This is a genomic window from Amycolatopsis sp. (genome assembly GCF_035546795.1).
GTDB lineage: Bacteria > Actinomycetota > Actinomycetes > Mycobacteriales > Pseudonocardiaceae > Amycolatopsis_E.
In genome coordinates this window covers 1-54,883 of sequence record NZ_DASZWC010000040.1, presented here as the reverse complement: position 1 = coordinate 54,883, position 54,883 = coordinate 1, and the positions used below count along the sequence as shown (strand labels likewise).

Below are 54,883 nucleotides of genomic sequence, written 5' to 3'. Positions count from 1 at the left end.
GATCGGGACGGCCGGGTCGACGCGGTGCAGGTAATAGAGATCGAGCACGTCCACGCCGAGCCGGGAGAGCGAAGCGTCGCAGTGGCCGCGCACGTGCCCGGGCTTGCCGTCGAGGCTGACCCCGTCGCCGGTGCGGACGATGCCGAACTTGGTGGCGAGTGTGACCTCGTCGCGGCGGCCGTCGATCGCGCGGGCGAGGAGCCGTTCGTTGTGCCCCTGTCCGTAGCTCATCGCGGTGTCCAGTAGCCGCACGCCTTGATCGAGCGCGGCGCGGACGAGCGCGACGGCGTCGTTCTCGTCCACCGGCCCGTAGCCCTGGGAAAGGCCCATGCAGCCCAGGCCGAGCGCGGAGGTGGTCAGCTCGGCGAGTTGTCGTTGGTGCATGAGCCCCAGCGTGGCCCGCGCGCATTCATAAGTCCAAGAGCATCTTGCGCTCGCTACCAGCACGGATCACGATACTGTGCCGATCGTCACTGATCCGACCACAGCCACGGCGGAAATGGGTTTCTCCGGGCAGGCCCGCTGCGGTTGGTGTCCGCCTACTTCCGGTCGGACCAGTAACCCGATGGAGCTGCGTCAGGTGGTCTATTTCGAGGCGGTCGTACGGTGCGGCGGGCTCAGCCGGGCCGCCGAAGCGCTGCGGATCGCGCAGCCGGCGGTCTCCGCGCAGATCAAGCGGCTGGAACAGGAACTGGGCACGAGCCTGCTCAGCCGCACGACCCGCAGCGTGGAACTGACCGCCGCGGGACGGCTTTTTCTGGGCCGGGCAAGGAAATCCTGAGCCAGGTCGAGGGGGTGCGGGCCGATCTCGACGAGCTTTCCGCCGTGCTGCGCCGATCTTTGTGTGTCGGCGTCACCCAGGTGCTCGGCGCGCTGGACCTGCCGCAGCTGCTGGCCGGGTTCAGCCGGGCGTACCTGGGCGTCACGCTCGCACTGCGCACCGGGCTGATCGCGCGGCTGCTCGGCGAACAGGACGCAGGCACCGTCGATGTGGTGCTCGGGCCGATCCACCCGGACCTGTCCGCGAAGTACGTCGCCGAGCCGCTGGTCCCGGAACAGGTCGTGTTGATCACTCCGCCGGGACGCTACAGCGCCGCCTCGCTCGCCGAAATCCGCGACGAACCGTTCGTCTGCCTGCCCGAAGGGAGCGGCCTGCACGGGATCCTCCTTGCCGCCGCATCAGGATTCAAGCCCAGGGTCCAGTTCCAGACACACAGCGCGGCCAGTATCCGGGAGCTGGTCGCGGCCGGGCTCGGCGTCGCTCTGCTCGCCGCTTCGGCCGCCCGCGGGCCTGGCCCGGCGGTCGACGTGCACCGGCTCGAACCCGCGCCGGCACATCCGCCGATCGGCCTGATCTTTTGCGCGGCAAGCGATCCGGACCTGCTGTGCGGGCCTGGTCCGACGAAGCGCGCGCGGCGGCACGTTTCGGTAGCGCGCAGCGGGGCATCCGGAGTGCATGATGGCTTCGGCTTTTGTGGAGAGAGAACGGAAATTCGATCTCGACGCCGGCCGTCCGGTGCCCGATCTGACCGGGGTGGGGCCGGTCGCGGCGCAGCACGAACCGGAGCGCGTCATTCTTGACGCGGTCTACTACGACACCGAGGACTGCCGCCTGCTGCGATCGGGGGTCACGGTGCGCAGGCGCTCCGGCGGCGGGGACGAGGGCTGGCATCTGAAGGTGCCTGCGGCCGACGGCGCCCGCGAGGAGTACCAGCTACCACTCGGTGACGAACTGCCCGAGGAACTCGTCGCCCGCGTCCAGGACTACGCGAATGGCGGTGTGCTAGCGGAAATCGCCCGCCTGAAGACGGAGCGCTACAGCTACGAACTGAGCAACGCGGCCGGACGGCGATTGGCCGTGCTCACCGACGATCACGTGACCGGTGAGAAGGCCGGCAGCGCCCTGCGCCTGGACGGCTGGCGTGAGCTGGAGGTCGAACTCGCCGAAGGCACGAGCCCCGAGCTGCTCGACACGTTGAGCGACGCCCTGACCCGAGCCGGGGCGCGCCCGGGGCACTGGCCGTCGAAACTGCGGCGCCTGTTGTCGGACTGGCTGGCCGGCGAAGAGGAGCCGGGGCGCCGCTCCACGGCGGGCGAGGTGGTCGTGGCGTACCTGCGTGAGCAGGTCGACGCGGTCCGGCGCTGGGACATCGGGGTCCGCCGGCGCGAGGAGGACGCGGTGCACCAGCTGCGGGTTTCCTTGCGGCGCCTGCGGAGCACGCTCAGGTCGTTCCGGCGCGTGCTCGACCGGGACCGCACTCGCGAACTGGCCGGGGAACTGCGATGGCTGGGCCGGGTGCTCTCCGACGTTCGTGATCTGGAAGTCCTGCGCGAGCGCGTGACAGGTCAGTTCGCCGGGCTGCCGGGTGAGACGCGAAGCGCGCGCGCCGCCGTCGCCGCGCATTTCGATCGTGCCGAGTCGGAGGCGCAGGCGGCTGTGGCCGCCGCGCTCGACAGCGGCCGGTACGCGGCGTTGCTCGGCGCACTCGAACAGTTGGCGGCCAACCCGCCGCTGACCGAGCACGCCGAAGAGCCCGCGCGGAGCGAGCTGCGAAGCGCGCTCAAGCGTGCCGAACGCAAGCTGGTCAAGGCCGTCGGCAAACTGGACGAGGCCGAAGAGCCGGATTCCGCGCTCCACTCGGTGCGCAAGAAGGCCAAGCTGGCGCGGTACGCGGCGGACGTCGTGCGGCCGGTGTCAGGGCGGAAGATCCGGGACTGGCGTCGCGGGGCCAAGACGGTGCAGCGGACACTGGGCGAGCACCACGATCTCGTCGAGGCGCGGAAACTGATGCGCGAAGTCGCTGGGAGCACAGGGCCGCGCGAGGCTTTCGTTTTCGGGGTGCTGCACGAACGTTCGGCCAGGCGGGGCGACGAACTGCGCGAGCGGTTCCTGCGCGAATGGTCCGGCGCAAAGCGACTTTGACTGCTGCGACGGGGCCGTGGTTCAGGCGGTGGCCGGGACGAGCTCGGCGAGCAGGGCCTGAACCCGGCGGTCGATCTCGTCCCGGATCGGGCGGATCCGGTCGGCGGGCAGGCCGGCGGGGTCGTCGAGTTGCCAGTCGAGGTAGCGCTTGCCGGGGAAGATGGGGCAGGCGTCGCCGCAGCCCATGGTGATGACGACGTCCGCGGCCTGGACCGCTTCGGTGGTCAGTGGTTTGGGGAACTCCTTGGTCAGGTCGAGCCCGAGTTCGTCCATTACCTGCGCTACCGCGGGGTTGATGGTGCCGGCGGGCGCGGAGCCTGCGGAGCGGACGGTGACGCGGCCTGCGGCGTGGTGGTCGAGCAAAGCGGCGGCCATCTGGGATCGGCCGGCGTTGTGGACGCAGACGAACAGCACTTCGGGCACGGCGTGGCGGCTCATGGTGACTCCACTGTGGAGGGTGTGAAGCGGCGGCGGAGGGCGAGGGAGACGTAGACGAGGCCGACGAGGACGGGGACTTCGATCAGGGGCCCGACGACACCGGCGAGCGCTTGGCCGCTGGTGGCGCCGAAGGTGGCGATGGCCACGGCGATGGCGAGTTCGAAGTTGTTGCCGGCGGCGGTGAACGCGAGCGTGGTGGTGCGTTCGTAGTTCAGTCCGATGGCTTTGCCGAAGGCGTAGGAACCGGCCCACATCAGCGCGAAGTAGATGAGCAGTGGCACTGCGACGCGGACGACGTCCCAGGGTCTGCCGGTGATCTGATGTCCTTGCAGGGCAAAGAGAATGACGATGGTGAACAACAGTCCGTAGAGGGCGGCCGGCCCGATCCGGGGCAGGAAGCGGGCTTCGTACCAGGCCCGGCCCTTGGCGCGTTCGCCGAGGCGGCGGGTCAGGTAGCCGGCGACGAGCGGGATGCCGAGGAAGATCAGCACACTCTTGGCGATCTGCCGGCCGGACACGGCGAGACTCGTGGTCTGCAGGCCGAGCCAGCCGGGCAGGACCGAGAGGTAGAACCAGCCCAGCACCCCGAACATGATCACCTGGAACACCGAGTTGAGCGCGACCAGCACGGCGGCGGCTTCCCGGTCGCCGCAGGCGAGGTCGTTCCAGATGATCACCATGGCGATGCAGCGGGCCAGGCCGACGATGATCAGGCCGGTGCGGTATTCGGGCAGGCCGGGCAGTAGCAGCCAGGCCAGGGCGAACATCAGGGCCGGGCCGATGAGCCAGTTGAGGATCAGCGACGGCCACAGCAGTTTGCGGTCACGGGTCACCGAGTCGAGTTTGTCGTAGCGGACCTTCGCCAGCACCGGGTACATCATCACCAGCAGCCCGAGCGCGATCGGCAGTGAGATCCCGTCGACGGCGACCGCGTTCAGGCCTGATCCGAGTCCGGGAATCCAGCGTCCGGCGAACAGCCCGAGCACCATCGCCGCGGCGATCCACACCGGCAGGAACCGGTCCAGCGCCGAGAGCTTCGCGACCACATTCGTCGAAGCCGCGGCCGTGCCGGTGGTGCTCACGCGGTCACCACGGACGCGGGCATCAGCACGGCCGAGAGACGGGACAGGGTCTCGGGCTGGACGCGGTAGTAGATCCAGGTCCCGCGCCGTTCTCCGGTGATCAGGCCGGACTCGCGCAGCACTTTGAGGTGGTGCGAGATCGTCGGGCCGGTCAGGTCGAACGGATCGGTCAGGTCGCAGACGCACGCTTCGCCACCTTCGTGCGAGGCGATCAGCGACAGCAACCGCAGCCGCACCGGGTCACCGACAGCCTTGAACACCCGCGCCAACTCCAGCGCCTGCGCCTGCGACAGCGGCTCGCGCACCAGCGGTGAGCAGCACTCGGCGCCGGTGTCCACGATCGGCAACTGTTTCGACATGCCTCTATCTAAACAAACTTCTATCTTGACGTCCATCGAGGTAAGGGTCACGCTGTCCCTATCGGCGGAGGTGCAGTGTCATGACCGAGCAGGCCCAGCGGTTGCGGGAGCAGGTCCGCGACCGGTACGCCGCCGCGGCGAAGGCGGCGAGCGCGGGTGAGAGCGCGTCGTGCTGCAGCGGCGAGTCCTGCTCCACCGAGAGCGCCGAGCTCGCGGGCGGTCTCTATGACGAGGCGGAGCGTTCGTCACTGCCGCCGGAGGCGGTGCTGGCCAGTCTCGGCTGCGGCAACCCACTGGCCGTGGCGGAGTTGCGGGCAGGCGAGACCGTGCTCGATCTCGGCTCGGGCGGCGGTATCGACGTGCTGCTTTCCGCCCGCCGGGTCGGCCCGGCGGGGAAGGTCTACGGGCTTGACATGACCGAGGAGATGCTCGCACTCGCGCTCGCCAACGCGGCCAAGGCCGGGGCCGCCAACGTCGAGTTCCGTAACGGACAGATCGAGGCGATTCCCTTGCCTGCCAACAGTGTTGACGTGATCATCTCGAACTGCGTGATCAACCTGTCGGTCGACAAGCCCGCCGTGTTCGGCGAGATGTTCCGGGTCCTCACGCCGGGCGGGCGGCTGGGCATCAGCGACGTCGTCGCCGGGGACCAGCTCACCGCGGCGGACCGGGCCGAGCGCGGAGACTACGTCGGCTGCATCGCCGGTGCTCTCTCGTACACCGAATACCGCGACGGCCTCGCCGCCGCCGGATTCACCGACATCGAGATCACCCCGACTCACCAGATCGCCGAGGGTATGCACTCGGCGATCGTGCGCGCGGTCAAACCCGCCGGCGCGCGTCAGGCATGATCAATGTCCTTTCAGGACAGTGCCGGGTATGGGGGTAACCGCCGGGGCCGTCGGCGATCGCGGCCGCGGCCCACGGGGCGAGTGACATGCTGATCGTGAGCGGCGGTGGCCTGCACGAGGGTGAACACTTCGCGCGCCACCCCGGCGATCACGGCGGCGCCGATCAGGACCGGCGCGGAGGTGTGGAGACCGAGAATCCCCGTGGTGAGTGCGACCGCGCCGACGACGAGTGCGGTGCGGTCGCGCCCGCTCGTTCGCCGGACGAGGGTGGTGTAGCCGAGCCGCCCGAGGACCTGCCCGGCGCCGCCGAGTCCTAACGCGACGGCCGCGAGCCCCGGGGTGAGGCCGCGTTCGGTGAGCAGGGGCACCAGGTTGACCACGACCGCGTAGGCGGTGAACGCGGCCAGGCTCAACGTCACCACCAGCAACAGGAACGCCCGTGATCGAGCGGCCCGGCCCGGGTCGTGGTGTTCGGCGGGCCGCGCGCACTCGTGCGGTGCGGGGCCGGGCCACGCGCCGCGCAGTCCCCACAGATGCCCGGGAATCGTGACCACCGCGAGGATTCCGGCGAGCACGAGGTAGGCGTGGCGCCAGCCCGGATGCGCGTTCAGGAATGCGCTGAGGGGCGCGAAGACGGTCGATGCCAGCCCGGCGGCGAGGGTGAGCGCGGCGACGCGCCGCGGCCCGTACCAGCGGGTCAGCGCGGCGAACGCGGGCGGGTACAGCGTGGCACCCATCGCCAGTCCCATCAGCACCCAGGCGGCGAGAAACCACACCAGGTTCCGCGCCGCCGCGAGCGCTACCACCGCCGGCACGGCGAGTACGGAGCCGCCGGTCATCAGCCGGCGCGGGTCATGACGATCCAGCCACCGGCCCACCATGATCCCCGCGGACGCGGTCACCAGCTGCCCGGGGGAGAACCCGGCGGTCACGGCCGCCGCGGACCACCGGTCGTCGAGCCGGTCTTCCCGGCCGGAACGGGAAAAGCGTAAGTAGAGGACGCACCAGCTGGTGATTTCGGTGGCGCACAAGGTCACCAGGACCCGGCGCAGCCCGGCCGCCGGGCTGCTCGATCGTCCCTGCCCCCGTCACTCGTCGCCTCAGTGCCGGGATGGCGGCGCCGACAGCGAGATCAACTCCGGCGTGCAGCACCCGGCGGCCGGCGTGCCGCCGCCGGGCTCGTCGAACAGCCCGGCGCCACCGCACACCCCGGTCTCCGCCAGCTGCAGCTCCACTCGCCCGGCGGCCTCGTGGTCGCCGGCGAGTGCGGCGGCGATCGAACGGACCTGCTCGTATCCGGTCATCGCCAGGAACGTCGGGGCACGGCCGTAGCTCTTCATCCCGGCCAGGAAGACATTCGGCTCCGGATGCGACAACTCCTTGGCGCCGTGGGGGTAGACAGTGCCGCAGGAATGCACGTTCGGATCGATGAGCGGGGCCAGCGCGACCGGCGCCTGCAACGTCGCGTCCAACTCCAGGCGCACCTCCGACAACCACGACAGGTCCGGCCGGAATCCGGTCACGGCCACGACTTCGTCCACCGCCTCCACCCGATTCCCCTGCGGGGACGACAAGACCAGCCTGCCGCCGGTGTCACGACTGACCGCCTCGGTGCGGAACCCCGTCACCACCGACACCACACCGGCGTCGACAGCGTCCTTCGCGCGCGACCCCAGCGCACCGCGAGCGGGAAGCTGATCCGCCTCGCCACCGCCGAAGGTGTTTCCGACCGCGCCACGGCGCAGCACCCAGCTGACCCTCGTGGCGGGAGATTCCTTGACCAGACCGGACAAGGCGACCAGTGCCGTCAACGCCGAATGTCCGCTGCCCGCGACCACCACATGCTTGCCCGCATACCGCGCCCGCACCTCCACGTCCTCCAGATTCGGGACGTGGTAAGCGATCCTGTCCGCGGCGGCCCGTTCCCCGACCGCCGGCAGGCCGTCACCACCGAGCGGATTCGGCGTCCGCCACGTGCCCGACGCATCGATCACCGCACGGGCGGCGACCAGTTCCTCGGTACCGTCCGCGCGGCGCCCGTGCACGGTCAACGGCTCGGTCTCCCGGCCGTGGTCCACGACCCGGTCCCGGCCACGTCGAGCGACGCCGACCACCTCCGTGTCAAGCTGCACCCGCCCACCCAGGGTCGCGGCGAGGGGACGTAGATATCGGGCCACCCATTCCTGCCCCGTCGGATAACCCTGCGGCTCCGGCCGCTGCCAGCCGGTCGGCGCGAGCAGCCGCCCGGCCGCCGGGTCCACCAGCTCCCGCCAGGCGGAGAACAACCGCACGTGGTTCCACTCGGCGATCGCGGCCCCGGCTTGCGCCCCGCGCTCGATCACCAGCGGCTCCAGCCCACGCTCGAGCAGTTGCGCCGCGGCGGCCAAGCCGATCGGTCCGGCACCCACCACGACCACGGGTAGCTCGCTCATACCGCATCCTTTCATCGATCCGGCTCGATTAACCGAGGCTCGGACTGTATCGACCGTCATCGATTGACGCAAGCATCGATTCCGGTCGATACTGGGTTCATGCCGACCGCGACTCCCGTCACCCAGGTTCTGCCGGACACCGACGCCGCGACCTACGCGGACTGGTTCGCGTGCCTGGCGGAGCCCACCCGGGTGCGGATGCTGCACGCCGTCGCGACCGCGCCGCGCGGGATGACCGTCGGCGCGCTGACCGGGATCCTCGGCATCAGCCAGTCCACCTGCTCCCACCACGTCCGCAAACTCGCCGACGTCGGATTCGTCCAGGTGCACAAGGAGCGCACCGCCACGCTGGTGACCATCAACGCCGCCTGCTGCGCCGGGCTCCCGCACGCCGCCGACGCGGTGATGGGGCTGCTCGCGCCACGGCCCTGCTGCCCCGGCGACGTTCCGTCCGATGTGGACGTTCGTGCGCTGCGGGCCGGGGACTGGCCCGCGGTCCGCCGCATCTACGGCGAAGGTATCGCCACCGGCATCGCCACTTTCGAAACCACCGTGCCCAGCCGCGCTTCCCTCGACGCGAAATGGCTGCCCGGCCACCGCTGGGTCGCCGAGCTCGACGGCGAGGTCGTCGGCTGGGCGGCGGCGACGCCGGTGTCCACACGGGAGTGTTACTCGGGCGTCGCCGAAACCTCGATCTACGTCGCCGACGGCCACCGCGGCCGCGGCATCGGCAAAGCCCTGATCCGTAACCAGGTCATGGCCGCCGACGAGGACGGACTGTGGACGCTGCAAACCTCGATCTTCACCGAAAACCGCACCAGCATCGGCCTGCACCACGCCGCCGGCTTCCGCACCATCGGCATCCGCGAACGCGTCGCCCAGCGCGACGGCATCTGGCACGACACGGTTTTCGTGGAACGACGCAGCGCCGTGAACTGACGCCGGCCTCGGTGATCGAAGTTACCTATCGGTTCATCCGCACCTTGGTTAGGGTAGGCAAAGCTAAAGGTGAAGGATGGGCTTGATGAAGCGCGTTTGGTGGGCTCTGCTCGGCTTTTTCGTACTGGTACTCGCGGGCTGCGGGACGACGACCTCGACCCAGGACGGTGCTGCGACGGGAAGTTCCGGCGACGGGGCGTTCCCGGTCACGATCAACACCGCCTTCGGCGACGTCACGGTGAAGAGCGAGCCCAAGCGCGTGGTCGCGCTCGGCTGGGGCGACGCGGAGACCGCGGTGGCGCTCGGCGTGCAGCCGGTCGGCGCCGCGGACTGGCTCGCGTTCGGCGGCGACGGACTCGGCCCGTGGATGACCCAGCGCTACACCACGGCGCCCACGATCCTCGGCACCCTCGACGTGAACATGGAGCAGATCGCCGCACTGCACCCCGACCTGATCCTGGACACCCGCGCCAGCGGGCAGCGGGACCGCTACGACCAGCTCAGCAAGCTGGGCGTGCCCGTGGTGAGCATCCCGCCGGGCGCGAGCGCCTACCTGACCAGCTGGGAACAGCAGCTGGACCTCGTCGGCAAGGCGCTGGGCCGCACCGAGCAGGCCGGCAAGCTCAAGTCCGGTCTCGAAGCCAAGTTCACCGCGGCGGCGCAGCAGCACCCCGAGTTCAAGGGCAAGACGGTCGCCGTCGGTTCCAAGACGACGAACGGCTACGGCGGTTATGTCAACGGTGACGGCCGGGTGGAGCTGATGACCAAGCTCGGGTTCGCGAACTCACCCAAGATCCAGGCCCAGGCCGGGGACAGCTTCTCCGTCCCGGTCTCCAGCGAGCGCCTCGACCTGCTCGACGCCGACCTCACGCTGATCTTCCCGATCGGCGTCACCGCCGACTCGGTCACCGCGGACCCGTTGTTCCAGACGATTCCTTCGGTCAAGGCGGGGCGCTCGATCGTGTTCTCCGACAAGACGATCTCGAGCGCCATGTCGAGCGCGACCGTGCCAGGGCTGACCTACGCGCTGGACAAGATCGTCCCGATGGCCTCGTCGGCGCTGGCGCACTGACGTGTCCACCGCGGTCGGTTACGCGACGGTGCCGGCCAGTCGATTCCGCCGCACGACAGCCGGGCCGCGCTCGATCGTGCGAGCGCCGCACCAGGCGATCGCGGAGAAGGCAACCAGCGGCTGGACAGCATTCGTAACGTCCTGCGCCACCCGGGTGTGGCGACGCGGCCGGATCCTGCGCTGGTGACCGGAATCGACAAGCCCTTCGTCCACTGTGGACAGGTGCTCAAGCGATCGGCGAGCATGTGCCGGGCTCCAGGGCGTGGCCCGGCCACCCGCGGCGGCGCCGCCAGTGGCCGGGCGACGTCACTCGGCGGGAGCGTCGGCCTCGGAGCGTGCCGGCGGTAGATCGGCGTGCGCGTTTTCGGGCGCGTCACGCAGGCCGCCCCTTCTGATGAGCAGGCTGCCTACCAGGCCGAGACCCGCACCGAGAGCGAGGTACCAAGGCAGCACATCCCCGTGGCCCGAGGCGGAAAGTGCCGTTGCGATGAGTTCGACTTCCGGCGAAGGAGCAACGCCACGGCGCTTCAGGCCTTCGCCGAACTCGGCCCGTTGCGGGACCCGGAAACGGGCTCACCACCTATCTCAGGTGGGGTAAGGCAGCCGCGACCGCGCCCGAGGCGATGCGTCGGGCGCACGGCGAACGCCGCAGCAGTGCAAGGCGCCTTGACCACGCTGCTCGCGCAATCCCTCGATACCGACCCCGAGGCCGATGTCCAGCCAGGTGTACTCGCGGCGATGCTGGAGTCCGCCAACTCGGCCGTGGTCGATCACTGGCTCCGCAGGGGCGGCGTGGACGACCTGGACGCGCTGTACGAGACGGTGTGCCGGACGCACGGCCTGGTGCGGGAGCCGGGCTCGAACCCTCGGGCCCGTTCTCGCCGTGCTGGGCCGGTGGCCCGGGGGCGGCGGATCGTAACGGCCGACACCTGCCGCCCACGGGCGAGCGCTGAGTGCTACGCGGCCGCCTTGCCGATCAGCTCGTCGGCGGCCCACTGCGCCACCCCGGCGGGGAACGGCGAAGGCAGGCCGAGGACGACGTGCGGGAAGCCGGCGCCGAGGGCCTCCTTGATCGCTTCCCTCGTGCTGCCGGGTTCGTCGTAGGACACCGGCAGGTGGATGGAGCGGGTGATCCCGGCGGGATCGCGGCCGATTTCGGTGCAGTAGCGGTCCAGCAGCGCGCCGCGGCTGATCACGTCGGCGATGTCGCCGCCGGGGATGTTCCACACGTCGGCGTGCTCGGCGACCACGCGCAGCGTCGCGGCGGCGCGGCCGCCGATGACGATCGGCGGATGCGGGCGCTGCAGGGGCTTCGGATTGCCGAACGCACCTGTCAGCCGGTGGTAGGTGCCGTCGAAGTCGAACGGCTTGTCCTCGGTCCACAGCCGCCGGATCACCGTGCAGGCTTCGGCGAAACTGCCCACGGCGTGCGCGGTGTCGTGGAACGGCAGCCCATGCGCCTCGTACTCGCGGCGGGCGATCGGGGCGCTGGGCCGGGAGCCCACGCCGATGCCGAAGTCGAGCCGCCCGCCGGACACGATGTCGACCGTCGTGGCGATCTTGGCCAGCATCGCGGGTGGGCGGAACCGGTTGCTGGTCACGAGCAGGCCGAGGCGGACCCGTCCGGTTTGCGCGGCGAGGGCCGAAAGCAGTGTCCAGCCTTCGAAAATGGGCCCGTCGGGGTCGCCGCCGATCGGCATGAGGTGATCGAACAGCCACGCGTGCTCGATCTCCGCGATGGCGTCCGCTTCGCGCCACACTCGCTGGACGTCCTGGTATCCGACCTGCATCGGCGCGGTCGCGATGCCGAAGCTGGGTTTTGGCATGGCGGGCTTCCCTTCCCGGTCAGCGGCGGCGCAGCGACGGGTCCAGCAGCGCGGGCGGGGTGTCGAGCTTTTCGTGCGCGGCGAGGTCGACTCCGGGGGCGACGATCGTGTCGATCGCGTCGAGCACGTCAGCGGACAACACGGTGTCGGCCGCGGCGAGTTGCGACTGCAGATGCTCGAGCGTGCGTGGCCCGACGAGCGCGCTGGTGACGCCGGGGTGCGCGGTCACGAACCCGAGCGCGAGCTGGATCAAGGTCAGGCCGGCTTCGTCGGCCACCTTGGCCAGTTGCTCGACGGCGTCGAGCCGGGCCCGGTTGGCGGGGACGGTGAGGTCGAAGCGCTGTGGCAGCAGCGTCGCGCGGTGGGTGGTGATCTCCTGCCCCTCGCGCACCGCGCCGGAAAGCCAGCCCGAAGCCAGCGGGCTCCACACCAGCACACCAAGCCCGTACTGCTCGGTCACCGGCAATACGTCCCTCTCGATTCCGCGCTGCAGGATCGAATAGCTCGGCTGCTCGGTGACGTAGCGGCTCAGGTGATGTTCGCGGGCCGCCCATTGCGCTTCCACGATGCGGTAAGCCGGGAAGGTCGAGGAGCCGAAGTGCCGGATCTTCCCGGCGCGCTGCAGATCGGTCAGCGCCGACAACGTTTCCTCGTCGCTGGTGCGCGGGTCCCACCGGTGGACCTGGTAGAGATCGACGTGATCGACATCGAGGCGGCGCAGGCTGTTGTCCAGCTCGGTGACCAGCCAGCGGCGTGACGCGCCCTGGTGGTTGCGCTCCTCGCCCATGGGCAGGCCCGCCTTCGTGGCGAGCACGATGTCGTCGCGGCGGCCGGCGATGGCCTTGCCGACCAGCTGCTCCGACTCGCCGGCGCTGTAGAAGTCGGCGGTGTCGATGAGGTTGATCCCGCCTTCGAGCGCGGCGTCGATGATGGCGGTGACGTCGTCCTGAGTGGTGCGCCCGTTCCTGCCGAAGTTCATCGCGCCCAGGGCGAGTGAACTTACCTGGATCCCGGTACGGCCCAATGTGCGGTACTGCATGACCGTGGTGCCTCCATTGCCGTGTGGTTTGGCCGCAGGCCCCCGCTCTGGCATCATGGATGCAAGCGGAACCTTGCTCCGCAAACGATACGGAACAATGCTCCGCTTGGCAAGCGGGGAAGGGAGCGGCGTGGTCAAGGAGTGCGGGAGCCCTGCGGCCCGGCCCCGGCGGGCGGACGCACGGCGCAATCAGGAGACCCTGCTCGACGCGGCCGCCGCCGTGTTCGTGACCTCCGGCGTGGATGCGCCGGTGCGCGACATCGCGGCCAAGGCCGGGGTCGGCATGGGCACGATCTACCGGCATTTCCCGACCAGGGCGGAACTCATCATCGCCGTCTACCGGCACCAGGTGCAGGCGTGCGCCGAAGCCGGGCCCGCGCTGCTGGCGAGCAGCGCGACGCCGTACGCCGCGCTGAGGGAATGGGTCAACCTTTTCGTGGATTTCCTGGTGACCAAGCACGGCCTCGCCGGAGTGCTGCGTTCCGACGAAGCAGGCTTCGGCACACTGCACTCCTACTTCCTCGACCGTCTCCTGCCGGTCTGCGCCCAGTTGCTCGGCGCCGCGGCCGGCGCCGGTGAGATCCGGGGCGATGTCAAAGCACTGGAGCTGCTGCACGCCGTCGGAAACCTCTGCATCGGCGCGGAAAAGGATCCCGATTACGACGCGCGCCGGCTGGTCGGGTTTCTGATCGCGGGGCTGGGGAAGAGCTAGGGCGCCGACGGCTCCGGTGCCGGTGCGCCTTCCCGGGTGACCGACTCCAGCAGCACCTGGGCGACGTCTCGCACCGTCACGTCCTCACCGACGTTCTCGCTCTGCCGCTGCACCAGGCCGTCGGTGATCATCACCTTGCAGAACGGGCAGCCGGTCACGATGGTGCCCGCCTCGGTGCCCAGCGCCTCGTCCACCCGCTCCAGGTTGATCCGCTTGCCGATCTTCTCCTCCATCCACATCCGCGCCCCGCCCGCGCCGCAGCACAGCGACCGGTCGGCGTGCCGCGGCATCTCGGTCAGCGTGGCGCCGGTGGCTTCGACCAGTTCGCGCGGCGGGGTGTAGACCTTGTTGTGGCGCCCGAGGTAGCACGGGTCGTGGTAGGTGAGCGGTTTCCCTTCCACCGGGCCGACCCCGTTGACGGTGGTGCCCGGCACCGGGGCCACCGGCACGAGTTTGCGCTCGCGCACCAGCCGGTTCAGCAGCTGCGTGTGATGCACGACCTCGTAGTGGCCCTCCAGTTGCGGGTACTCGCGGCCCAGGGTGTTGAGGCAGTGCGGGCAGGTGGTGACGATCTTGCGGGCGGCGGGCTCGCGGCCTTCGAACACCGCGTTGAGCGTTTCCTTCGTTTCCTGGGCGAGCATCTGGAACAGGAACTCGTTGCCGGAGCGCCGTGCCGGGTCCCCGGTACACGTCTCGCCGTCGCCGAGTACCGCGAAGCTCACCCCGGCCAGATGCAGCAATTCGGCCGTGGCGCGCACGGTCTTGCGCGCGTTGTCGTCGAACGCGCCCGCGCAGCCCACCCAGAACAGGTACTCGACCGCGTCGTCGAGCGTGCCGTCGCACACGGGCACCTCGAACCCGAGGTCGCCGGCCCAGTCGAGGCGTTCGGAGTTGTTCTGCCCCCAGGGGTTTCCCTTGTTCTCCAGGTTCTTGAACAGGGTGCCCAGCTCGGTCGGGAAAGCGCTTTCGATGAGCACCTGGTGGCGGCGCATGTCGACGATGTGGTCCACGTGCTCGATGTCCACCGGGCATTGTTCGACGCAGGCTCCGCAGGTGGTGCACGACCACAGCACGTCTGGCTCGATCACCCCGCCTTCACCCACCAACGGCGTTTCCGGCCGTTCCGCGGAGTCCTTGCCGCCGATCAGATAGGGCGCGGTGTCGAACAGGTGGTCCCGCAGGTCCATGATGACCATCTTGGGGGACAAGGGTTTCCCGGTGTTCCACGCCGGGCACTGCGACTGGCAGCGGCCGCATTCGGTGCAGGTGGAGAAGTCCAGGATGCCTTTCCACGTGAAGTCCTCGATGCTGCCGCGGCCGAAGATCGCGTCCTCGTCGGCGTCCTCGAAGTCGATCGGCTCGCCGCCGGACTCCATCGGCAGCAGCGGGCCCAGCGCGTCCGGCATCCGTTTCGTGGTCACGTTCAGCGGCGCCAGGAAGATGTGCAGGTGCTTGGAGTGCAGCACGATGACCAGGAACACGAGCATCACGCCGATGTGCAGCAGCAGCCCGACGTCCTCCAGCACCACCGCCGGGCCGTGCCCGGCGAGGCCGATCAGTTTACCCAGGCCCAGCGACACGTAGGCGCCGGAGTCGTAGGGGAACGTGCCCGCCGCGGCCGAGGAACCGCGGAACAGGAACATCGTCCAGACCACGTTGAAGATCATCAGCAGGATCAGCCACGCGCCGCCGAGGTGCGAACCGTAGAACCGGGACGCGCGCGCCTTGCGCTCGGGTGCGTTGCGCAGCCGGATGATCGCGAACGTGATCAGCGAGACCAGCACCGCGACGGCGATGAAGTCCTGCAGGAAACCGAGCACCGCCCAGTGCCCGATCCACGGGATGCTGAAGGTCTCGTCGAACAGGCTCCCGTAGGCCTCCAGATACACCGAGGCGAGGATGACGAAACCCCAGAACGTGAAGAAGTGCGCGAGCCCGGGGATGGACCATTTGAGCAGTTTGCGCTGACCGAACACCTCCACCAGCTGTGCCGTGGCGCGTTCCCGCAGGTTGTCGGTGCGCCCGTGCAGCGGCTGGCCGGACCGCATCAGGCGGTACAGCCACCAGGCCCGCCTGCCCGCGAAAGCCAGTCCCGCCACCGTGATCAGCACGCCAAGGATCATTCGAACAAGCACGTGTCCTCCGCAAACTCGGGTTGGTCGCTCCGGGGCGGGCCGTGCTCAGGTGACCCCGAGGTAGCCCGGCCGCGTGGCGGATCCGGCCCGGTCCGCCGCCGCGCCGTGCCGGTGGCAGGCCGTGTAGTAGCGGCAGGCGTACGCGGCGCAGCGCATTTTGCGCACGCGCCAGTGTTTCCGGAACAGGGTGCCGCCCGAATGCACCCCCAGGCGCAGGTAATGCCTTGTCCCGTAACGCTTTTCCCGCTGCCAGGACTCGTACTCGCCGGTGGCCCAGCCCAGCCAGGCGCGCCGCAGCATGACCGAGGACTCGTGCCCGCAGCGCATCACCCGGGAGCAGAAGCGGTGCAGGACCTTCAGATCGGGCAGCCCGTCGGGGCCGGGCGGCGCGAGGGAGACGTGCTCGATGACCACCTGCCCGGGATGATGTCTTGCCCCGTTGAACCGAACCGGCAGCCCGCAGTAGAAACACCCGAAACCGTCGAGCCGCACCATCGGCAAGCCTCCTCGATCTCCGACGAGGCCAGTGTGACCGCAACCACGTCGGGCGTGTCAAGAAATGCGCCGATAATGTGTGCTCGATACCGCCGGATGGCCTAGTGCGGTGTTTCGTTCGTGACAACCGGAAAATCGTCGAGCAGGGCGATGCTGAGCGCGTGCAGCCGGTCCGGGCCGGTGATCACCTCGTAGCCGGTGATGCGGTCGCCGGACACCGTCACGGAAAGCGCTATCAGCAGTTTTCCGAACGGCGCGACCACCGCGCCGACGGCACCGTCCACAAGCGCCGTGGCGGCGAAGGCGGACCGGCGGCCGAAGCCGGCCGTCTCCCGCGCCACGATGTCGGCGCCGTGGGCGACCGTTGCCCGGCCGGGCGGGAGGGCCGAGGCGTCGGCACGGCGTACGACGTCCGGCGCGAGCACGGCCAGCAGCCCGTCGAGATCACCGGTGCGCGAGGCGGCGAGGAACGCCTCCACCACCGCCCGGTGCCGGGCGCGTTCGGCGGCCGGAGCCGTCGGGCTGCCCTGGATGCGCCGCCGCGCGCGGCTCGCGAGCTTCTTCGTCGCGACCACGGTCCGGTCGAGGACGGGGGCGATCTGGTCGAACGGCACCGCGAACAGGTCGTGCAGCACGAACGCGATCCGCTCGGCGGGGGAGAGTGTGCCGAGCACGACCAGCAGGGCGCGGCCGACCGAGTCGACGAGCACGGCCTCCTGTTCCGGATCGGCGTCCCAGGCCCCCTCCGGCAGTTCGCCGACCGGATCCTCCGGGCGTGCGTCGCGGGCGCGGAGCAGGTCGAGGCAGATCCGCGAAACCACGGTGGTGAGCCGGCCCGCCAGGTTCCCGACCTCGGTGAGATCGGTGCGGTGGAAGCGGATCCACGCCTCCTGCACCGCGTCCTCGGCCTCGGTGGCCGACCCCAGCATCCGGTAGGCCACCGCCCGCAACCGGCCCCGGTGTGCTTCGAACTCGTCCATGGTCACCTTTCGCGCGCGCCCGCCGTCACTTCTTCGACGTGTCCGAACCGGCGAAGGTGACCTCGATGACGAACCTGCTGCATGTGGACTCGAGCCCCGGCCCTGGCGGGATCTCGGTCAGCCGGCGGCTTTCCGCGCGCTACGCCGCCGCCTGGCGCGAGTGCCACGGCGACGCCGGCTACCGCTACCGCGACCTGGCCGCCGACCCGATACCGCTCGTGACCTCGGCATATGTGACGCTGGGCACCCGCGTCGAACGTAGCGGCATCGTGCCGAGGGACAAGATCGGTGAACTGACCGAGAGCGCGGCCGAGGAGCGGGAGTGGGCGCTGACCGGGCCGCTGGTGGAGGAGGTGCTCGCCGCCGACGTCCTGCTGATCGGCACTCCGATGTACAACTTCACCGTGCCCGCCACGCTCAAGGCGTGGATCGACCGGATCACCTTCCCCGGCGTGTTCACCGACCCCGGCACCGGCGAGAGCCTGCTGGCCGCGACGCGGGTGGTGATCGTCGCCGCGCGCGGCGGCGGTTACGGGCCGCACAGCCCGCGTGCGGGGTTCGATTTCCAGGAACCCTATCTGCGCAGGTACTTCGAGAACCTCGGCGTCGCGGAGTTCACGTTCATCCACGCCGACCTGACGAGGGCCGCGGACATCCCGCGGCTGCACGGGCTGCGGGACCTCGCGGCGGCCTCGCTCGCGGCGGCGACGGAACAAGTGGTTCAGACCGCCGGGGAGACGAACACACAGAACGGGTGCCCGGCCGGATCGGCGTAGACACGCAGCGGCTCCACGGGATCGTCCGACCGGTCCTGCAGGAGCCGCGCGCCCAGCGCCATCGCGCGCTCGTGCTGCCGGTCCAGGTCCGCTACCGACCCCACCGCCAGGTCCAGGTGCAGCTGCTGGGGCACCGGGCCCTCGGGCCAGGTCGCCTCCGGCAGCCCCGGCACCGGCTGGAACGCCAGCTGCCCGCCGCCTCCGGGATTGCGCAGCACCAGCCACTCGCCGGCCTGGGTGTCCGGCTCGCCCCCGGCAGGCGGTTCGTCGCCATGGCGGTAGTGGAAACCCAGTAACCGCCGGTAGAACTCGGCCAGCGCGCGGGCGTCCGGGCAGTCCAGAACGGTCTGGCGCAGAACGGGGAATTCGTTGTCTCCGGCCATCGGGCCAGTCTGCCGCCGGGCGCGGTGGGCCGCTAGTTCAGCTGGTCGACGTAGAACCAGCGGCCGTCTTCGCGGACGAAGGTGCTGTGCTCGTACTGCGTATGCTCTTCGCCGCCCGCGCGGTAGTGCGCGCGGAACTCCACGGTGCCTTCGACGTGGAAAGCACTGCCGCCCGAGGTGGACAGGATTTCCAGCCGGGTCCACTCTTCGGCGGCTTGGCCGCTGAGGTCGATCGTCTTCGGCCGCGTGCGGGGATGCCAGGTCTCCCGGAGGTATCCGGCGTCGCCCACCGCGAAAGCGCTGTAGCGGGAACGCATCAGCTCCTCCGGGGTGGCGGCCACCGCCTCGTGCCGGTGCAGCCGTCCGCAGCAGCTTTCGTAGGGTCGCCCGAGTCCGCACGGGCACGAGTTCCTGGCCATGCGGCGAGTGTTGCAGGTCGCTGATCCGACCGGAAGTAGGCGGATACGCAGCCGCGGGCGATCTGCTCTCAGTGACCTGTTTCCGCCGTGGCTGTGGTCGGATCAGCGACGAACGGCGGAGTAGCGCCGCCGCGACAGGGCGACCCCGGCCAGGCAGATCACCCCGCCGACGAGCGCCAGCACCGGCGGCACTTCTCCCAGGAACGCCGCGCCCAGCACGATCGTGATCGGCGGGACCGCGTACGTGCTCACGCCGAGCCGCCCGGCGTTGATCCGCGCCAGCGCGTAGGCCCAGGTGCTGAAGGCGAGCGCGGTCGGCACCACCCCGAGGTAGACCAGCCACACGGTGGCCACCGGCGGGGCGGCCGACACGTCGTGGACGAGCGTGGGCGCGAACGGCAGGCAGGCCACGGCCGCGACGGTGCAGGCCAGCCACGTGACCTGCAGCGCGGGCAGCCTGCGCAGCACCGGTTTCTGCGCCAGCACACCGATCGCGTAGGTGACCGCCGCGACGAGGCACAGCAGCACGCCGGCCAGATCCGCCGAACCGTCGCTGGTCGCCGTCCCCACCAGCACCGCCCCGCCGAACGCGACCAGCGCCCCGATCACCAGCCAGCGCGGGAACCCTTCGTGCAGCAGCACTCCGGCCAGCAGCGCGATCAGGATCGGGCCGATGTTGACCAGTATCGCGGTGGTGCCCGCGTCGACCCGGTGCTCGGCGGCGTTGAGCGCCACGTTGTAGATCCCGAACCAGGCCAGTCCGCACAGCGCGATCAGCGCCCATTCGCGCGCGGTCGGCCGCACCCAGCGGCGGCTCGACAGCAGCGAAACGCCGAGCGCGAGGGAGCCGGTCAGCAGCCGTCCCAGCGCGAGCGCGCCGGGCTCGTAGGAGGCGCCGACGTAGCGGATGGCCACGAACGCGGACGCCCAGGCGAGCACCGTCACCGCGACCGCGGCCAGTGCGCTGAACCGGTACCGGCTGGCCGGCGGTGCGGGCGAAGTCGTCGTCACGATCGAGACGCTACCGGGGCGGCGGCCCCTTTCTCACGCGGTTTTCGGACGCCGGCCTACAGCAGTTTGTCGAGGGTGATGGGCAGGTCGCGGATGCGCTTGCCGGTCGCGTGGTGCACCGCGGCGGCGATCGCCGCCGCGACGCCGGTGATCCCGACCTCGCCGACCCCGAGCAGGCCCAGCGGCATCGTCGGATCCGGTTCGTCCAGCCAGGACACGTCGATCGGCGGCACGTCGGCGTGCACCGGCACGTGGTACTCGCCGAGCCCGGGGTTCATGATGCGCCCGGTGCGCGGGTCCACCAGGGTGTGCTCGCTCAGCGCCATCCCGATGCCCATCACGATCCCGCCGCGCAGCTGGCTCGCCGTGGTCTTGGCGTTGATCACCCGGCCGACGTCGAACATCCCGAGCCAGCGCGAGAGGCGCACCTCGGCGGTGTCGGGATCGACCCGCACCTCGCAGAAATGCGCTCCGGCGGCGGCTTTCACCCAGCGACGGCGGTCCCGCAGCATCTTGCCGAGGAACCGCACCTGCCCGGCGGCGCGGCCAAGGCCGGTGTCGGCACCGACGGCACTCTCCACAAAGGACTTTCCCGATCGCCGCACCAGTTCGGGCAGATCGTCGCCCTCGCCCGCGCGGAGAGCCCGCCGCAGTTTGGCGCAGGCGGCCAGCACACTGCCGGCGACACTCGCCGTCTGCATGGAGCCGCCGGCGCCGGGCGCGGTCGGCAGCGTGGAGTCGCCGTACTCCACGTGAACCGCGTCGAAGGGCACACCCAGCGCGTCCGCGGTGATCTGCGCCTGGGCGGTGGCGCCGCCCATGCCCATTTCCTGGAAGCCGCAGCGCAGCAGCACGTTCCCGTCGGCGGACAGCCGCACGGTGACGTTCGCGGCGAACTGCCACGACGGGTGATAGGCCGAGGCGACCCCCATCCCGACCAGCCACCGCCCGTCCCGCATCGACCCGGGTTCCGGGCTGCGCGCTGCCCAGCCGAACCGCTGCGCACCCAGCTCGTACGCCTCGCGCAGCATCCGGTGCGAGAACTGCTTGCCGTCCAACGGGTTCACCGCCGGTTCGTTGCGCAGCCGGAACTCGATCGGATCGGCCCCGAGCCGGTCGGCGAGCTCGTTGATCGCCGACTCCAGCGCGAAGGTCCCGATCGACTCGCCGGGTGCGCGCATGGCCGTGTTCGGCACCAGGTCCAGCTCGGCGATGTGCTGCCGCAGCAGGATGTTGTCGGCCGCGTAGAGGTGCTGGGACTGCGAGGTGATCTGCTCCGGGTTGCCCCCGGTGCGGCCGGTCCGCGCGACGCTGGTGTGGATCAGCGCGGTGAGCCTCCCGTCCGCCCCGGCGCCCAGCGCCACCCGCTGCGTGGAGGGCGTGCGCCCGCCCACCGTGCGGTAGACGCCCTCGCGGGTCAGCATCAGCCGGACCGGCCTGCCGGTGGCCCGCGCCGCCAGCGCGGCGAGGATCGTGCCGGCCCAGATCGAGCCCTTGCCGCCGAACCCGCCGCCCACATAGGGCGCGAGCATCCGCACGTTCGCCACCGGGATACCGAACCGCCGCGCCAGGTGGCGCTGGAACCAGTCGAGGGACTGGGTGGCGTCGTGCACGGTGAGCCGGTCGCCGTCCCACACCGCGGTGGTCGCGTGCGGCTCGATCGCGTTGTGGTGGTACGGGGGAGTGGTGAAGCGCAGGTCGACCGAGACCGCCGCCGCGGCGAGCGCGGCCTCTGCGTCGCCTTTCTTGGCGAAGCCTTGCGAGATCGGGCTGTTCGGTTGTGGCCTGGCGTTGTCCTCTTCGGCGGCGAAGTCCACAATGGCGGGAAGGACTTCGTAGCTCACCCGCACCAGGGACGCCGCTTCCCTTGCCGCGTCGAGGGTTTCGGCGACAACGACGGCAACGGGCTGCCCGTCCCAGTGCACCTCGTCGGCCTGCAGGTAGTTCACCGAGCTGCCGGAGACGAGCGTCGCCAGGTTCAGCGGGCTGACCTTCTGCGGCGGCTTCAACGGTGGCGCGTTGTGATGGGTCAGCACGGCCACCACGCCGGGCACCGCCGCGGCGGCCGTGGTCTCGATGCCGGTGATCCGGCCGCGGCTGACGGTGGCGTGCACCAGTGCGGCGTGCGTCAGGCCCGGGTACGGGTATTCGGCCGAGAATTTCGCGGCACCGGTGGTCTTCGGTCCGCCGTCGACACGGTCGAGCGGTTTGCCGAGCATGGTCATGCGGCCCTACCTTTCAGGACGCGGCAAGCCGCGGCAGTGTCGTTGGCCGGCATGGCGCTTGCTGATTCGGACCTGCACGCAGTCCTCATGCGGACTCCTCGGCGAGCCGGCTCAGCGTCGCGACGATCGTGCGCCGCGCGAGTCCGACCTTGAACGCGTTCTCCGGCGTCGTGGCCGCGGCCGCCAGTTCGGCGTCGGCGGCCCGGGCGAACGACTCGGCGGTGGCCGGAGCGCCGAGCAGTACCCGCTCGGCTTCCCTTGCCCGCCAAGGCTTCGTTGCCACGCCACCGAGCGCGAGCCGGACTTCGCCGATGCGGTCGCCGTCCACCCGGAGGGCGGCGGCGACCGAGACGAGCGCGAAGGCGTAGGAAGCTCGGTCACGCACCTTCCGGTAGCGGGAGGCGGCCGCCAGCGGTGGCAGTTCGACGGCGGTGATCAACTCGTCCGGGGCGAGCGCGGTCTCCACCTGCGGGGTGCCGCCGGGGAGCCGGTGGAACTCCTCGACCGGGATGCGCCGCACGCCCCGCGTGCTCTCCACCTCGATCGTCGCGTCGAGCGCCGCGAGCGCGACGCACAGGTCGGAGGGATGCGCGGCGAGACAGTGCTCGCTGACGCCGAGGATCGCGTGGTTGCGCGTGAAGCCCCCGACGGCCGCGCAGCCGGCGCCGGGTTCGCGCTTGTTGCAGGCGGCGGCGCGGTCGTAGAAGTAGAGACATCGCGTGCGCTGCACCAGGTTTCCGCCGATGGTGGCCATGTTCCGCAGCTGCGCCGACGCGCCGTTGAGGATGGCCTGCGCCAGCACCGGGTACCGCGTGCGCAGCAGCGGGTGCGCGGCGACCTGGCTGTTGCGGGCCAGCGCGCCGATCCGGAGGGTGTGATCCGGCAGTTCCTCGACGCCGGTCAGCGGCAGCCGGGTGATGTCGACGACGGTCGTGGGCCGTTCGATGTCCTGGCGCATCAGGTCGACGAGATTCGTGCCGCCGCCGAGGAATTTCGCCCCCGGGGAGCCGGCGACGGCGGCGAGCGCCGCGGGCACGTCCGGCGCGCTGACGTAGGAGAACGATCTCATCCGGCCACTTCCTTGATCGCGTCGACGATGCCGTTGTAGGCGCCGCAGCGGCACAGATTGCCGCTCATCCGCTCGCGGATCTCCTCGTCGGTCAGCTCCGCCGGGGTTTCGGTGACGGGTTCGGTGACCGCGCTCGGCGCTCCGTCCTTGTGCTCGGCGAGCATTCCGAGCGCCGAGCAGATCTGCCCGGAGGTGCAGTAGCCGCACTGGAAGCCGTCGGTGCGCACGAACGCGGCCTGCAGCGGGTCTGCCACCCCTTCGATGGTGGTGATCTCGCGCCCCTCGTACTGCACGGCCAGTGCCAGGCAGGCGTTGATCCGTTCGCCGTCCGCCAGCACGGTGCACGCCCCGCAGGCGCCCTGGTCGCAACCCTTTTTGGTGCCGGTCAGCCCGAGGTGCTCGCGCAACGCGTCGAGCAGGCTCACCCGTGGCTCCAGGTCGAGCCGGTGCGTGGTCCCGTTGACCCGCAATGTCGTGTCCGCCATGAAGCCGAAGTTAGCAGTACGGTGTTCAGTTAACAAGAGAACAGCGTTCGCTTAACGATGATCGTATGATGGCTGAGATATGTCTCAGGGAGCGTTTCTCCGGGCCAGGCGCCCGGAGCACAAGCAGCAGCGGCGCGAGGCGATCCTGGCCGCCGCGCGGGAACTCGCGCTCCGCGACGGGGTGCGCACGGTGAGCCTCGGCAGTGTCGCGGCGGAAGTGGGGCTCGCGAAATCCAACCTGGCCCGGTACTTCGCCACCCGCGAGGAGATCTACCTGGAACTGGCGGGGCAGGAATCGGCGGACTGGCAGTCCGCGGTGCTGCGACGGCTGGCGGCCGTCACCGACCGGGCGAGCTTGGTCGAGGCGCTGACCGAAACCCTCGCGGCGCGGCCGTTGTTCTGCGATCTGCTCAGCCACAGCGGGACCACGCTGGAGCACAATGTCTCACCGGCCGCCGCGCGCTCCTTCAAACTGGGCATGCTGCGCATGACCGGGACCGTGGGCGCGGAAATCGCCCGGGTGTACCCGAAACTCACCGCGGCGGAGGCGGCGGAGGTGGCGGGCGCCGCGGCCGGTTTCGCGGGTCTGCTGTACCCGGCCGCGAACCCGCCCGAGGTGCTGCGGCGGCTCTACGCCACCGATCCCGAGGTGGCCGCGGCTTGCCTGCCGTTCGAGCCGACGATGAAACGGATGCTGGCCGCGATCATCGAGGGGCTGCCCGCGCTCCGCTGAATCCCGGGCGGTCAAGGCGAACTGGTGGCCTTTTCGGTGCCGGTCATCATGGCTTTCGCCAGCGGGGCACGGGGTTTGGGCGCGGCGGGTTTGCCGCGCCCGGTGATGTCGTCCACCGCGTCGCCGATTTCGGTGAGCCGGCCCAGCAGCGACTTGCGCACCTCGCGCAGCCGCTCGACCTCCGCTTCGGCGTCGGCGATCATCTTGCGGGCCTCCTCGGCGGACACCTTCGCCGCGGCCTCACGGTGCCGGCGGGCCTGGTCGGCCTGCTCCTCGACCTCCGCGCGGGACTCGGCGGCCTCCTTCGCGGCCTGTGCCCGGATCTCCTTGGCCTCGGCTTCGGCCTGCGCGATGATCCGCTCGACCCGCGCCCCGATCCCGCCCGAGCCGACGACTTCGAGCGGTACCGACGGGTCGGCGTTCAGCGCGGCCAGCCTCTCTTCGGCCTGGCGCAATGCCTCGGCCTGGCGTGCGGCCCGCGTGCGCTGCTTGCGCACGAACTCGTCGACCTCCTGCCGCCCGTAGCCGCGCAGCTGCCGCCCGAACCGCGGTTCGCGCTCGTCGTCCTCGTCCGAAAACAAGCTCTCTGCCATTCCCCGAGTTTCGGCGGCGCTCCCGGCCACTGCAATCCGGATCGGCGGCATTTCGCGCGCAACTGCCCATAAGACTGAATTTCAGGTTTTCGGATTGCGTTCCGGCGAACGGCGGCGGGTACGGCCGAGGCGCAGCCGGCCGGGGACGGTGGAGCGGCGCCTGGCGCCGACACCACCTCCACCCCGGCGGACAGCGCTTTCCCGCAGGACGGCGCGCTCGCCGCCACCGATGGCGAGGCGGCGAGCGCGCTGGCCGCCGCGGGCGGGTTCAGCGAATCCACGGTGAGCTACCTCGGCGTGCACGACGGCTGGACCGAGATGTCGGCGAGCAAGGGACGTTTGCTCCACCATTACGCCACCGCCGGGCCGGGCAACGTCGTGCAGGTGGCGCGGCTGCGGCTCGATGGACGGAACCGCACGGCGGAGACGGTGGCACTCCGTATCGGACTCCGCCCGCCCACGTCCACGGCGCCGCCGGCCTGACGGACGGCACGCCACTGTCACGGATGTACCGCCACGCCAGGGAAGCGCGGCTCTACGACGGGCCGGACGAGGTGCACGTCCAGCCGGTGGCCCGGCGGTTGCCGCGGGAGTCCTGAAAAGTTCCGGTGCCGGTCAAGGATTTGTGGCCGCGGCGAGTTCTGTTCGGAGCGCGGCCAGCGCGGCGTTGATGTGCCGGCGGGAGGTGGCCGGTGCGGTGCCCAGGGTGGCGGCGATCTCGTGCACCGAGAGACTTTCCATGTACCGCAGGACGAAGGCGGCCCGCTGACGCGGCGGCAGGGTGCCGAGCCGGTCGATCACCCGCTCGTAGAAGACCTGATCGAGCCGCGCCGGGGTGGTCCCGGCGGCGACGAGGCTACGCAACTGCTCCAGCTGCGCGCGTTTGAGCACCATTTCCTTCAGCTCGTCCGGCGGCCGGGTGGCTCCGGCGTCGATCGCCGCGCGGTGCAGCCGCTCCGCGTAGTGGTACCGGAGTTCACCGGCGGCGCGGTTGGCCGCGCGGAGCAGATCGTCCGGGGTGCGGGCGTGGGAGATCAAGGCTTCCCACGTCCTGGCCGGGGCGTTTCCGTCGTGCGCGCCGTGCTGGGTGAGGTAGTCGTGCAGCTCGTACGCGTCCGCCGGCCCCGGGCCGGGCCGCGTCCGGCGGGGGAGGAAGGCGGTCACGCCGTGCACGGTGTCGTTCAGCGCGCGGGCGAGGCCCATCGTGAACCAGCCGGCGGGCAGGTCGATGTGGTCGTCCTCGCTCAGGTAAGCGGGGGCGGCGTCACGGAGTAGCTTGTGCGGCAAGGGATTGTGGTGGCCCAGCTGCCGCGCGTGCAGCGCCGCGGCGATCACGGCCGTCGCGTACCGGTCGGTGGCGGTGTGCGGGTGTTCGTAGCGGTCGACGAGCAGCGGGCCACCGGCCAGTGTCTGGATGACCTGCCGGGTGCTCACGGAGCCCTCGGCCGCGGACAGCAGCCGCGGATCCGCCGTACCGCCGTCGAGCCCGCCGATTTCGGCGGCCGTGAACCGGCCGGGCACCCGGATCCGCCGGACCTGGTGGAGCAGGAGCTGACGTGCGTGATGGTGGGGGTCGCGTCCGCCGCGCGGTTCGGCGGTCAGCTCGTCCCAGTGTTCGGGCCACAGCGTGCCGAGCACGATCACCGGCCCCGCGATGCTGCCGTTGAGCAGCGCTCGCAGCCCTGCGGCCGCGGACTCGCCGTGCAGACCGGACAAATGCTCTTGCGTCTCGTTGAGCCACAACACGGTCCGGGGCGCCACCAGCCCCGCGTCGAAGGCCTGGTCGAGGCTCCGGGCGTCCTGCGGATAGTTCAGTGGCCACCGGCGCACCGCCGCATACCGGCGGACGGCCTCGTAAAGCGTGCGTGTCTTGCCCGTCGACGAACTCCCGACGACAACGATCGCGACACTGCGTGGCGGGTCCGGCAGCGCGCCGTCGAGCTCGTCGTCGTGGCCGCGACGGAAGTAGCGCGGCAGTTCGGGCAGGTCTTCGCCCGGGGACCGGACCGCCAGTGAGTGGTGCACCCCCAGATCGAACGGGTTCCAGTCGGCGATCGTCCGTGGCGCGCCACCGAGGCCGGCCGGAGGGTTCGCCAGGTGGAAGTGGACGTGCTCGATCCGCCCGGCCTGGACCACGGTCTGTGCCTGGCCCGAAAACTCGTTGGCCACGGCGGTGCGGTTGTCCGGCTCCGTCGTCACGAATACGTCCAGTGCCCCAGCCAGGACTCCCGCCAGGCCACGGTCAGCTCACTGACACCGTCCACAGCGGACTGTTCGACCTCCGACTTCCACGCCTCCTCCAGCGAGACGCACAGCTTCGATGCCGCGGGCTCGGCGCCTCCGGTGGAAAACCAGCGGAGCACGGTGCGCGGCACGGCGAGCTTCGCCTTGCCGCGCACCACGGACTGTTCGGTCGCCCTGCAGATCAGGTACTCCACGGTCGCCACGTCGCCCAGTGAACGCGGCTCCTGCTCGCCGGACAGCCGCGGCACGACCTTCGCCATCGCGCGGTAGAGACAGTCCAGCGGCGCGTCGAGGCTGCGGTCCTGCCGGGCGATCTCCCAGGAGATCCACACCGCCAGCGAATCCGGCATGAGATGCGGCCGGTAGGCGAACGCGGGCCCGGCGAAGCTCTGGTAGTCGATCGCCGGATCCGGTGCCGATGGGCCGCTTTCGACGGGGTCGGGCTTGAGGCCCAGCCGGTTGAACAGTTCGCGCAGCAGCTTCCGCGGCCGGGCCGGCGTCGACTGCTCGCCGAGCAGCTTGCCCAGGATCCGGTTCAGCCGCTCGGCGGCGACGCCCTGCACGGACAGCTGCAGGTGGACGAACGCCAGGTCCGCCAGTGTGCTGCCCGAGCAGCCGACGACACCGACCTGCGGGTAGCGCTGCAGGAACGAGACGATCGCGTGCGTCGACCCGATCCGCGCGGGCCCGGCGAAGGTGACCGGCAGGCAGGTGCTGATCCGCTGCCGCGAGCGGATGTCGCCGTTGTAGAGCGGGGAGAACTGGCCGTCGGCGTGGCACACCTCGAACCAGTTGCCGGGGCGGTGCGCCGGTCGCGTGTCGGCGATCCAGAAGCTGAACCCGTGCTTTTCGCACAGCTCGTGGATCCGGTCGCTCAGCTCGAACCGTTTGGCCACCGAGGTGTCGCGCAGCGCGATGGAGAACCGGACCGCCAGCGAGGCACACGGCGCCGCGATCTCCTTGCGGGTGCGCAGATCGTGGTTGCGTGTCTTCACGATGATGGGCAGCTGCGCGGGGCACTGGAGCGTGAGCAGCGGCGCCCCGCCGAGATTGGCCGCCTCCGCGATTTCCTTGGTCAGATCACGGATCGCGAGCCCGTGCCAGTCACCGACCTCGCGCGCGCCGGGGTCGATGCCGATCAGCCCTTCGAACGTCTGGGCGGATTCGTAGATGAACGTGGGATTCGGCCACGCGGCCTGGCGGAAGATCCAGCCGTCGTCGGTGGGCTGCGGCGGTTCGGCGCGCTGCGGCCCGTCGTCGGCCTCGACGGTTTCAGCCCCGTCCACCGGTTTGCGGGTGCGCGTCCCGATCACGACGCCGGCGCCGTTGGTCGCGGAACAGACCGCTTCCAGGAAGGTCGAGCCGGCGGCGAGCTCGCGCAGGTAGCCCTGGCGGGCCCGGACGTGGTGCACCTCGAAGTCCACTTTGGTCACCGGCCGCCGGGCTATCTCGAAGCCGGCTCTCGCCAGGTCGGCCACGTTGCGGATCGATGCGCGCGGGTCCCCTGGCAGAAGCGCCATCCCTACCCCCAGATGAGTCGAACCGGACGTTGGCGTCCCGTGGGCGCCGCTGTTTGCGCTCGCCGGCCCCGACCCAGCGCGGCACGCCGATCCGGGACAGCGGCACGGCGGATTCGTGCCAGGAGCGCTGGCCGAGCAGCAGCAGCGCGGTCAGCACCGGCAGCCCGACCGCGACTGTCAGCGAAATCTGCACGATCCGGCCAGTGCTCTGTGTCGCAATGGTAGCGGCGAATGCGGCCGCGGCGGCAATACTGAGCTGGCCGAGCGCCCTGGGCAGGGTGCCGAGATACCCGACCACGGTCCGCCGCGGCGGCAGCGAAAGCCGCGTGTAGAGGAACCCTGGCACCAGCAGGAGCATGGTGATCACGGACTGTCCGTCGCCGATGTGGGAAAGCGCTTCCGTGGCTTCCCGCCCGTAGGGCCACGGGCTGTGCGCGAGCAGCCAGCCGAGCACGAACGACACCATCGCGACCGCCAGCGCGTAGATCATGACGTTGAGCGGTCCCGATTTCGTGGAATCCTTCAGCACCAGCCCGGCCCGCACGTGCACCTGCTCACCGCGCACGTCGCCGCTGCCCGAGCGGCGCCAGTAGGCGCGGGCCTCGTTGTCGGTGACGGTGCTGACCAGCACCAGATCCCGGCCGAAATCCCGGTCGAGGAGCTCGGCGGCGGCGGCGCGCAGGTTCTCGACCGTGAACTGCGGATGCCGCAACAGGGAATTGTCGAGCTCGTTGGTCTCCGTCCGCACCGCGTCGCCCGTGGTCGCCGCCGCCGCCAGATCATGACAGGCGGGCAGGCTTTCCGGTGGCAGTCCCACCCCGGACTGGCCGGCCTCCCATTTCCGGCGGCGCAGCAGATCGGCCAGCTTGCGCAGCACGGTTTGTGCCTGCAGTTCCAGGATCTTGTGCGTGGCGCCGCCGGATTCCTCGAGCGTGGCGGCGTCCTTGCGTTCGGCGAGCGAGCGCAGGTCCGCGGCGAGCCCGTCGACCAGATGCCGGTCGGAGTCGGTGGACAGGTACATCCGGCCGATCTCGGCCTCCGGCGAGGTGCTGGCCACCAGGTGGTAGGACTTGAGCGTGGCCGGGACCGTCGTCTCGTAGCCGACGAAGTACCCGCGGCGGCTGGCCAGCAGCCGCTGCCACTGGTCGGTCCACCACGGTGCTTTCGCGTCGACGTGCAACGGGGTCTCGTAGCTGAGCCGGTGTTCGTCGACCGAATCGTCGAGGGAGACCACGAGCAGGTAGTCGCGGACCGCGACGTCGAGCAGTTGCGCGTATTCGACGAGGAGATCGGCGTAGTCGTCGAGAATGCGCAGTGCCATTTCCCGGCACTGCCTGCCGTAGCCGGGGACGGTGCCCGCGGCGGGCGGCAGGACGAACTCCTCGTCCGGATGGTTCCGCTCAGTGAGCAGCGTGAGCAGAGCCTGCTGGACCAGCCAGCGCGGTTCGTGCACCTGGAAGAGGAAGGTGTTGAGGTCCTGTTTCGCCGACTGGGCGTGCTCGTCGCTGGAGAGGATTCCGCGCAGCAGCAGGTAAAGCCCGGACGCGATGAGCCGGGACGCTTCGTGCTGGGTGAGGCGGGGCAGCTTCCGCCCGGCGCTGTCGTAGACGTCGACCGGTGACACGTCACGGCGCGGCAGCCGGGCCAGCGGCACCCAGAGCGACTGCCGGTGCGGGCCGGGGGCGCTGGTGCGGACGCCGTGCTCGTGACCGAGCAGGTCCTGCAGCCCGGCGGCCGCCTGGCGCTGGCCTTCGTCGAGCAGCTTGAGCCCGACGTCCACCTCGGTGATGCGGCGCGCGCTGCCGTGCTCCACCACGGTGAGCCGCTCGGTCAGCCGGCGCACGTGGTTGAGCCGCAACGAGGTGTCGAGCAGCGCGAGCCCGATGGCCGCGCCCTGGTGGGAAAGCCGAGGTGGTGCCCCGGGAATCGGTGTCGTCTCGATCGCGTGCCGCAGGCTGGCCATCCCGTCCACAACGGTGAGAGGCGGCGAGGCCACCGTGCGAGACGGCCGGCGGGGAAATCGGTGGCGGATTTCGGCTGTCCGGCGCAGTGTGTTCCGCCGGATGGCGGACATCTCGTCGGTGGCCGACCGGGCCGGCGGCAGGTCTACGACCTGCCGACCCGGGACGGCTATCCGGTGGTGGACAAGGAGAAGTTCCATAACTCCTTCGCCGGTGACATCACCCCGGAGCGTGCGGCTCGTCCCCAGCTGGTATCCGGTTACCACCGAGGACCCGGTCGTGGCCGGGGGCGGCCACGCGATCTCCGAGTCACAGCCGCCGGTCGTGGCCGAGCTCATCAGGCAGGCCGCCTCGGCGGCCTGAACCCGGTCAGGCGGTAATCCTCGCGCTGAGGGGGTCGGCCAGCAGTTCGGGCAGGGCCTGCTCGGCGACCGCGCGCAGGGCTGGCACCGCGTCCGGTGACACGAACTGGTGCGGCCACCGCACTCGTGTGCCGATCGGCGCCCAGCGGCCGATCGCGGCAAGCGTCTTGTCGAGTGCCGGGTCGGCGAAGCCGAGCGGAACGATGTGCCTGGCGATGAACTCGCGCAGCCGCCGTTCGAGGTCGAGCGCGGCCGCCTGGTCGGTGCTCATCAGGTCCCACCAGCGCACGGCGCCCGCCGGGCTCAGGCACGCGACGTTGGAGTACGAGCCCGCCGCGCCCTCGAGCCGGCCCGAGGCGAGGGTGTGGCCGGCGACGAACACCGCGAGCCGGTCGCACAGGTGCCGGGTCGCCTCGACGCCGGGCACCTTCAGGCCGATCAGCTGGGGCACCTCGTCCGCGAGCCGTTCCAGCAGTGCGGGCCCGATCTGGGTTTTGGCGTAGGGCGGGTTGTACAGCACGAGTGGCACCCCGTCCGCGGCGCCGGCCAGACCGCGCACGGCGGCGACGGTTTCGTCCGGTTGCAAGGGAAGCCAGTCGGGCAGCACGATCTGGATGGCGCCGGGCCGCAGGGCGGCGGCACGGCGCACCCGGTCGCGCGACAGCTGACCGCTCGGATGGCTCGCGCCCAGCTGGAACGGCACGCCCGCGGCGCTCGCGCGCTCGGCGACCAGCTCGTGCAGGCGGTCATATTCGGTGTCGGTGAGCGTGAAGAACTCGGCCGCGGTGCCGTTGGTGTAGACGCCGTGCACGCCGGAGCCGAGCAGCGCGTCGACGACCTGGCCGAGCCGCCCGAAGTCGATGCTGTCGTCGGCGTTCACCGGCAGCAGCACGCTGCCCCAGACGCCGGTGAGGTTTTCGGCCCGGAGTGGCGGCATGGGACTCCTTCCGTGGCGAGACATAGGACATCCTACGTCTCGAACACGGTGTCAGTCCCGCGCGGGTTCGCCCAGGTCGATGAGCTGGAGTTTGCCGAGCTCCTCCGGCGACATCGCGCTCGCCGCCGAGAGGACGCGCTGCTGGTGTTCGGTGATGCGCTCGTCCACCAGCGCGCTCAGGCGGTAGGCGAGCGCGCCCGTCTGCCGGACGGTGACCTCGTCGAGGGGCGGCTGGGGGGTGGAGGTGATGGCGATCCCGCTGACCTTCCCATCGGGCCCGGTGGCCGCGCCGACCTCGAACCGCTCGCGCGGGTTCTGCCCGGGGTCGGCGTAGTGCTTGCGCAGGCGGCGCAGCACCTTGTGCCACTCCAGCACCTCGCCGGGCAGCGCCGTCGCCTCGACGTCCTTCTCGGTCAGCCCCATGCCACGGTTCCCGCCGGTGAAGCAGCGGGCGTACGAGATGAGCGCCGTGGTCCAGACCCCTTCGATGACCACGTCGTCGCCCCGCCCGGCGAGCTGCTCGACGAGGTGTTCGCAACAGCGCAGTACAGTCTGCAGGTCGTTGAAGATCGAAGCCAGGTCGGCCAGCGCCTGTGCGGCGGGGTTCGCCAGCCGCCGCACCGTGGCCGGCCCGTCAATCGCGTTCGTCACTGTGCCCGCCCTCAGCGCTCGCCGACGCGACGCGGTCCCGCCGCTCCACCAACGTAGGCGGCCGCGGCGCGGGATCGTGTCTCACATTGAGACACCGGCGCTGAGCCTCGACCGGCGACCGAGTGGGACGTTGTAGGGTCCGGGTTTTATGGACGAGCTCGTTTACCAGGTCGCCGGTTCCGCGGCCAAGCGTGCGTCGCCGATCACCTTGGCCGAGGCCGGTTTGAAGGAGCGCGGGCATTTGCAGGAGTGGGTACTCGCGCACCCGGTGATGCTGGGCCCCGGGCTGCTGGTGATCACCAGCGAGTGTGACCGCTGGTCGTCGGCGCGTGGCCGCGAGCGGGACCGGCTCGATGTGCTGGCGTTCGACACTGACGGGCACTTGGTCGTGGTCGAGCTCAAGCGCGACCTGGCGCCGGAAACGGTCGAACTGCGGGCTTTGAAGTACGCCGCCTGCTGCAGCCGGTTCACGCCTGAGACGCTGGCGGCGGAGTACCGGGTCTGGCGGGCAGGCCGCGGCGAGCGCCGGCCATTGCGCTGGGCGGGGGAGGAAGCCGCTGAACTCGGCGCGACCGGCGACTTCACCGTCACCGGCCTGGTGCCCGATTCCGGGGGCGCCGGGCGGTGGCGTGGCGGCTGCGGGCTCGAACTGAGTTTCCGCGTACGTGAGGAGGGCGCGCGGCTGCTCGCGCGCGGGCTAGAAGGGCAGTGCTTCCGCCCGTGGGGCGTGCGAGGCGGCGGGGCGGGGACTGCCCGCGGTGTTGTCGGTGAACGGCGAGGCCCGTGGGCAAGGTGGACGTGCTGCCGCTGAATCGCAGCCTGCTCAACGGCGTCCGGTGTGGACTGTGATTCCGGCGGCGTCTTTCTGTTGCCACGCCGCGAGAACCGATCCGGACAGGGCGTGCGAGATCCGGGACGCGGGCCAGCCGAGCGCCGCGAGGTCGACGATCACCCGTTCGTCGAAGAGGGTTATCCAGACCAGCACCGCGTAGTCGGTGTCCTGCGGCGGGATTTCGCCTGCCTTGGCGAGTTCTCCCACCACCGGCGCGAGGGCGGCGTGCAGTGCGGAGGTGGGGGGATCGTCCGCGCGGACGCGTTCGAGGAAGCCCTCGGAGCTGCGGATCCGGGTGGCCGCCCGGCCCCACTGCAGCGCGAGGTTCACCCAGCGCGCGCAGATCTCGGTGAACCGCCCGGTGCCGTTGCCGGGTACCGCGGTCAGCTCGGCCACGAGCTCGTCGACCAGCCGGTAGTAGAACTCGTGGTGGACGTCGCGGACGTCCTCGAAATGCCGGTAGACCGTGGCGGTCGCGACCCCGCTCGCGCGGGCGAGGTCGGGCAGGCTGAACCCGGGTCCGCGTTCGGCGAGCAGGATGCCGGCGGCGTCGAGCAGCCTGTCCCGGGTCCGGGCCGTGTCGCGGCGCAGGGTCATTCGGTTCTCCCTCTCGGCTCCGGGTGATCGTATCGCCCGATGTTAAAGCGAGAATAACTTCCCATGTCGTGCCTTGACCTGGATGTCTTCGGGGCGCACTCTGCCAGCAGAGATGAGAAGTTCTTCTCGACTCTGGTCTTGTTTCCGTGTCCTCACGCAGAAGGGACCCGCCATGCCAACCCTGTCCCCGCCCACCCGCTGGCGCCGCCGCGGCACCGAGGCCACGATCGCCGCGAGCACGAGCGGCGAAGCCCGGCTAAGCCGCAGCCTCGGCAGGCTCGACCTCACCGCGATGGGCGTCGGCACCATCGTCGGCGCCGGCATCTTCGTCACCACCGGCGTGGTCGCGGCCACCAAAACGGGCCCGGCGATCGTCCTGTCGTTCGTGCTCGCCGGCGTGGTCTGCGTCCTGGTCGCGCTCTGCTACGGGGAACTCGCCGCGATGGTCCCGGTTTCGGGAAGCGCTTACACCTACACGTACGCGACCCTCGGCGAGACGCCCGCGTTCCTGGTCGGCTGGAATGTGCTGCTCGAACTCGTGGTCGGTGGAGCGGCGGTCGCCATCGGCTGGTCGGGGATGTTCGGCGCCGCGCTGGAATCGTTGTTCGGCCTCGCCCTCCCGCATTCGCTGACGGCGTCGCCGTCGGACGGCGGGATCGTGAACCTGCCCGCGATGATCATCATCGCCGTCGTGGTCGCCATTCTCGCCGGCGAGGTCCGGCTCACCGCGCGGGTCACCAAGGCGTTCGTGGTGCTGACCGTCGCGGTGCTGCTGGTGATCATCGCGGTGGGCGTGCCGCACATCCAGGCCGCCAACTGGGCGCCGTTCGCGCCGTTCGGCACCGGTGGCGTCATCGGCGGGGCCGCGATGGCGTTCTTCGCGTTCCTCGGGTTCGACGTCGTGGCGACCTCGGCGGAGGAGAGCCGCAACCCTCGCCGTGACCTGCCGTTCGCGATCCTGGTCTCGGTGCTCATCGCGACCGTGCTGTACATCGCGGTCAGCGCCGTGCTGACCGGTGTCTCGCCCTATCCCACCCTGAACAACGACGCACCGGTGGCGACCGCGTTCAAGGCGCTGCACCTGGGCTGGACGGGCGGGCTGATCCTCGCCGCGTCGGTGGTGGCGCTCACCAAGGGTCTGCTGATGGTCCTTTATGGACAGACCAGGCTGATGTTCGCGATGTGCCGGGACCGGCTGCTGCCCGGGGCATTGGCCAGGACGAGCCGCCGGGGTGCCCCGCTGCGCATCGCGGTCGTGCTCGGCGCCGTGGCCGCGCTGATCGCCGGGTTCGTGCCCATCGACGTGGTGGCCGAGCTGGTCAACGTCGGCGCGCTGTTCGCCTTCGCCGTGGTGTCCGTCGGGGTGCTGGTGCTGCGGCGCGTCGAACCCGGCCGGGACCGTCCATTCCGGACACCGTGGGTGCCGGTGGTGCCCTTGCTCGCGCTCGCGGGCTGTGTCCTGCTGGCCACCACGCTCGCGCCGCTGACCTGGCTGCGGTTCGGGGTCTGGCTGGTCGCCGGGATCGCGCTCTACCTGGGTTACGGCCGCCGCCGTTCGACGATGACCGCGGCCCCGGCGCCGCTGGCCGCCACCGCGGAGGCACGATGACCACGATCGACTCGCTGTACCCGCGGGATGTGGATTTCGCCGCGCTCCCCGAGATCCGCGAATCGGCGCTGAACGCGCTGCCCGACCCGGTGGCGGACTTCCTCGAAGGTGGCGCCGGGACCGAAACCACGGTGCGTGCCAACCGGTCCGCGTTCGAACGCCGGGTCATCCGGCCGCGGCCGATGAGCGGGGTGAGCGAGCCCCGGACGGACACCACGTTCCTCGGGATCCCGCTCGGGCTGCCGGTGCTGACCGCGCCGTTCGGCGGCGACGGCCTGTTCCACCCGGACGGGCACCTCGCCGTCGCGCGGGCGAACGAGTCCTGTGGCACCGCGTCGATCGTGCCGGAAGCCGGCACATATTCCTTCGAGCGCGTGGCGGAGGCCGCGCCGGTGGCGGCGCGGATCGCGCAGCTGCACCCGTTCGACCATTTCGGGCAAGGTGCCGGGCGAGCACGCGAAGCCGGCTACTCGGCGTTGTGCGTGACGGTGGACTGCCCGACGGCCGGATTCCGTGTGCGCAACAGGATCAACCGGTTCGACCCGGATCTGGAGTTCTTCGCCGGGAACGCGGCCGGTGCCGGAACACCGGGCGTGGCCGAGATGTTCACCCAGCTGATCGCGCACGGCGCACCCGCGTGGGACTGGGCAAGGCTGGCGGACGCCACCGCCCGGTGCGGCCTGCCGTGGATCGCGAAGGGGGTGCTGACCGCGGAAGCCGCCGAACGCGCCATCGAGGCGGGGGCCTCCGCGATCCTCGTGTCCAACCACGGCGGGCGGCAGCTGGATCCGGCACCGGCCACTTTGGACGCATTGCCCGAGGTGGCTGCCGCGGTCGCCGGCCGGGTGCCCATCGCGCTGGACAGTGGCGTGCGCACCGGCGCCGACGTGTTCCTCGCGCTCGCATTGGGTGCCGACGTCGTGGTGCTCGGGCGGCTCGCGATCTACGGCCTGGCGGCGAACGGCGAAGCCGGGGTGCGGCGGACCCTGGAGCTGCTGGCCGAGGAGCTGCGCACCTTGATGATCCTCGCCGGCGTACCCACGATCTCCGACTTCGGGCCGGCGCTGGTGGGGCAGCGGTGAAGTTCGCGTCGTTCGGTGCCGGTGCCGGGATCGTGGCCACGGCGGGGATCGCCGCCGTCGATCCCGGCACCCTGAAACCGCTTGCCACGGACTTCGACACTCAGGCGCGCTGGGTGCTCGAACACCTCGACGACGTGCTCGCCGAAGCCGGCTCCGGTCGCGAAGGAATCCTCCGGCTCGAATGTTTCCTCGCCGGCCGGGAGTGGTTCGGTGCCTGGAATGACCGGTACACCAGGCATTTCGGGCCGAATGGGCCGGCCCGCACGACGCTGGTGTGCGGGCTGGCGGTGGAGGGCTTGCTCATCGAGGTGCAGGCCGTCGCGGTGCTTGGCTGAGTCGGGCCCGGTGCGGCGGGGACGCCACCGCGGGATGGTCCCCGGTGGCGGTCCCCGCGAAGAACTCGGCGTTCATGGTCCGGTAGATCGCTTGCGCGGCAGGGAGTTCCTCGTCGAAGAAGATCTCCGACTGCGGGCAGACCGCTTCGCGGGCTCCACAGTCGATACAGCCGCCCGGTTCGGTGCCGCAGCCGGCCGCCGGTCAGTTCGACCTCGCCCTCGGGGGAGAGCCGCGCGAGCCGGTCGAGCAAGAGGTGTTCGCGCAGACGAATCCGCGGTAGGACTCGGTGCGCGTGACCCGGCCGAGTCCGAGTCCGGCCTCGGCCGCGGCGCCGTCGGTGCCGAAAGTCCAGCCGTGGTACTGACAGCGCAGGGCGCGTGAATTGCCGCGCGCTGCCTCGCGGATTCGTTCGGTCGAGCCTGCACGGCGTCTGCTCAGCCCTGCCTGGTCGGCCGGATCGTGAGGTCGCCGATTTCGATGTCCTCGGGCTGCTCGATGGCGAATGCGATGGCGTGTGCCACGGCGTCGGGGCTGATGCCGAGTGTGGCCATCGCCTGCTGGGCCTGCTCGCGTTGCGCGGGGTCTTCGACGTGGTCGACGAGTTCGGTGCGGACGAAGCCCGGCGAGATGGCGGTCGTGCGCAGCACGCCGTCGGTGGACTCCTGGCGCAGCGCTTCCAGGAGCGTGCGCACGGCGTTCTTGGTGCCCGCGTAGACAGCCTGCGTCGGCACGATCTTGAGGCCCGACGTCGAAACCGTGGTGACGAGGTGCCCGCGGCCCTGTGCGCGGAACACCGGCAGCGCGGCGGCGATACCGTGCAGGACGCCGCGCAGGTTGACGTCGATCATGGCGTCCCAGCTGTCGACGTCGAGGTCTGCCACGGGCGCGATCCGGGCGACTCCGGCATTGCTCACCAGCACATCCAGGCGCCCGAACCGGTCCACGGCCAGCGACACCAGCCGGTCGAGGTCGGCGCGGTCGGTCACGTCGACGTCCAGCATCTCCGCGCGGCCACCTTCGGCCCGGACGCGCGCCACGAGCGAGCCGAGCCGGTCCGTGCGCCGGGCGCCCAGCACGACGGCCGCGCCCCGGCCTGCCAATTCCAGCGCCGTGGCCGCGCCGATCCCGCTGCTGGCTCCGGTGATCGCGACGATTTTGCCGTCAATACTCATCGAGACGTCTCCTGCTTTAAGCTGACAACTGTCCGGTTATCGGAACCCACCGTATCGGACAGTTGTCCACTTTGTCGTCGGGGAGGTCGTCTCGTGGTCGGTCGTGAGCGCCGGTCGGACGCGGTCGCCAACCGCGACCGGATTGTCGAGGCCGCGCGCGCCGAGCTGAGCAAGTCCAACGGTGCGGCCGCGGAGCTGAAACTGCACCGGGTCGCCAAGGCCGCGGGCGTGGGGCAAGGCACCCTGTACCGGCATTTCCCGACCCGTGAGCACCTGCTGGCGGAGGTGTACCGGTACGAGCTGACCCAGCTCGTCGACGCCGTCGCGCCGTTGCTGGCGGAGCATCCTCCACTGCGGGCGCTGATCTGCTGGCTGGCGCGCCTGGTCGAGTACGCGCGGGTCAAACGCGGTGTGCTGGCGGCGATCGAGGCGTCGGCGTGGCAGGACCTCTGCCCGGGCCGGCACCATCGGCTCGACCAAGCACTCGAAATGTTGCTGGACAAGGGAAAGGCCGTCGGCGAAGTGCGCGAAGACGTAGCCGCGGCGGACGTCATCCTGCTGCTGGGAGCGTTGTCGCGGATACCCGAAGCGGAGTGGGAGGCGCGGGCACAGACGGTCGTCACGGTCATCGTCGACGGCATCCGGCCCCATTGAGCCGCGTTCACCCGGCTGGCGGCTGTCCGGGCCGCGGCCCCGGTGCACCATGTCCGCACGGGGCGTGCGGCGTGGCGCGTCGCCGATCATCGGCGAGAACCACGACACCGGGGGGCGAAGTGCCTGTTTCCGTCATGTCCGCGCGCGACCGGGCTCCGTGACCGCGCGGCTGCTGGTCGCCGGTGAGTCGGTGCTGATCCGGCAGGCGTTGCGGCATCTGCTGGACACGGTGCCCGACGTCGACTGGGCCGGTGAGTCGGAGCTGCGTGCGGACCGGCTCGCACAGGGCATTTCGGCGGCCGGGCCCGATGTCGTCGTCCTGCACGCGCAACCCGGCAGTGCGGCACTTTCAGCGTGCTATGCCGTCTGCGCGCCGTTGCCCACCGTGCTCCTGACTTCCGCCCGCGGGATCGAGGCCGACCTGCCGCGGGCGGTCCGCGCGGGCGTCCAGGGCTTCGTCGACGACGACGAGGACCCCGATCAGCTGCTGTCCGCGATCCGCGCCGTTTCCGGTGGCGGAGCGTGGATTTCGCCACCGTTCGCACGGCATCTGCTCACGCACTACCGGCAGCACACCGTGGAACAGCGCCGGGTCGCCACGCCGGGAACCCTGCTCAGCTCCCGGGAACGCGGCGTGATCCGGCTCATCGCGCAAGGCCTGTCCAACAGCGAGATCGCCGCCGAACTGACGCTGGCCGAGTCGACGGTGAAAACCCACATTTCCCGCGTGCTGCGCAAACTCGGCCTGCGGGACCGCACGCAGCTTGCGCTGTATGCGTACGAAAACGACCTGTTGTAAGTCAGCGGACGGACGAGCCGATCCCGATCCCGCCGTCCACGTCGAGCACGACCCCGGTGACGTAGCCCGCGGTCTCCGAACAGAGGAACGCGGCGGCTTCGGCGATGTCGGCCGGTGCCCCGATGTGCCCGCGAGGGACCTTCGCCGCCAGTTTCGCGCGGGCGGCGGCGTTCATCGACGCCAGCATCGGGGTGTCGATGAGCCCCGGGGCGATCACGTTCGAGGTGACCCCGTGCCGCGCGCCCTCCAGTGCGATCGTGCGCGCCATCCCGATCACCCCGGACTTGGCGGCGGCGTAGTTGGCCTGGCCGAAGTTCCCGCGCCAGGACATCGAGGACAGCGACAGGATCCGGCCGTAGCCGGCGGCCTTCATCGCGGTGAAAGCGGCGCGGCAGCAGTGGAACATCCCGCGCAGGCTGACGCCGACGACCGTTTCCCAGTCGTCGTCGGTCATCCGCTCCAGCCGGTTGTCCCGGATCACCCCGGCGTTGTTGACCAGTACGTCGATCCGGCCGAACTCCTCGGCGGTGCCGGCGATCCAGCCGTCCACCGCGGCCGCGTCCGTGACGTCCACAATGGAGGGACGTGTCTCGGTCGCGCAGCCGGCCGTGGTCTCCTTGACGGCACGCTCGTCGATGTCGCAGAGCGCCAGTTTCGCGCCTTCGGCCGCGAAACGTTCCGCCATCGCCCGGCCCAGCCCCCGGCCGGCGCCGGTCACCAGCACGACCCGGTTTTCGTAGCGTCGCATACCTCAGCCTTTCCTGCCCCGTTCGACGAACTCGGTGAGACTCGCCGCGACGCCGTGCTCGCGCCAGTGTTCGCCGAACGTCCGCAGCTCACGAACCAGCGCGTCGTCCGTGTCGGGCCGGTGCGCCAGCAGCTCCTTGACCCGGGCGTGCGTGCCGTCCCCGGCGGCCAGCAGCCGCGCCGCCACGGCCTCGACCTGGCCTTCGAACTCCTCCGGCGGCACCACCGAACACACGAACCCGGTGGCCAGGAACCGTTCCACCGCAACGAGTTCACCGGTGAGCATCAGCCACCGGGCGAATGGCTCGCCGACCTTGCGCGGCAGGCGCAGGCTCGCGCCGGCGCCGGGCAGCAGGCCCTGCCGGACGTGGCCGTCGCCGATCAGGGTGCCGGAGCGAGCGACCACGGCGTCACACACGAGCGCCAGTTCGAGGCCGCCGGCGACCACGTGCCCGTGCACCGCCGCGACGACCGGCTTGGCCGCCCGCTCGATCCGGGAGAAGCAGTCCGAGATGCTCGCGAGGAATGCGGCCGGGTCTTCACCCGAGCGGGCGAGCGCCAGCAGATGGCGCAGGTCCGCGCCCGCGCAGAAACTCGGGCCCGCGCCGGCGATGACGACGATCCTGGTCTCCTCGTCGGCCATCGCCGCCGCGATCGCCGCGTCGAGCGCCGCGATCAGCTCCGGGTTCAGCGCATTGCGCGCCCGTGGCCGGTTGAGCCGGATCCACCGGACACTCCCGGTCTGCTCGACCAGCACCGGTGCCAGTTCGATCGCTGTCACGGGCGGGCGACCGGGAGCTCCGCGCGACGACGGTCGCGCAGCAGGAAGCGCTGGATCTTCCCGCTCGGCGTTTTCGGCAGTGCCTCGGTGAAGTGCACCGCGCGCGGATAGGCGTGCGCGGCGAACTTCGTCTTCACCAGCTGCTGGAGCTCGGCCACCAGCGTCTCGCCGGCGAGCCGCATGTCCCGCGGCACCACGTAGGCTTCGAGCACCTCGCCCCGGACGTCGTCGGGCGCGGCGATGACAGCGCTTTCCACCACCTCGGGATGGGTGGCCAGCACGGATTCCACCTCGAACGGCCCGATCCGGTACCCGGCCATGATGATCACGTCGTCGTCGCGCGAGGAGAACTGGAAGTAGCCGTCGGCGCGCACCATCCCGGCGTCGCCGGTCAGGTACCAGCGGCCGTCCGCGGTGAACTTGGCCGAGCTCTTGTCCGGCGCGTCCTGGTAGCCGGTGAACCAGGCGAGCGGGCTGGTCCTGGTGTCGACGGCGATCCGGCCGAGCGTCCCGGCCGGGGCGACCTGGTCACGGTCGTCGTAGAGCACCCGCACCGACCAGCCCGGCGCGGCCTGCCCCATCGAGCCGGGCCGCAGCGGGCGGTGCAGCCGCGGATGATGGTGGTTGTTGATCAGCATGCCCGCCTCGGTCTGCCCGTAGTGGTCGTGCACGGGCACGCCGAGCGCGCCGACGGCCCAGTCGTTCACTTCCGGGGTGAGCGGTTCGCCCGCGCTGGAGGCGCTGCGCAGCCGGAGCCCGCCGGGCGCGGGCGTGCCCGAGGCACGCAGCGACCGGTAAACCGTGGGGGCGGCGGTGAAATTCGTGACGCCGAAGCGTTTGAGCACCTGCCAGGTCAGCTCCGCGGAGAACCCGGCGTGCAGCAGCATGCTCGGCACGCCGACGCTGAGCGACCCGAGGATGCCGAAGTACAGCCCATAGGCCCAGCCGGGGTCGGCGGCGCACCAGTAGACGTCGTCGTCCCGCAGCCCGATGCCGTATTCGACGTACGCGCGGAACCCGGCGATCGCCACCGCCGGGACCACGACACCTTTCGGCCTGCCCGTCGTGCCGGAGGTGTGGATGTGCACGATCGGTGCCTCGCCACCGAGCGCGGCGGCAGGGAAGCCGGGTTCCTGCGCGGCGAGCAGCTCGTCGAAGTCGAGATCCGGGGCCTGCCCGCCCGCCACCACGATCCGCCACGGCGGGTCGGCGGGCATCTCCTCGCCGGGGGCGAGTTTGGGGCGCTGGGCCTCGTCGCAGAGCACCACTTTCGCGCCCGAGCCGGTGAGCCGCAGGGCGATCGCCGGCGGGGCGAACGCGGTGAACAGCGGGACGTGCACGGCGCCGAGACGCCAGATTCCCAGTAATGCCACCAGATAACCGGCGCTCTTGCCCATCAGCGTCGCCACCCGGTCACCGGGGCGCACGCCGAGCCCGGCGAGCGCGGCGGCGAACCGTTCCGAGTCCGCGCGGAGCCGGCCGTAGGTGAGTACCGTCGCGGACAGGTCGGGCTCGACGACCGTGTAGGCCACGGCCTCGGCGGGGTACCGGTCGCAAAGCAGCCCGGCGACGCTCGATTCCGGGCTTCCGTACAGCTGGACCAGGTCGTGCACGTGAGCGACCGGATCGAGCGGAGCTGCGGTGGGGGTCGACATTGTCCGTCACCTTCGCGTCAGGTCGGTACTGTCAGGCGTACATTAGTACCCCAATTAGTGTCTGACAAGACGGAAACCGGTTCCCCGGCGCGGATGCGGGTACCTTGTAGTGTCCAGACGTATCCAGACCGGTACCCAAGCGTGAGGGGGCAGGCGTGGCCCGGACGAGCCCGAACTCGGTGCAGCCGAGAGCGCCCCGGCGCCGCCGGATCGACGACGCCCGGCGCGACGAGCTGCTCAGCCGGATCCAGGAGATCGTGCTGAGCGAGGGGTTCGCCCGGCTCACGGTCGACGACATCGCCGCGCGCCTGCAGTGCTCGAAGTCGACGCTCTACGCGATCTCGTCGAGCAAGGAGTATCTCGTCACGAGCGCCATCAAGCATTTCTTCCGTGACGCGACGGCGCGCACCGAGAAGCGGGTGGCGGAGGTCGACGACCCGTCCACCCGGATCGCGGTGTACCTGGCCGGCGTCGGCACGGAAATGCGGAAGATGTCGCGTGCCTGCTACGAAGACCTCGTCACGCACGACGCCACCCGCGAGATCTACGCGACCAACTCGGCCGCGGCCGCGCAGCGCGTGCGTGAGTACATCCGCGAAGGCGTGGAGGCGGGCAGCTTCCGCGCGGTGCACGCGGAGTTCGTCGGCGAAGCCGTGGCGCTGCTGATCGACGGCATCCAGCACGGCGAACTGCTCACCCGCACCGGCCTTTCTTCCGGCGACGCCTTCACCGAAGTCAGCGACCTCGTGCTGGCGGCGTTGACCAACAAAACACCGCCTGGCTGAGTTTTCCTTATCTCCCAAAACCGTGCGCGCTCGCACGGTTCCGGGGCGTGAGCACAAAGTTTCACTGGCCGACTCTTGCGTCAGCACTGATTTGGGTACTATTTTACCTTCATCAGTACCCAAGGCGATCTCGGGTGAACTGTTCCGCCTGAGGCGTTTGGCTCAACGATGAGTCGAAGGAGGACGTCGTGCGCTTTGATCGGCAGGCGGGGGTTGAGGTTCGCACGGGGTTCGGCCGGGGGCGGACCGTGCGGCGCAGAGCGGGAATAGCGCTGACGGCGGCGGTAGTGCTGGGCACCACGGCGTGCGCGGGTGCGGTGCAGGAAGCACAGTCCGGCGGCCAAGCCGGTGACACGCTGACGGTGGTGACGATCGCCCCGCCGCAAAGCCTCGATCCCGCGAAGGCGCAACAGAACGACGCCTGGTTCGAGCAGCTGGCCTACGAACCGCTCGTCGTCCGGCATTCCGACGGCACCCTCCAGCCGGGGCTCGCGACTTCCTGGAACTACGAAGGCACCGGCAACACCCGGTTCGTGCTGCATCTGCGGCCCGGGGTGAAGTTCTCCGACGGCAGCGAGCTCACCGCGCAGAACGTGGTCGACCACTTCACCTACATCACCGCCGCGCACGGCCAGCTCGCCCCGTTCTTCACCGGCGACACGTTCGCCGCCACCGATCCGCTCACGGTGACCGTCACGGCGGCCAGCCCGAACCCGAACTTCCCGGAGCTGCTGACCCAGGACTACCTCGTCGGCGGTGTGATCAGCCCGAAGGGACTGCAGGCGGCCGCGCAGCTCGGCACGCAGACAGCGGGCGCGGGCCCCTACACACTCGACCCGGCGCAGACCACCACCGGCGACCACTACACCTACGTGCCGAACCCGAACTACTACGACCCGGGCGCGGTGCACTGGAAGAGGGTCGTCCTCAAGGTGATCACCAACGGCCAGTCGGTGCTGAACGCGCTCAAGACCGGGCAGGCCGACGTCGCGGTCGGCGACGCGTCCACAATGGACGCCGCGAAACAGGCCGGGCTCACCATCGCGGCCGCGCCGTTGCTGTGGAACGGGGTCGTGCTCGCGGACCGGGACGGCACGCTGGCCAAAGCGCTGTCCGACGTCCGGGTGCGGCAGGCGCTGAACTACGCGACCGACCGCGCGGCGATCGCGTCCGCGCTGTTCGGCGGGAACGCCCAGCCCGCCGGCCAGATCACCGTGCCCGGCGGGTACGGCTACGACGCGGCATTGGACAACGCGTATCCGCACGACGTGGCCAAGGCGAAGGGCCTGCTCGCGGAAGCGGGCTATCCCAACGGTTTCCCGCTCCGCATCGTCACGCCCGAGTACCAGCAGATGAACCTGGTGGCGCAGGCGCTGGCACAGCAGTGGAAGGAGATCGGCGTCGAGCTGCAGATCACCGACTACGCCAGTACGACCGAGTACACCTCCGACGCGTTCGGCGCGAAGTTCCCGGCGTTCATGACCGCGTTCGGGCAGCTGCCGGTGTGGATGGAAGGACCGGCGCTGTTCCTGCCACCGGCGACCTACAACCCGTTCAAGACCCAGGACGCCACCCTCCAGTCGCTCTACGACCAGGCCGCGCGTTCCTCCGGGCCGGACAAGGACAAGCTCGACCAGCAGATCCTCGGACAGCTCACGCACCAGGCGTGGTTCGTCCCGGTGGTCACCACGACGCTTCCCTTCTACGCGAGGAAATCCGTGTCCGGCGCGGCGACCTCGGCCAAGGCGCCGCTGCTGTCGCTGTACGAGATCCAGCCGGCCGGGTGAGGGGCATGCTCAGGGAGACGGTGCGCTGGCTCGGTTCCTCGGTGGTGCTGCTGTTCGTGGTCACCGGGCTGACCTTCGTCCTGGTGTCACTCGCGCCCGGTGACGCCGCGAAGTCCATCCTCAGTGGACAGAGCACCGGCTACACCCAGGAGCAGTACGAGCAGACCCGCCGGCTGCTCGGCCTCGACCAGCCGCTGCCGGTGCAGTACTGGCACTGGCTGGAAAACCTCGTGCACGGCAGCCTCGGCACCGACCTGTTCAACGGGCAGCCGGTCACCGAGGCGCTCTCGGGCCGGATCGTGCCCAGCCTCTCGATCATCCTCGGCACCGTGCTGGTGTCCGGGGTGCTCGGGGTCTGGCTGGGGATCACCGGCGCGCGGCGGGCGGGCTGGACCGGGCGCCTGGTGGACGTGGTGTCGCTGGCCGGGCTCGCGATGCCGAACTTCTGGCTCGCGCTCGTGCTGGTGGAACTGCTCGCGGTGCGGATCGTGGCTTTCCCCGCGAGCGGGTACGTTTCGCCGCAGACCAGCCCCGCGGCCTGGCTGGCGTGCATCACGCTGCCGATCGTCACGTTGTCGGCCGGTGCGGTGGCCGTGGTGGCCAAGCAGACCCGGGACTCGATGGCCGACGTGCTCTCGGGCGAGTTCGTCACGATGCTGCGCGCCCGCGGCCTGTCCACGGTGTCCATTGTGTACAAACACGCGCTGCGCAACGCCGCCGTCCCGGTGGTCACCGTGCTCGGCCTGCTGCTGGTGAACCTGCTCAGCGGCACCGTGCTGATCGAATCGGTGTTCGCCGTCCCCGGCCTCGGGCAGCAGGCGGTGGCCGCCGGCAGCGGGCACAACCTGCCGATGATCGAAGGGATCGCGTTCTGCTTCACGATCGTCGTGGTGGCCGCCAACCTGCTCGTGGACCTGTCCTACCGGCTGCTCAACCCGAAGGCGCGGACGCCATGACCACCACCGATCCGGCGCGCGGCGTGTGGCGCGGGCTGCTCCGCAAACCACTCGGGCTTACGTCCGCGTGCTTCCTGGGCGTGCTCGCCGTGGTGTCGGTCGTCGTGCCGTTGACCGGCGTGGACCCGGAACGGCAGGACCTCGGCGCGGCGCTGAGCGGGCCGGCCCCGGCGCACTGGCTCGGCACCGACCGGCTCGGCCGGGACGTGCTGGTCCGGTTGCTCTCCGGCACCCGGTACACGCTGCTCGACGTGCTGGTGGCCGTCGCCGTGTTCACCGTGCTCGGCGTCGTGCTCGGGGTGGTGGCGGGGTTCGTCGGCCGCTGGGCCGACCGGCTGATCGGGCGGTTCGGCGATCTGCTGCTGGCGCTGCCCGGGATCATCGTGCTGCTCATGGTGCTCGCCGTGTTCCCCGGCAATGACGCGGCGGCCATGGTCGCGCTCGGGGTGATGAGCTGCCCGCTGCTGCTGCGGGTCGTGCGCGGGATGACGATCTCGCTGCGCAACGAGCTGTACGTCAAGGCGGCGCGGCTGTCCGGGCTGACCGAAACCCGGATCATGCTGCGGCACATCCTGCCCAGGCTCGCCGGGCCGATCATCGTGCAGGTCTCGCTGTTCGCGGCGGCGGCCGTGCTCGCGCAGAGCGCGTTGTCGTTCCTGGGGCTCGCCCGGCCGGAGACCGAGGGGCCGAGCTGGGGCAACATGGTCGCCGAAGCCTCGAACGTGATCAGCAAGGACCCGTGGCTGCTCGTGCCGACGGGTGGGATCCTGGCGCTCACGGTGCTGGCGCTCGGCCTGCTGGGTGACGCCGTCCGCGATCTGACCGTGGGCCGGTCCCGGCCGGAACCGGTGCGCTGGGACGGTCTGTCCCGGTCACCTGCGGCGGCCCCGCGTGCGGCTGGGAACTTGTTGTCCGTCAAGGGACTCGGCATCGAGTTCGGCACCACCGTCGTGCGCGACGTCAGCTTCGAGGTGGCGGCGGGGGAAGCGGTCGGGATCGTCGGCGAATCGGGTTGCGGCAAGACGGTCACCGCGAGGGCGCTGCTCGGGCTGCTGCCCGGTTCCGGCCGGGTTTCGTCGGGTTCGGTGGTCTTCGACGGTCAGGAGCTGATCGGCCTCGCCGACCGGGAACTGGCCCGGATCCGCGGCTCGCGGATCGGGCTGGTCTCACAGGAACCCCTGAGCGGACTCGATCCCTCGTTCCGGGTGCGCGGCCAGCTGGTCGAGGTGATCAGGCGGCACCGGCGGATGCCGCGCCGCGACGCGCGCGCCAGGGCCGCCGAGCTGCTGGAGCTGGTCCGGTTGCCCGCGGACGTCGCCCGTCGTTATCCCCACGAGCTGTCCGGCGGGATGGCGCAACGCGTGTCCATCGCGCTCGCGCTGGCCGGCGAACCGGCGCTGCTGATCGCCGACGAACCGACCACCGCGCTCGATGTCACCGTGCAGGCCGGGATTCTCGCGCTGCTGCGCGAGCTGCGCACCCGGCTCGGCATGGCGATCATCCTCGTCACCCACGACTGGGGCGTGCTGGCGGACCTGTGCGACCGGGCGCTGGTGATGTACGCGGGCGAGGTCACCGAACAAGCAGGCGTGGAGGAGCTCTACGCGGCGCCACGGCATCCCTACACCGAGGGGCTGCTGGCCGCGAATCCGCGGCTGGCCCCGGCCGGTGACCTGCTGCCCGCCATCCCGGGCAGTGTCCCGGCTCCCGCCGACTGGCCGCCCGGCTGCCACTTCCAGCCCAGATGTCCTTATGCCACAACCGAATGCGGTACCGGCCCGATCCTGCTCACCGAACTGGGAGCCGGCCGGGTGAGCCGCTGCATCCACTCCGACGAGATGGCGGTGCGATGACCCCTCTACTCGAGCTCCGCGGGCTGACCGTGCAGTACCGCCGCAGCCGCCGGTCCGCGCTCACCGCGGTCCGCGGCATCGACCTGAGCGTCGGTCAGGGGGAGACCGTCGCCCTGGTGGGCGAGAGCGGGTCCGGGAAGTCGTCGCTCGGCAACGCGGTGCTGGGCCTGGTCCCGGCCGCCGCGGGCGAGATCTTCTTCGACGGCGAGGACATCACCCATGCCACGGCCGGCCGGCGCCGGGCGCTGACCGCGGACATCCAGGCGATCTTCCAGGACCCGTACGGCTCGCTGAACCCCAGGCGGACCGTCGGCCAGACGCTGAGCGAGCGCAAGGGCGGCGAGGACGTCACGGAGGCGCTCAGGCGGGTGGGCCTTCCCGTGGAGTCGGCCCAGCGCTATCCCGCGCAGTTCTCGGGTGGGCAACGGCAGCGGATCGCCGTCGCCCGCGCGCTCGTCGTCCGGCCGAGGCTGATCGTGTGCGACGAGCCGACCAGCGCGCTGGACCTGTCCGTGCAGGCGCAGGTGCTCAACCTGCTGAAGCAACAGCAGCGGGATCTCGGGCTGAGCTACCTGTTCATCACGCACGACCTCGCCGTCGTCCGGCACATCGCGCACCGGGTGGCGGTGATGTACCGCGGCGAGATCGTCGAATCGGGCCCGGTCGAGCAGGTCTGCGAAACGCCGCGCCACCCCTACACCCGGGCCCTGCTCGCGGCGGCCCCGGTGCCGGATCCCGTGGCACAGCGCCGGAAACGCGAGAAAACGGGGGAACCCCAGCCCGGCGTCCCTGCTCTGCTTGCGAGGAAACATGCCAGCTAGGAACATCCTGTCCGTCCGCCCGGCGCGGCACCTCGTCGAGGTCCGGCGGGACGTGCGGATCCCGACCGCGGAGCCGGGCGTGACCTTGTCCGCCGACGTTTTCCGCCCGGCGGACGCCGGCCCGGTGCCCGCGCTGCTCACGATCCTGCCCTACCGCAAGGACGCGGGCGCGGGACTCGCGAACGGGCCCACCGCGCACTGGTTCGCCGAACGCGGCTGCGCCAGTGTGCTCGTCGACTTCCGCGGCACCGGCTCCTCGGACGGCAGGCAGCGGCCGCCATTCGACCCCGGCGAAGCCGACGACGGCGTCGCGGCCGTCGCGTGGGCCGCCGAACAGCCCTGGTGCAACGGAAACGTGGGCATGTGGGGGCATTCCTACGGCGCGATCCTGTCCCTGCGCACGGCGGGACGGAAACCTCCGGCGCTCAAGGCGATCATGCCGGTGATGGGGATGCTCGACCCCGAACTCGATTTCGTGCACCCCGGCGGCCGCCGCGGTGGCCTCGGTTCGCTCGGGCAGTGGGGGCTCGACACGTTCCTCAACCAGTTGCTGCCGCCGGTTAACGACTACGGCTCGGAGGTGGCGCGGCGGCGCTGGCGCGAACGGCTGCACACGGCGGAGCCCTGGGTGCTGGACCTGTTCCGGCACCAGCCGGAGCACCCGGTCTGGCGGCGGCGGGTGGTGGACCCGGAGCTGATCTCGGTGCCGTCGTTCGTCGTCGCGGGCTGGCGGGACCTGTTCTGCGACGCGACGATCCGGGCCTACGAACGGATCGGCGCGCCGAAGAAACTCCTCGCCGGGCCGTGGATGCACACCACGCCGGAGGCGTCGCCGTTCGATCCGGTCGAGTTCCGGGTGCTCGCGCTGCGCTGGTGGCAGCACTGGCTCAGCGGCCTCGACACCGGGCTGATGGACGAGCCGCCGGTCACCGTCTACCGCCAGGGCGCGTCGCCGGGATGGCAGTCGCTCGATTCCTGGCCGCCCGCGCACCGGGACGAGGTTTTCGCCACCGAGGGCGATCCCGTGCTCCGGCCGGGGCCCGGCAGCTGCGCCGGGGTGATCGCGGAAGGCGGAGCCGACCCGACGGCCGGTGCGCTGAGCGGGCTGTGGGGACTGCCCACCAGCGGTTTCGGCCTTCCGCTGGACCAGCACGACGACGACCTGCGCAGCCTCACCTTCACGAGCGCGCCGCTGCGGCAGGAACTGGTGATCGCCGGGCGGCCGACGGTGACGGTCCGGGGTGAGGTGTCGGAAGCCACGGCGCGGTTGTGTGACGTCGACGAGCAGGACCGCTCGACGTTGATCAGCGCGGGCGCGCCGACGTGTTACGCGGTCCGGGCCGGGCACCGGCTGCGGATTTCGGTCGGTACCGCCGACTTTCCCCGGCTGTGGCCGGTCACGGCACCCGGGCTCCGCGTGCGGGGCGTGGCGGTCACCCTGCCCGTGATCGACGAGTTCGTGCCCGCCGAACTGCCGGTGCCCGAGCCCGTACCGGCCGCGGGAGAGCAACGTCCCGTGTGGACGGTCACCCGCGATCTGATCGACGACGGGATCGCCGTCACGCTGGGCGGGATGGTCGCCGGGCCGACACCGGACGGTGCGCACCGGCTGGAGATGCGCCGCGAGCTGACCGCGCGCGTCCACCACGGCGCCGAGGCCGACGCCGTGGTGGAGGGCACCGCGACCGCGAACCTCCTGCTGGCGAACGGGGAAACGGTCGCGGTTCGCGCGGAGCTGCGGCTGACCGACAGCACCGTGACCGTGACCGGCCGCGTCGAGGTCGACGGCCGATGCGCCTTCGCGCGTCGCTGGGAGGAGAGCCGTTAGCCCAGGTGCCACTCGCGCTGGACCACCGGCCGCTCGTCGATCAGGGTTTCCGCCGTGGCCACTCCTTCCGCGCCGTCGATTGCGATCCCGGCGCGCACAACGACTTCCTCACCTTCCTCGCTTTCGAGCCGGAAGCCGGCGTGCACCGTCATCGACGCCGACGCGGGGTCGTCCATCCCGACCCGTGCGGTGGCGCCGAACGTCCGCTCGGAGATCCGCGCGCCGTCCGGGGTGTAGAGCCTGCGCTGGTTCGCGCTCAGCTCCAGCGTGACCCCCTCCGCCACGTGATCACGCGAGATCCGCCAGACCGGCCGCTGCGCGAACTTGAGCATGCCCCGGTCCCGCGCCGGTGTGGGGTAGGGCCGCTCCGCCGGCGGCAGAGTGTCCGAAATGGACAGTTCCACGCGCGCGGCCCGGATGCCGAGTACCTCCCGCGCCGGTGCCGGCCACAGGCGGGGGAAGTCGCCGTCGGAAAGCACCAGCCGGAGCCGATGCCCCGGCAGCACGGTGTGGCAGGACGGATCGAGCGTGATCGGCTGTCCAGGCTCGGCCGACAGCCCGTTGGCGATGACCGTCGACCGGCCCTGCTCGTCCACGTCCGCGAGCTTCGCCACGCACCGGCGCACGGTCGACACGTCGGCCAGTTCGAGCGTGACGAGCGCGGTTCCGGTGATCCGTAACGGCTCCGCGAGTGGCGCGGTGCTGAAACTGAGCGAGCGCTGGTCGTCGTCGTGCTGGTCGAGGGGATAGCCGAGGTCCGATATCGGCATCGTCCACAGGCCGCCGAGCAGTCCCGCCGTCGGATCGGTCAGCCGGCTCACCACGACCTCGGCCGCGCCGGGCACGAGCCCGCGCCCGGGCGCGGCGGAGAAGGTCACGCGGCGGGCCGGCGGTGGCCAGGTTTCCGGCTCCGCCCAGCGGTTTTCGCCCTGCACGTACACTCGGACACCGGTTTCCGAGCCCGAACCGCGCAGCCAGCCGCCGAACCAGTCGCGGGCCATCGACAGTGACTCGACCGGCGCCAGCGCGGCGTTCTCCGGAAGATCATGCAGCCAGGGCCCGACGACGAGGCTCTTGGGCGCGGCGATCTTCCGGTAGGTGTCGAGCATCGTCGCGCGGCAGAGGTCCAGCCAGCCGCCGATGCACAATGCGGGTGCGGCGATCGTGCTCGTGTCCACGTCCCGTGGCCGCCAGTCCGGGTCTCCGGGGCCGTGGCGCCAGGCGTCGGCGATCCACGAGTCCATCACCTCGGCGCGCTCGCGCCACACCTTGCGCCGCACCTCCAGGTCCGGACCGAGCATCGGCGGGAGGAAGTCGTTGAGCATCTTCTCGATGCACGGCAGCATGTAGAACCCGATCCCGCCGCGGATCCCGCCCGGGTGCACCAGGTCGCGCTCCCAGCTGGTGAAGCCCATCACCGGCACGATCGCCTTCAGCTCGGGCGGGCGCCGGCTCGCGGTCAGCAGTGTCAGCGCCGCGCCGCCGGAGAACCCCCACATCCCGATTTCGCCGGTGCACCAAGGCTGCCCGGCGAGCCAGGAGATGATCGCCGCGCCGTCCTCGCCTTCGCGCGGGTCGAGCGGTTCGCGGGGCATCCCGTCGGATTCGCCGATGCCGCGGCAGTCCACGACCAGCGTCGCGAACCCCGCTTCGGCGAAGAACCGGAAACAGCGGACGCCCAGTGTCCTCCGTCCATAGTGGAAGGTGACGATCCCGGGCACCGGCTCGGCGGTGCGTGGCCGGTAGAGATCCCCGGCGAGGCTCGTTTCCTCGTCCACCGGCACCCGGATGCCGGGGAAAGTATCCACTTCGTACTTCATGCTGCAGCCTCCCGATGTTGTGCGCGAAGGAGAAAACCGACGATGAGCGCCGCGATCGCGACCACGCCCGCCGCCCAGCCGCCCGCGATGGCATAGCCGTGCGCCGTCGCACCCACTGCGGCGGCGGCGGTGTTGAGCGCCGCCGTGCCGAGCGAAGCGCCCAGTTGCTGCGAGGTCGTGACGAACGCCGAAGCCACCCCGGAGTCGCGGGCCCCGACCCCGGTGGTGGCGAGGTTGATCGCGGTCGGCACCGCGAACCCGGCCCCGGCGCCGAGCAGCACCTGCGAGGGCAGCAACAGCTCCCAGTAAGACGAATCCGGCGCGAGTGTGGTGAGCAGCCCGAGCCCGGCGGCCAGCAGCATCATGCCGCCCTCCAGCAGCGGGCGAGGACCGGTGACGGGCAGCAGCCGCCTGGTCAGCGTGGTCGAGGCAACAACGTTCCCGGCCACGAACGGCAGGAAGGCCAGCCCGGTCACGAGCGGGCGGAAACCCATCACCACCTGCAGCTGGTAGGTCAGCAGCAGGAACATCCCGAACATGCCGAATCCCGTTGCCGCGACGGACAGGCAAGCCGCCGCGCGGCCGCGGTCGGCGATGACGCGCAGGGGGAGCAGCGGGCTCGCGGCGGTCCGCTGCCGGACGACGAACCCGGCCAGCAACAGCACCCCGCCACCACCGGCGAGTGCACCACCCACGCCCGAGCAGGCGCAGGCGAGTGCCGCGAACCCGGCCCCGCCCAGTGCCGCGCTCGGCCAGTCCAGCCGGATTCCGCGGTGCCGGGGGAGATCGGTGAGTGCGTACCGGCTGCCGAGCGCGGTCACGACCGCGAGCGGCAGGTTGACGTACAGGCACCAGCGCCAGCCGAGGTACTCGGCGAGGGCACCGCCGGCGAGCAGGCCGACGGCGGTCCCGGACATCGCGATCGCGCTCACCACGCTGAACGCCCGTGCCCGCTCGCGGACACCGGTGAACGTGACCGCGAGCATCGACAGCGTGGCCGGGGCCAGCAGGGCCGCGAAGGCACCCTGCCCGGCCCTGGCGGCGATCAGCATCGCCGGGCCCGTCGCGGCTCCACCGAGCGCGGACATCGCCGCGAACCCGGCCGCGCCCACGATCAGGATGGTCCGGCACCCCCAGCGGTCGGCGAGCCTGCCGCCCAGGAGCAGCAGCGCGCCGAACGCGAGGGTGTACGCGGTGAGCGTCCACTGCCGGGTCCCGTCGGACATGCCCAGCGCCCGCTGCGCCGAGGGCAGGGCGATGTTGACGATCGTCGTGTCGATCATGACGAGCAGCTGCGCCAGCCCGATCACCCCGATGGCCTGCCACCGGCGCCCGGTGTCCGGCCCCACCGCGACAGCCATCAGCTCAGCCCGTATCCGCCGTCGACCGCCAGCACCTGCCCGGTCAGGTAACCCGAGCCGGATCCCGCCAGAAACCCGACCGCTTCGGCGAATTCACCGGGCTCGCCGAACCGGCCCGACACCGTGCGGGACAGCACCTGATCCCGCAGCCGGCCCGTTTCGCTGAACGCCGTACCCATGCCCGCGTCGAGGAAGCCGGGCGCGACGGCGTTCACGTGGATCCCGTCGATCGCCCAGTCCGCGGCGAGCGCGCGGGTGAGCCCCTCGACACCCGCCTTCGACGCGGCGTAGGCGCTCACCCCGCGACGCGGGAGCCGCGCCATCACCGAGGACGTGAGCACCAGCCGCCCCGAACCGGACTCGGCGAGATACGGATGCGCAGCGCAGGCGGTGAGGAAGCTGCCGGTCAGGTTGACGTCGAGCACCGCGCGCCAGGAGTCGAGGCTCAGCTTGTGTGCCCGGCCGGAGGCCGGCGCGATCCCGGCGTTGGCGACGACGGAGTCGATCCGGCCCAGCGAGCCTGCCACCGTCGCAAACGCCTCGGCCACCTCGTCCGGGCGCGACACGTCACACGTGACGGCCACGCTTTCCACCGGCAGCCGGTTCGCCAGCTCCTTCACCGCGGTCCCGTCCCGGGCCAGCAGGCCCAGCGCCGCACCGGATTCCGCGAACGACTCGGCGAGCAGCCGCCCGACGCCACGGCTGGCGCCGGTGATGACGACGGCCCGCCCGGCGAGCCCGCTCATGCGCCCTCCT

General features: G+C 70.8%; 54 protein-coding genes and 1 pseudogene (1 of these 55 cut by a window edge). 24 read left to right on the top strand and 31 right to left on the bottom strand.

What is annotated here, in order from left to right:
- A pseudogene (locus tag VHD82_RS23355) lies at window positions 1-330 on the bottom strand (aldo/keto reductase); its annotated part reaches 213 nt to the left of the window's first position; the annotation flags it as partial.
- Window positions 331-565: 235 nt separating this feature from the next.
- Here VHD82_RS23355 and VHD82_RS23350 point away from each other — a divergent pair.
- The 3 genes from VHD82_RS23350 to VHD82_RS23340 are packed head-to-tail and all read left to right on the top strand — an operon-like array spanning window position 566 to window position 2,923.
- Window positions 566-781: a LysR family transcriptional regulator gene (locus VHD82_RS23350; RefSeq protein WP_325707718.1), complete on the top strand. Its 216-nt coding sequence runs from the start codon at window positions 566-568 to the stop codon at window positions 779-781.
- Window positions 782-795: 14 nt separating this feature from the next.
- Window positions 796-1,581, top strand: a complete 786-nt coding sequence (locus tag VHD82_RS23345; RefSeq protein WP_325707715.1) for a LysR family transcriptional regulator substrate-binding protein — start codon at window positions 796-798, stop codon at window positions 1,579-1,581.
- A complete protein-coding gene (locus VHD82_RS23340; protein ID WP_325707712.1) occupies window positions 1,475-2,923 on the top strand; it encodes a CYTH and CHAD domain-containing protein in 1,449 nt (482 codons plus the stop codon). The genes VHD82_RS23345 and VHD82_RS23340 overlap by 107 nt, the downstream gene beginning before the upstream one ends.
- Window positions 2,924-2,944: 21 nt before the next feature.
- On the opposite strand, the gene VHD82_RS23335 is transcribed toward VHD82_RS23340, so the two are convergent.
- From VHD82_RS23335 to VHD82_RS23325, 3 genes are read right to left on the bottom strand one after another with little or no spacing between them, the layout of a single operon-like run.
- Window positions 2,945-3,361, bottom strand: a complete 417-nt coding sequence (locus VHD82_RS23335; RefSeq protein ID WP_325707709.1) for an arsenate reductase ArsC — start codon at window positions 3,359-3,361, stop codon at window positions 2,945-2,947.
- Window positions 3,358-4,443 (bottom strand): ACR3 family arsenite efflux transporter, encoded by a 1,086-nt coding sequence (gene arsB, locus VHD82_RS23330; protein WP_325707706.1) that lies wholly within the window; start codon window positions 4,441-4,443, stop codon window positions 3,358-3,360. Before arsB ends, VHD82_RS23335 begins: the two co-directional genes overlap by 4 nt.
- The gene (locus VHD82_RS23325) at window positions 4,440-4,802 is read right to left on the bottom strand and encodes a metalloregulator ArsR/SmtB family transcription factor (RefSeq protein ID WP_325707703.1); all 363 of its coding nucleotides are present in this window, start codon (window positions 4,800-4,802) and stop codon (window positions 4,440-4,442) included. The genes arsB and VHD82_RS23325 overlap by 4 nt, the downstream gene beginning before the upstream one ends.
- 80 nt (window positions 4,803-4,882) lie before the next feature.
- Here VHD82_RS23325 and arsM point away from each other — a divergent pair, with 80 nt between their 5' ends.
- Window positions 4,883-5,653, top strand: a complete 771-nt coding sequence (gene arsM, locus VHD82_RS23320) for an arsenite methyltransferase (RefSeq protein WP_325707700.1) — start codon at window positions 4,883-4,885, stop codon at window positions 5,651-5,653.
- An 11-nt stretch (window positions 5,654-5,664) separates the two neighbouring features.
- Here arsM and VHD82_RS23315 read toward each other — a convergent pair whose 3' ends face one another.
- Both VHD82_RS23315 and VHD82_RS23310 read right to left on the bottom strand, forming a co-directional pair.
- Window positions 5,665-6,690, bottom strand: a complete 1,026-nt coding sequence (locus VHD82_RS23315; RefSeq protein WP_325707697.1) for an MFS transporter — start codon at window positions 6,688-6,690, stop codon at window positions 5,665-5,667.
- A 63-nt stretch (window positions 6,691-6,753) separates the two neighbouring features.
- The gene (locus VHD82_RS23310) at window positions 6,754-8,085 is read right to left on the bottom strand and encodes an NAD(P)-binding domain-containing protein (protein ID WP_325707694.1); all 1,332 of its coding nucleotides are present in this window, start codon (window positions 8,083-8,085) and stop codon (window positions 6,754-6,756) included.
- A gap of 99 nt (window positions 8,086-8,184) precedes the next feature.
- On the opposite strand from VHD82_RS23310, the gene VHD82_RS23305 reads away from it, so the two are divergent.
- Window positions 8,185-9,024, top strand: a complete 840-nt coding sequence (locus VHD82_RS23305) for a helix-turn-helix domain-containing GNAT family N-acetyltransferase (protein WP_325707691.1) — start codon at window positions 8,185-8,187, stop codon at window positions 9,022-9,024.
- 85 nt (window positions 9,025-9,109) lie between these two features.
- Entirely contained in the window at window positions 9,110-10,096 is a 987-nt protein-coding gene (locus tag VHD82_RS23300; RefSeq protein WP_325707688.1) for an iron-siderophore ABC transporter substrate-binding protein, read from the top strand.
- Window positions 10,097-11,052: 956 nt separating this feature from the next.
- On the opposite strand, the gene VHD82_RS23295 is transcribed toward VHD82_RS23300, so the two are convergent.
- Window positions 11,053-11,922, bottom strand: coding sequence for an LLM class flavin-dependent oxidoreductase (locus VHD82_RS23295; protein WP_325707685.1), 870 nt, complete (start codon window positions 11,920-11,922; stop codon window positions 11,053-11,055).
- Window positions 11,923-11,941: 19 nt separating this feature from the next.
- Window positions 11,942-12,961, bottom strand: a complete 1,020-nt coding sequence (locus tag VHD82_RS23290) for an aldo/keto reductase (RefSeq protein WP_325707682.1) — start codon at window positions 12,959-12,961, stop codon at window positions 11,942-11,944.
- Between the two features lie 106 nt (window positions 12,962-13,067).
- Here VHD82_RS23290 and VHD82_RS23285 point away from each other — a divergent pair, with 106 nt between their 5' ends.
- Window positions 13,068-13,673 (top strand): TetR/AcrR family transcriptional regulator, encoded by a 606-nt coding sequence (locus VHD82_RS23285; RefSeq protein ID WP_325707679.1) that lies wholly within the window; start codon window positions 13,068-13,070, stop codon window positions 13,671-13,673.
- On the opposite strand, the gene VHD82_RS23280 is transcribed toward VHD82_RS23285, so the two are convergent.
- From VHD82_RS23280 to VHD82_RS23270, 3 genes are all read right to left on the bottom strand, one after another.
- On the bottom strand, window positions 13,670-15,808 hold the full coding sequence (locus tag VHD82_RS23280; RefSeq protein WP_325707677.1) for a (Fe-S)-binding protein: 2,139 nt from the start codon (window positions 15,806-15,808) through the stop codon (window positions 13,670-13,672). The genes VHD82_RS23285 and VHD82_RS23280 overlap by 4 nt on opposite strands.
- Before the next feature lie 45 nt (window positions 15,809-15,853).
- The gene (locus VHD82_RS23275; RefSeq protein ID WP_325707674.1) at window positions 15,854-16,303 is read right to left on the bottom strand and encodes a hypothetical protein; all 450 of its coding nucleotides are present in this window, start codon (window positions 16,301-16,303) and stop codon (window positions 15,854-15,856) included.
- 101 nt (window positions 16,304-16,404) lie between these two features.
- Window positions 16,405-17,283: a sigma-70 family RNA polymerase sigma factor gene (locus VHD82_RS23270; protein WP_325707672.1), complete on the bottom strand. Its 879-nt coding sequence runs from the start codon at window positions 17,281-17,283 to the stop codon at window positions 16,405-16,407.
- A gap of 65 nt (window positions 17,284-17,348) precedes the next feature.
- Here VHD82_RS23270 and VHD82_RS23265 point away from each other — a divergent pair, with 65 nt between their 5' ends.
- The gene (locus VHD82_RS23265; protein WP_325707669.1) at window positions 17,349-18,059 is read left to right on the top strand and encodes an FMN-dependent NADH-azoreductase; all 711 of its coding nucleotides are present in this window, start codon (window positions 17,349-17,351) and stop codon (window positions 18,057-18,059) included.
- Here VHD82_RS23265 and VHD82_RS23260 read toward each other — a convergent pair.
- From VHD82_RS23260 to VHD82_RS23235, 6 genes are all read right to left on the bottom strand, one after another.
- Window positions 18,005-18,442, bottom strand: coding sequence for a VOC family protein (locus tag VHD82_RS23260; RefSeq protein ID WP_325707666.1), 438 nt, complete (start codon window positions 18,440-18,442; stop codon window positions 18,005-18,007). The genes VHD82_RS23265 and VHD82_RS23260 overlap by 55 nt on opposite strands.
- Before the next feature lie 32 nt (window positions 18,443-18,474).
- Window positions 18,475-18,861, bottom strand: a complete 387-nt coding sequence (locus tag VHD82_RS23255) for a YchJ family protein (protein ID WP_325707663.1) — start codon at window positions 18,859-18,861, stop codon at window positions 18,475-18,477.
- 102 nt (window positions 18,862-18,963) lie between these two features.
- Window positions 18,964-19,872 carry a DMT family transporter gene (locus tag VHD82_RS23250; RefSeq protein ID WP_325707660.1) on the bottom strand — a complete coding sequence of 303 codons (909 nt, stop codon included), beginning with the start codon at window positions 19,870-19,872 and terminating at the stop codon, window positions 18,964-18,966.
- A 56-nt stretch (window positions 19,873-19,928) separates the two neighbouring features.
- Window positions 19,929-22,097, bottom strand: coding sequence for a xanthine dehydrogenase family protein molybdopterin-binding subunit (locus tag VHD82_RS23245; RefSeq protein WP_325707657.1), 2,169 nt, complete (start codon window positions 22,095-22,097; stop codon window positions 19,929-19,931).
- A gap of 85 nt (window positions 22,098-22,182) precedes the next feature.
- Complete coding sequence (locus tag VHD82_RS23240) at window positions 22,183-23,166, bottom strand: xanthine dehydrogenase family protein subunit M (RefSeq protein ID WP_325707654.1); 984 nt, start codon at window positions 23,164-23,166, stop codon at window positions 22,183-22,185.
- Entirely contained in the window at window positions 23,163-23,651 is a 489-nt protein-coding gene (locus tag VHD82_RS23235; protein WP_325707651.1) for a 2Fe-2S iron-sulfur cluster-binding protein, read from the bottom strand. Before VHD82_RS23235 ends, VHD82_RS23240 begins: the two co-directional genes overlap by 4 nt.
- A gap of 79 nt (window positions 23,652-23,730) precedes the next feature.
- Between VHD82_RS23235 and VHD82_RS23230 the strand changes: the two genes are divergently transcribed.
- Window positions 23,731-24,384 (top strand): TetR/AcrR family transcriptional regulator, encoded by a 654-nt coding sequence (locus tag VHD82_RS23230; protein WP_325707648.1) that lies wholly within the window; start codon window positions 23,731-23,733, stop codon window positions 24,382-24,384.
- Window positions 24,385-24,395: 11 nt separating this feature from the next.
- Here the strand turns inward: VHD82_RS23230 and VHD82_RS23225 are convergent, their stop codons facing one another.
- The gene (locus VHD82_RS23225) at window positions 24,396-24,977 is read right to left on the bottom strand and encodes a hypothetical protein (RefSeq protein WP_325707645.1); all 582 of its coding nucleotides are present in this window, start codon (window positions 24,975-24,977) and stop codon (window positions 24,396-24,398) included.
- A 78-nt stretch (window positions 24,978-25,055) separates the two neighbouring features.
- Between VHD82_RS23225 and VHD82_RS23220 the strand changes: the two genes are divergently transcribed.
- Window positions 25,056-25,460: a hypothetical protein gene (locus VHD82_RS23220; protein ID WP_325707968.1), complete on the top strand. Its 405-nt coding sequence runs from the start codon at window positions 25,056-25,058 to the stop codon at window positions 25,458-25,460.
- 23 nt (window positions 25,461-25,483) lie between these two features.
- The gene (locus VHD82_RS23215; RefSeq protein ID WP_325707642.1) at window positions 25,484-25,576 is read left to right on the top strand and encodes a hypothetical protein; all 93 of its coding nucleotides are present in this window, start codon (window positions 25,484-25,486) and stop codon (window positions 25,574-25,576) included.
- A 16-nt stretch (window positions 25,577-25,592) separates the two neighbouring features.
- Here the strand turns inward: VHD82_RS23215 and VHD82_RS23210 are convergent, their stop codons facing one another.
- From VHD82_RS23210 to VHD82_RS23200, 3 genes are read right to left on the bottom strand one after another with little or no spacing between them, the layout of a single operon-like run.
- The gene (locus VHD82_RS23210) at window positions 25,593-27,176 is read right to left on the bottom strand and encodes a sigma factor-like helix-turn-helix DNA-binding protein (protein ID WP_325707639.1); all 1,584 of its coding nucleotides are present in this window, start codon (window positions 27,174-27,176) and stop codon (window positions 25,593-25,595) included.
- Entirely contained in the window at window positions 27,173-28,603 is a 1,431-nt protein-coding gene (locus VHD82_RS23205; protein ID WP_325707964.1) for a hypothetical protein, read from the bottom strand. The genes VHD82_RS23210 and VHD82_RS23205 overlap by 4 nt, the downstream gene beginning before the upstream one ends.
- Window positions 28,494-30,902, bottom strand: a complete 2,409-nt coding sequence (locus VHD82_RS23200) for a hypothetical protein (protein WP_325707636.1) — start codon at window positions 30,900-30,902, stop codon at window positions 28,494-28,496. The genes VHD82_RS23205 and VHD82_RS23200 overlap by 110 nt, the downstream gene beginning before the upstream one ends.
- 13 nt (window positions 30,903-30,915) lie before the next feature.
- Here VHD82_RS23200 and VHD82_RS23195 point away from each other — a divergent pair, with 13 nt between their 5' ends.
- Entirely contained in the window at window positions 30,916-31,065 is a 150-nt protein-coding gene (locus VHD82_RS23195) for a hypothetical protein (protein ID WP_325707632.1), read from the top strand.
- Window positions 31,066-31,071: 6 nt separating this feature from the next.
- Here the strand turns inward: VHD82_RS23195 and VHD82_RS23190 are convergent, their stop codons facing one another.
- Complete coding sequence (locus VHD82_RS23190; RefSeq protein ID WP_325707629.1) at window positions 31,072-32,001, bottom strand: dihydrodipicolinate synthase family protein; 930 nt, start codon at window positions 31,999-32,001, stop codon at window positions 31,072-31,074.
- A gap of 51 nt (window positions 32,002-32,052) precedes the next feature.
- Window positions 32,053-32,652: a hypothetical protein gene (locus tag VHD82_RS23185; RefSeq protein ID WP_325707626.1), complete on the bottom strand. Its 600-nt coding sequence runs from the start codon at window positions 32,650-32,652 to the stop codon at window positions 32,053-32,055.
- A 148-nt stretch (window positions 32,653-32,800) separates the two neighbouring features.
- Here VHD82_RS23185 and VHD82_RS23180 point away from each other — a divergent pair, with 148 nt between their 5' ends.
- The gene (locus tag VHD82_RS23180; RefSeq protein WP_325707623.1) at window positions 32,801-33,463 is read left to right on the top strand and encodes a hydantoinase B/oxoprolinase family protein; all 663 of its coding nucleotides are present in this window, start codon (window positions 32,801-32,803) and stop codon (window positions 33,461-33,463) included.
- A 12-nt stretch (window positions 33,464-33,475) separates the two neighbouring features.
- On the opposite strand, the gene VHD82_RS23175 is transcribed toward VHD82_RS23180, so the two are convergent.
- On the bottom strand, window positions 33,476-34,081 hold the full coding sequence (locus VHD82_RS23175) for a TetR/AcrR family transcriptional regulator (protein WP_325707620.1): 606 nt from the start codon (window positions 34,079-34,081) through the stop codon (window positions 33,476-33,478).
- A 172-nt stretch (window positions 34,082-34,253) separates the two neighbouring features.
- Between VHD82_RS23175 and VHD82_RS23170 the strand changes: the two genes are divergently transcribed.
- The 3 genes from VHD82_RS23170 to VHD82_RS23160 are packed head-to-tail and all read left to right on the top strand — an operon-like array spanning window position 34,254 to window position 37,107.
- Window positions 34,254-35,690, top strand: a complete 1,437-nt coding sequence (locus VHD82_RS23170; RefSeq protein WP_325707617.1) for an amino acid permease — start codon at window positions 34,254-34,256, stop codon at window positions 35,688-35,690.
- A complete protein-coding gene (locus tag VHD82_RS23165; RefSeq protein WP_325707614.1) occupies window positions 35,687-36,772 on the top strand; it encodes an alpha-hydroxy acid oxidase in 1,086 nt (361 codons plus the stop codon). The genes VHD82_RS23170 and VHD82_RS23165 overlap by 4 nt, the downstream gene beginning before the upstream one ends.
- Entirely contained in the window at window positions 36,769-37,107 is a 339-nt protein-coding gene (locus tag VHD82_RS23160) for a RidA family protein (protein ID WP_325707611.1), read from the top strand. The genes VHD82_RS23165 and VHD82_RS23160 overlap by 4 nt, the downstream gene beginning before the upstream one ends.
- Before the next feature lie 435 nt (window positions 37,108-37,542).
- Here the strand turns inward: VHD82_RS23160 and VHD82_RS23155 are convergent, their stop codons facing one another.
- Entirely contained in the window at window positions 37,543-38,280 is a 738-nt protein-coding gene (locus VHD82_RS23155) for an SDR family oxidoreductase (protein ID WP_325707608.1), read from the bottom strand.
- 93 nt (window positions 38,281-38,373) lie between these two features.
- On the opposite strand from VHD82_RS23155, the gene VHD82_RS23150 reads away from it, so the two are divergent.
- Both VHD82_RS23150 and VHD82_RS23145 read left to right on the top strand, forming a co-directional pair.
- Window positions 38,374-38,934, top strand: coding sequence for a TetR/AcrR family transcriptional regulator (locus tag VHD82_RS23150; protein WP_325707605.1), 561 nt, complete (start codon window positions 38,374-38,376; stop codon window positions 38,932-38,934).
- Between the two features lie 49 nt (window positions 38,935-38,983).
- Entirely contained in the window at window positions 38,984-39,733 is a 750-nt protein-coding gene (locus tag VHD82_RS23145) for a response regulator transcription factor (protein WP_325707602.1), read from the top strand.
- A 1-nt stretch (window position 39,734) separates the two neighbouring features.
- Here VHD82_RS23145 and VHD82_RS23140 read toward each other — a convergent pair whose 3' ends face one another.
- Genes VHD82_RS23140 through VHD82_RS23130 form a run of 3 tightly spaced genes read right to left on the bottom strand, consistent with a single transcriptional unit; the run spans window position 39,735 to window position 42,916 of the window.
- The gene (locus VHD82_RS23140; protein WP_325707599.1) at window positions 39,735-40,481 is read right to left on the bottom strand and encodes an SDR family NAD(P)-dependent oxidoreductase; all 747 of its coding nucleotides are present in this window, start codon (window positions 40,479-40,481) and stop codon (window positions 39,735-39,737) included.
- Between the two features lie 3 nt (window positions 40,482-40,484).
- Entirely contained in the window at window positions 40,485-41,261 is a 777-nt protein-coding gene (locus VHD82_RS23135; RefSeq protein WP_325707596.1) for an enoyl-CoA hydratase/isomerase family protein, read from the bottom strand.
- Window positions 41,258-42,916 carry an AMP-binding protein gene (locus VHD82_RS23130; RefSeq protein WP_325707593.1) on the bottom strand — a complete coding sequence of 553 codons (1,659 nt, stop codon included), beginning with the start codon at window positions 42,914-42,916 and terminating at the stop codon, window positions 41,258-41,260. Before VHD82_RS23130 ends, VHD82_RS23135 begins: the two co-directional genes overlap by 4 nt.
- Window positions 42,917-43,071: 155 nt before the next feature.
- Here VHD82_RS23130 and VHD82_RS23125 point away from each other — a divergent pair, with 155 nt between their 5' ends.
- The 6 genes from VHD82_RS23125 to VHD82_RS23100 all read left to right on the top strand — a co-directional run bounded on the left by VHD82_RS23125 (window position 43,072) and on the right by VHD82_RS23100 (window position 50,946).
- Window positions 43,072-43,701 carry a TetR/AcrR family transcriptional regulator gene (locus VHD82_RS23125; protein WP_325707590.1) on the top strand — a complete coding sequence of 210 codons (630 nt, stop codon included), beginning with the start codon at window positions 43,072-43,074 and terminating at the stop codon, window positions 43,699-43,701.
- A gap of 248 nt (window positions 43,702-43,949) precedes the next feature.
- The gene (locus tag VHD82_RS23120; RefSeq protein ID WP_325707587.1) at window positions 43,950-45,488 is read left to right on the top strand and encodes an ABC transporter substrate-binding protein; all 1,539 of its coding nucleotides are present in this window, start codon (window positions 43,950-43,952) and stop codon (window positions 45,486-45,488) included.
- Between the two features lie 5 nt (window positions 45,489-45,493).
- Window positions 45,494-46,444: an ABC transporter permease gene (locus tag VHD82_RS23115; protein WP_325707585.1), complete on the top strand. Its 951-nt coding sequence runs from the start codon at window positions 45,494-45,496 to the stop codon at window positions 46,442-46,444.
- Window positions 46,441-48,297, top strand: a complete 1,857-nt coding sequence (locus VHD82_RS23110; RefSeq protein ID WP_325707582.1) for a dipeptide/oligopeptide/nickel ABC transporter permease/ATP-binding protein — start codon at window positions 46,441-46,443, stop codon at window positions 48,295-48,297. The genes VHD82_RS23115 and VHD82_RS23110 overlap by 4 nt, the downstream gene beginning before the upstream one ends.
- Window positions 48,294-49,118, top strand: a complete 825-nt coding sequence (locus VHD82_RS23105; protein ID WP_325707579.1) for an ATP-binding cassette domain-containing protein — start codon at window positions 48,294-48,296, stop codon at window positions 49,116-49,118. The genes VHD82_RS23110 and VHD82_RS23105 overlap by 4 nt, the downstream gene beginning before the upstream one ends.
- On the top strand, window positions 49,108-50,946 hold the full coding sequence (locus VHD82_RS23100) for a CocE/NonD family hydrolase (protein ID WP_325707576.1): 1,839 nt from the start codon (window positions 49,108-49,110) through the stop codon (window positions 50,944-50,946). Before VHD82_RS23105 ends, VHD82_RS23100 begins: the two co-directional genes overlap by 11 nt.
- Here the strand turns inward: VHD82_RS23100 and VHD82_RS23095 are convergent.
- The 3 genes from VHD82_RS23095 to VHD82_RS23085 all read right to left on the bottom strand — a co-directional run.
- A complete protein-coding gene (locus VHD82_RS23095; protein ID WP_325707573.1) occupies window positions 50,943-52,766 on the bottom strand; it encodes a CocE/NonD family hydrolase in 1,824 nt (607 codons plus the stop codon). The genes VHD82_RS23100 and VHD82_RS23095 overlap by 4 nt on opposite strands.
- The gene (locus VHD82_RS23090; RefSeq protein WP_325707570.1) at window positions 52,763-54,127 is read right to left on the bottom strand and encodes an MFS transporter; all 1,365 of its coding nucleotides are present in this window, start codon (window positions 54,125-54,127) and stop codon (window positions 52,763-52,765) included. The genes VHD82_RS23095 and VHD82_RS23090 overlap by 4 nt, the downstream gene beginning before the upstream one ends.
- On the bottom strand, window positions 54,127-54,883 hold a 757-nt coding region (locus VHD82_RS23085; RefSeq protein ID WP_325707567.1), incomplete at its 5' end, for an SDR family NAD(P)-dependent oxidoreductase. The genes VHD82_RS23085 and VHD82_RS23090, both read right to left, overlap by 1 nt.

Excerpts from the sequence above, each read along its gene's own strand:
- VHD82_RS23350 (WP_325707718.1), top strand. The coding sequence starts at position 566 with ATGGAGCTGCGTCAGGTGGTCTATTTCGAGGCGGTCGTACGGTGCGGC.
- VHD82_RS23335 (WP_325707709.1), bottom strand. The coding sequence starts at position 3,361 with ATGAGCCGCCACGCCGTGCCCGAAGTGCTGTTCGTCTGCGTCCACAAC.
- VHD82_RS23325 (WP_325707703.1), bottom strand. The coding sequence starts at position 4,802 with ATGTCGAAACAGTTGCCGATCGTGGACACCGGCGCCGAGTGCTGCTCA.
- arsM (WP_325707700.1), top strand. The coding sequence starts at position 4,883 with ATGACCGAGCAGGCCCAGCGGTTGCGGGAGCAGGTCCGCGACCGGTAC.
- VHD82_RS23310 (WP_325707694.1), bottom strand. The coding sequence starts at position 8,085 with ATGAGCGAGCTACCCGTGGTCGTGGTGGGTGCCGGACCGATCGGCTTG.
- VHD82_RS23305 (WP_325707691.1), top strand. The coding sequence starts at position 8,185 with ATGCCGACCGCGACTCCCGTCACCCAGGTTCTGCCGGACACCGACGCC.
- VHD82_RS23300 (WP_325707688.1), top strand. The coding sequence starts at position 9,110 with ATGAAGCGCGTTTGGTGGGCTCTGCTCGGCTTTTTCGTACTGGTACTC.
- VHD82_RS23295 (WP_325707685.1), bottom strand. The coding sequence starts at position 11,922 with ATGCCAAAACCCAGCTTCGGCATCGCGACCGCGCCGATGCAGGTCGGA.
- VHD82_RS23290 (WP_325707682.1), bottom strand. The coding sequence starts at position 12,961 with ATGCAGTACCGCACATTGGGCCGTACCGGGATCCAGGTAAGTTCACTC.
- VHD82_RS23275 (WP_325707674.1), bottom strand. The coding sequence starts at position 16,303 with ATGGTGCGGCTCGACGGTTTCGGGTGTTTCTACTGCGGGCTGCCGGTT.
- VHD82_RS23270 (WP_325707672.1), bottom strand. The coding sequence starts at position 17,283 with ATGGACGAGTTCGAAGCACACCGGGGCCGGTTGCGGGCGGTGGCCTAC.
- VHD82_RS23265 (WP_325707669.1), top strand. The coding sequence starts at position 17,349 with ATGACGAACCTGCTGCATGTGGACTCGAGCCCCGGCCCTGGCGGGATC.
- VHD82_RS23260 (WP_325707666.1), bottom strand. The coding sequence starts at position 18,442 with ATGGCCGGAGACAACGAATTCCCCGTTCTGCGCCAGACCGTTCTGGAC.
- VHD82_RS23255 (WP_325707663.1), bottom strand. The coding sequence starts at position 18,861 with ATGGCCAGGAACTCGTGCCCGTGCGGACTCGGGCGACCCTACGAAAGC.
- VHD82_RS23245 (WP_325707657.1), bottom strand. The coding sequence starts at position 22,097 with ATGACCATGCTCGGCAAACCGCTCGACCGTGTCGACGGCGGACCGAAG.
- VHD82_RS23240 (WP_325707654.1), bottom strand. The coding sequence starts at position 23,166 with ATGAGATCGTTCTCCTACGTCAGCGCGCCGGACGTGCCCGCGGCGCTC.
- VHD82_RS23235 (WP_325707651.1), bottom strand. The coding sequence starts at position 23,651 with ATGGCGGACACGACATTGCGGGTCAACGGGACCACGCACCGGCTCGAC.
- VHD82_RS23230 (WP_325707648.1), top strand. The coding sequence starts at position 23,731 with ATGTCTCAGGGAGCGTTTCTCCGGGCCAGGCGCCCGGAGCACAAGCAG.
- VHD82_RS23225 (WP_325707645.1), bottom strand. The coding sequence starts at position 24,977 with ATGGCAGAGAGCTTGTTTTCGGACGAGGACGACGAGCGCGAACCGCGG.
- VHD82_RS23215 (WP_325707642.1), top strand. The coding sequence starts at position 25,484 with ATGTACCGCCACGCCAGGGAAGCGCGGCTCTACGACGGGCCGGACGAG.
- VHD82_RS23200 (WP_325707636.1), bottom strand. The coding sequence starts at position 30,902 with ATGGAACTTCTCCTTGTCCACCACCGGATAGCCGTCCCGGGTCGGCAG.
- VHD82_RS23190 (WP_325707629.1), bottom strand. The coding sequence starts at position 32,001 with ATGCCGCCACTCCGGGCCGAAAACCTCACCGGCGTCTGGGGCAGCGTG.
- VHD82_RS23180 (WP_325707623.1), top strand. The coding sequence starts at position 32,801 with ATGGACGAGCTCGTTTACCAGGTCGCCGGTTCCGCGGCCAAGCGTGCG.
- VHD82_RS23175 (WP_325707620.1), bottom strand. The coding sequence starts at position 34,081 with ATGACCCTGCGCCGCGACACGGCCCGGACCCGGGACAGGCTGCTCGAC.
- VHD82_RS23170 (WP_325707617.1), top strand. The coding sequence starts at position 34,254 with ATGCCAACCCTGTCCCCGCCCACCCGCTGGCGCCGCCGCGGCACCGAG.
- VHD82_RS23165 (WP_325707614.1), top strand. The coding sequence starts at position 35,687 with ATGACCACGATCGACTCGCTGTACCCGCGGGATGTGGATTTCGCCGCG.
- VHD82_RS23155 (WP_325707608.1), bottom strand. The coding sequence starts at position 38,280 with ATGAGTATTGACGGCAAAATCGTCGCGATCACCGGAGCCAGCAGCGGG.
- VHD82_RS23145 (WP_325707602.1), top strand. The coding sequence starts at position 38,984 with ATGTCCGCACGGGGCGTGCGGCGTGGCGCGTCGCCGATCATCGGCGAG.
- VHD82_RS23140 (WP_325707599.1), bottom strand. The coding sequence starts at position 40,481 with ATGCGACGCTACGAAAACCGGGTCGTGCTGGTGACCGGCGCCGGCCGG.
- VHD82_RS23130 (WP_325707593.1), bottom strand. The coding sequence starts at position 42,916 with ATGTCGACCCCCACCGCAGCTCCGCTCGATCCGGTCGCTCACGTGCAC.
- VHD82_RS23115 (WP_325707585.1), top strand. The coding sequence starts at position 45,494 with ATGCTCAGGGAGACGGTGCGCTGGCTCGGTTCCTCGGTGGTGCTGCTG.
- VHD82_RS23110 (WP_325707582.1), top strand. The coding sequence starts at position 46,441 with ATGACCACCACCGATCCGGCGCGCGGCGTGTGGCGCGGGCTGCTCCGC.
- VHD82_RS23105 (WP_325707579.1), top strand. The coding sequence starts at position 48,294 with ATGACCCCTCTACTCGAGCTCCGCGGGCTGACCGTGCAGTACCGCCGC.
- VHD82_RS23100 (WP_325707576.1), top strand. The coding sequence starts at position 49,108 with ATGCCAGCTAGGAACATCCTGTCCGTCCGCCCGGCGCGGCACCTCGTC.
- VHD82_RS23095 (WP_325707573.1), bottom strand. The coding sequence starts at position 52,766 with ATGAAGTACGAAGTGGATACTTTCCCCGGCATCCGGGTGCCGGTGGAC.
- VHD82_RS23090 (WP_325707570.1), bottom strand. The coding sequence starts at position 54,127 with ATGGCTGTCGCGGTGGGGCCGGACACCGGGCGCCGGTGGCAGGCCATC.